The following is a 57,671-nucleotide window of genomic DNA, read 5'->3' as shown; positions in this document are numbered from 1 at the left end:
GGTGATTCTGCGCTCGGCTTGCCTGCGCAATTCAGCGGAATCAGTGGCACCGGGTGCTGCACCATCCGCAGCACGGCCCGTCTCGCGGCCTGCCTCGCTATTCGGTGTTGTCGTGGCTGGTGTTGTATTGCCTGGCAGCAGGGCCGGACGAATCAGTGGGTTGGCAATGGTTTGTTGGCACAATGCAGCAGCACTCCAGCCTGTAAGAGCCAAGGCAAGAAGAGATACACGAACCAGTTTGAAAAAAGGCTGCATGGCGTGCTACTCCTGATGGGGAATCAGTTTGGAAATCATTTGGATCGGTGCAGGCAGAGAACCCAGGCTGGTGGACAGCTTTAACAGCCGCTGGCTAGCAGGTTTTTCAACAGCCAGGCTTGCAGGCTCGCGCAACGCCACTGGCTCAATGGAGACAGGTGTTTGAGGCTCAATGCGCCGCTTGATGGGCGGTGCGGCATCGGGCTCCTTACTGACCGAACTTGGCCCTGTAGAAGGAGCTGGTGCCTGCGCCGCGGGTTGGTCAAGCCGGGCGACTTCGCCAAACGTCAGAAGACGGGGTCGAATGGTCACGACCAGCTCGGTTTGCTTGGTGCTTTCCGTGCGGCTTCGGGTACCCAGTCCGCTTTGAAAATCATCTTGCGCCCTTGAAACGGTAATGCCCCCCAGCAAGATCGTGTCACCAGGGCGGCAACGCACCTGTGTTTTCAGTTCACGGTCAGCCACTTCGGGCAAATTCAAGTCCACACCCAGCGCAGTGAAACGCTTCAGTGCCAACAATTCTGTGATTGAAATATTGATACGGGTGTAAATGGTTGAATCGTGTGCCTCGCCGGTGAGCGACACTTCAAGGCCTGTACGCAGGTTCTGCGTGTCGGCGGTAGACTGCGCAACCCCGTTGACAATCTGCGACCCCACGCGCGACACAAAGGTGGTGGACTGCCCCACACGAATATTGCCGTTGGTGCCATTCATCAAACCAATTTTTGGCTGGCTGAGTGTTTTGACATCGCCTTGGGATTTCAAAAAATCAATCAGAAAATTGGTGGAAAAATTTTCACCAAAAATCAGGGTTTCAATACCCGACGCAGTTCGCGTCATTTGCGTGACCCGGTCTGCCGTGCTGGCTGCACCCACAATGCCGGAATCGGGTGCAGTGTTAATGCCCCCGCCTGCCTTGTACAACTCCCAACGCACGCCCATGTTGCTGGTGTCATTCAAATCGACCTGCAACACATTCATGTCATACACAATCAATGAACGCGTGGAGCGCGCGCGCTCCAGGTAGTTCTGAATGTCGCTGAGCGCACGGCGATTGGCGCGAAACACCAAGGACCGGTTGATGCGATCCAGGTACACGTCACGCGCGCCCAGGTATTGCATGGTGTTGGTAATGCCCGCCATGCTGTCCTCATTCAGCACAGGAGGCATGGTCACCACAAACTGCTGTTCAGGCATGATCCTCAATACACCTGACTCGGTCACTGTCCAGAAAAATCCCATGATCTCGCCAAGCTTGTTCATCACCTGCGGCAAACTGCCACTCAGGTTGTTCAGCGTAACCACACCATACCGGGACGCTGCATCCGCCCCACCCTCAAAACTCAGTGGCATGTTCGTGCTTGCAAAAATCAGCTGCAACACATCGAACAGGCCGCGTTCGGTCACCGACAGGTTCTCTACCATTCGGTTGGGCAGTTCACCTTCCGAGATCTGGGGGCGAACCCAGAACGTGTCAGACGGCAAACGTTCAATCGGCAAAGTGACCTGTGGTGCAGCCTGATTGGCACCCGTTATTTCGGGGGCCTTCAATTTGGCGCGAAACTCATCTTCCTGACCGAAAGGCCTCAATGACGAGCATGCGACTGCGCCCAGGGCAACAGCCACGTAAACACCAATTTTGCTCACCGTGAATACGGTGTTTAATGCGGTGTCGGGTTTCATCCTTTTGCTCATCCTTTACTAATCAGTACAATTGAGTATCCAGACGCAGCGTGGGTTAAACATCCCTCTAAGGAGTCACCTCAACCACACCACCTTTCCGCGGGATGCAAAGGGTTAACCGGAATTCAAGGAGAATTTCATGACATTAAATTGGATCAGAAAATCCGCATTTGCTTGCTGGATCGGGCTGTCTTTCGCAGGCACCACATTCGCCCAAACGGCAATGCCTGTCACTCGCATGCAGACCCAGGACATCACGTCCAAGGTGGTGTATCACATCGATTCGGCAGACCAGCCCTTGAAGGCCTTGCGTAACATGCGCAACCACCTGGATGTGGCGCCGAAAACCAGCATCGTGGTGGTCACCCACGCCAACGGGGTAGACTTCCTGATGGAAGGGGCCAAACATGCGGAAACAGGCACGCTGTACGCCCCGCTGATCAGCGCACTGGCGGCGCGTGGCGTGGCCTTTGAAATTTGCGAGATCACCCTGAAAAACAGAAAACTGAGTACCGACCAGTTTGTGCTCGATGCCACATTCACGCCTTCTGGCGTGGTGCGTGTCACTGAACTGCAAAACCAGCAAGGCTTTGCATACATCAAACCCTGATTTCCACACACCATGAACCTGAATTCGACCAAGGCAGTTTCTCCCCTTACCGTGTTGTGGTGCGGGGCATTCATCATGACCATTTCACTGGGCATACGCCATTCATTTGGCCTGTTCCTTCAGCCCATGAGTTTGAGCAATGAATGGGGACGCGAAGTGTTTGCGTTCTCGATTGCCATGCAAAACCTGGTGTGGGGTGTGGCGCAGCCGTTTGTGGGACGAATGGCCGACCGCCTGGGCTCTGCCATCACCATGCTTCTAGGGGGTGCCTTGTACGCCGTTGGCCTGTTCCTGATGGCCACGGTTGAAAGCCCAGGCTTGCTGACCTTCAGCGCTGGCATTCTGATCGGCTTGGGTTTGAGTGGAACCACTTTCCCGGTGGTGTTCGGGGCGGTCAGCCGGGCCATGCCACCTGAGAAACGAAGCATGGCAATGGGTATTTCAATGGCGCTGGGTTCGCTAGGGCAGTTCGCCTTTTTGCCCGGTGGACTGTTCTTGATCAACCAGCTTGGCTGGTCATCTGCTTTGACGGTGCTGGCCTGTTTTGCGCTGCTTATTTTGCTGCTTGCCAAACCCCTGTTTGAGAAAAAATCAAGATCAGTCAGTTCAGAGGCCACTTCGACGATTGCTGCAGAAAAAGAGTTGGGCATGTGGGCCTCGTTAACTCAGGCTTTGCGCCACCGCGCTTTTCTGATGCTGAGCCTGGGCTACTTCGTTTGTGGCTTCCAAATTCTGTTCATCAGTGTGCACCTGCCCAGTTATCTTCAGGACAGCGGCATTCCCGCCAGCGCAGGCAGCACGGCACTGGCACTGATCGGCCTGTTCAACATTCTGGGCAGCTACCTCGCGGGGCTTTGGGGTGGACGCATGAGAAAGCCCATGCTGCTCAGCGGCATTTATGGCTTGCGGGGGCTGCTGATTGTCGCGTTTGTACTGGCCCCCTTGAGCACCTGGAGCGTGTACCTGTTCGCCGCCGGCATGGGTGTGCTTTGGTTGTCCACGGTGCCACTGACCACGGGTACCGTGTCAGCCATGTTCGGCGTGAAAAACCTGTCCATGCTGGGTGGGCTTGTGTTCATGTTCCATCAAATTGGCGCTTTCGTGGGTGGCTGGCTCGGTGGCCTGCTGTTTGATGCCACGGGCAGCTACCAGGTGGTGTGGTGGATTTGCGTGGCCTTGAGCGTGATCGCCGCTGCGGTAAACTGGCCCATTGAAGAAAAAAGTGCAGAAGCCAATGGACCAGCCACCCAGCCCGCGTGAAAACAACGATCGCCTGATGCCCCAGTGGGGCAAGGTGGCGCTTGTTGTGGTCGCCTTGCTCGTGATGCTGGGGTATGCAAGCCCGGACATGCGGGCAGTTTACGTGGCGGCGTGGGCGGCTTGCTTTTGAGGTTTGCTTGATTTGAGTGGCTTTGTTTGAGCGGTTTTGCTTGAGCGGTGGGTGCTGCAGTGCCCACCCCTCAATCGTGGAACACACTACAGTTGCTCCAGCACTCTCACACAACGGCCAATCACACAGCAGCCGCGCGAGCAACACTTCACAGCCCACGCCGGCAACAGTGTTTCTGAATGATTGCGGCACAAGTGCCAAGTGCGCGATTCAAGGAAATCTGCCGGTGCCGCTCTTGCGAAACCGGTCACCGCAGGTGAGAAGCCGCACGAGCCCGTCTTTTTTGGCGAGTCGGCTTCAGGTAAAGCAAGTGCAGGCCACCGGGAATTCAGATTTCCAAGCGCACTTGGCACTTGTGTCGCAATCATTTAAAAAACCTATCGCTAGCCAAAAAATCCGAATATCCATGGGATCAGCAAGGCCCCAAAAATTCCGTGCAATCCCATCCCGAGGCTGGCATACCGCCCAGCCTCTGGATGCACGGAAAACGCCCTTGCCGTACCAATGCCATGCGCGGCAAGACCCATGGTGAAGCCACGCACCCACCAGCGCTTCATGCCCATTGCATTGAACAGCCAACTGCCCACCGCCGCCCCCAGAATACCTGTGACAATTGCAAACAGCGCAGTGAGCGTGGGTGACGCACCAATGCGTTCACTCACACCCATGGCAATCGGTGCTGTCACCGACTTGGCCCACAGGCTGTGAAAAATGTCGATGTTCGCGCCCAACAAATGCGCGGTGCCCAATGCACTGGCAATCGACAGGCCTCCACCCACCAGCAAGGCCACAGTCAACAACACCAGTGTGCGCAGGGTTTGGCCTTTCACCGCCGTCAAGCCTTGGTAAATCGGTACAGCCAGTGACACCGTTGCGGTACCCAACAGGAAATGTACAAACTGCGCGCCTTCGAAATATTGTGCGTAACTTAAACCGGTGATTTGCAAAAATGCAGCCAGCAGCAACACCGCAATCAGCACCGGGTTGGTGAAAGGGTGTTGGCCGCTTTTCCTGTAACACCACAAGCCGATTTGATACGCCAGCAGGGTCAGGAATAGTGCACTGAGCGGGTTGCCACTGAGGTAAACCCAAATCTCGGGAAAATCGGCCAGGCGACTTGTGGAATCAGTCATTGCGGATAACCTCAGTGGCCTGCCCGGACACATTGGCCGCTCCAGTTTCACTGACTTCCCCTGGCATGAAACGCGCAGCCAGGCGATCAAGGACAAAAGCCGTCCCCACCAGCGTGGTCACTACACTGACCAACAAGGTCAGCAAAATGATGAAGCCAAACTCGGCGAGCACAGGCCAAAACACCACCACACCGACCGCGGCGGGAACAAACAGCAAACCGAGATTGGCCGTGAACACATTCGCAGTGGTCTGAATGTCCGCAGGAACACCACCTCGAATGAAAAAATACGTCAGCAGCGACACAAGCCCGAGTACAGGCCCCGGAATGGAAGGAAAGGCTGCAAATGAGAGCAACTCGCCCAGCGCCTGAAAAGCAAGAAGTATCGTGAGGGATTTAAGCATGTGGCAGTGTAGCGCCATGAAATTTTTATAGTCAACCCGAAAAGAATTGAGGCGTTACAATCAGGCAGTGAAATTTCGCTTTAAAACAATATTCAAGGACACACACCATGAACACATTCAAACTTTCAGCCGTTGCACTTACATTATTTGCAGCCGGTTGTGCCAACGTGATTCAGCAGCCACAAGCCCCCTCGCAACCAGCAGCTGGCTCTCCGGTTGCAGTGGCAGGTTGCCCCGTTGCGCCTGAACGCAAGGTCAACAACACCAAAACGGCCATTGGCACCGCAGTGGGAGCAATCGGTGGTGCATTGGTAGGCAACAGCATTGATGGCAAAGACACGGTGCGCGGCGCGGCGCTGGGCGGCCTGTTCGGTTACCTGGTAGGCAGCCAGATTGCAGTGCGTGAACAGCGCGATGGTTCGGTGATGCTCGACATCCCCGGTGCCGCACTGTTTGACACCAACAAAACCGCCATCAAATCCCAGTTTGCCGGCACGCTGGATCAAATCGCCGCCACCTTGCGCGACAACCCCAACACCATTGTGTGCGTGATTGGTTACACCGACAGCACAGGCAGTGACCAGTACAACCAGGATTTGTCAGTGCGTCGCGCGCAATCCGTGACGAGCTTCCTGACATCCAAGGGCATTGAGGGTGGTCGCCTGACAGCCGCCGGCCTGGGCGAAGGTTTCCCCGTGGCCAGTAACGACACTGAAGCGGGCCGTACCCAAAACCGTCGTGTTGAAATGTACGTGCGCAACTGATCAGATACTCGATCACAGCCCGGGGCATAAGCTCCGGGACGCAGTGTACGAACGAAAAAAAACCACCAAAACGGTGGTTTTTTTTCATCAGGTAATACTGAAAATTACTCTTTCGGTTTGTCGCGCAATTCACGGCGCAGAATCTTGCCAACGGGTGTTTTAGGCAAATCGTCGCGGAATTCCACAAATGATGGAATTTTGTAACCGGTCAGGTTTTGACGGCAATGCGCAATCAAGTCTTCCTTGGTCACACTGGCGTCTTTTTTCACCACAACCAGCTTCACTTTCTCGCCAGTCACTGGGTCGGGCACGCCCACCACGCCGCACTCCAGCACGCCAGGGTGTTGAGCAACCACGTCTTCAATCTCGTTGGGGAACACGTTGAAGCCCGACACAATGATCATGTCTTTCTTGCGGTCCACGATTTTTACATAGCCCTGCTCATCCATGGTGCCGATGTCACCGGTGGCCAGCCAGCCATCCTTGTCGATGGTTTTCGCAGTTTCTTCTGGGCGGTTCAGGTAACCCAGCATGACTTGCGGGCCGCGCACGCAAATTTCGCCTGGTTCATTCAAGCCAGCCCACAGGCCGTCGTCACGCTTCAGGCGCACTTCGGTACCAGGAATTGGCAAACCCACGTTACCACGGAAGGCTGGGCGCTCGCCGCCATGCAATGGGGGCACAGTAACCACCGGTGAGGTTTCTGTCATGCCAAAACCTTCGGAGATGGCACAACCAGTCACCTTGTACCAGCGTTCTGCGATCGGCTGCTGCAAGGCCATGCCACCGCTCATTGCGAACTTCATGTCGGAGAAGTCGCGGCTGCAAAACTCGTCATTGTTCAGGAACGCGTTGAACAGGGTGTTCACCGCAGTAATGACATGGAATTTTTCCTTGCGCAGCACCTTCATCACCGTGCCCACATCACGCGGGTTGGCAATCAGGATGTTCCGTGCACCGAAAGTCATGAACAACATGCAATTCACGGCCAACGCATAGATGTGATACAGAGGCAGCATGGTGACCACACAAATCGGGTCTTTGCCAATGGCTTCGCTCATCCAGGCCAAACCTTGTTCCATGTTGCTCATCAGGTTGCGCTGGGTCAGCATTGCGCCCTTGGAGACGCCCGTTGTGCCACCTGTGTATTGCAACAGGGCCACATCGTCCAGCTTGGGGCTGGGCTTCGGGTAAGCCACGCCTTTGCCGGCAGCCAGTGCCTTTTTCATGGGCACTGCTTGCGGTAGGTTGTAGGCTGGCACCATCTTCTTGACCTTGCGCATCACGAAGTTGATGATCAAACCCTTCAAACCACCCAACAGGTCGCCGAGCTGCGTGATCACGATGTTCTTGACTTTGGTGCCGTCGAGTGACTGCTGCAGGGTATTGGCAAAATTCTCGAACACCACGATGGTGGTTGCGCCAGAATCTTTCAACTGGTGATTCAATTCACGCACGGTGTACAGTGGGTTCACGTTGGTCAGGGTACAACCCAGCTTCATGGCGCCCACGAAACACACAGGGAACTGTACGCAGTTGGGCAACATGATCGCGACCACGTCGCCAGCCTTCACTCCAATGGATTTCAGGTAACCGGCAAACTGGTCTGACATGTCGTCAACCTGCTTGTATGAAAATTCTGTTCCTGCCGACACAAAGGCTGGGCGGTCTGCGTATTTCTTCAGACACTCGGAAACCAGTTCCAGCATGCTGTTGTAACGCAGTGGAGGCATGTCACCTGACACACCGGGGGGGTAGCTCTTGGTCCAGTAACGGGACTCAAAAAGCGCTTGCGCTTCGGCGCTGACAAAACCATTGAATTGATCGGGGGATACTTTCGCAGTATTCAAACCTGCGTCCTCGGGACGTGCAGACATTTGGCTAATCTCCATGCAAATCAGAGCTGACGCCAGCCATTGCCCGGGTGCCATTTAAGTCTCCCCTGCACAAGCAACATCGCCCTGATTTTTTTATAAGTGTTGTATCAGTCTTTAGACAGGCTATACGATATCACCCTTCACTCGATTTAGGTAAGGCTGGTGTAAGTTTCTACCCCGAATCAATCACTTAGACCCACTCCTTTAATTAAAAGGAACCAAACAACGGGGCCAGGCACCCAATTTTTATTCAACTGATTTCAGGTTTTGTCAAAATGAAAAAAAATCCGGTTGAATTGCTCACAACGCGCGAGCAAGTGGGGCTGCTATTTCTGTTGTTTTTGGGCGCAGACCTGTGCTTTATCGTCCTCCACACAATCAATTCACTCACCCCGGTGTGGAACAACCCCTTGCTCAACATCGAGAAAGATGCGGGTTATTCCGAGATTTACCAGTACCTGAAGTATTTTTGGGCCAGCCTGCTTTTTTTTGTGATCGCGGTCAAAACTCGCACCTTGGCGCCCACCGCCTGGGCCTTCGTGTTTCTATTCCTGCTGGCCGACGACGCCTTGGGCATTCACGAAAAGGTGGGCGGCGTCATCGCCCGCCATCTTGATTTCATTCCGCCATGGGGATTGCGACTACAAGACATCGGAGAGGTGATTTACGCCCTTTGTGCAGCACTGTTGCTGTCCATCCCCCTGGGATTGGCCTACCTGCAGGGCGATCGCCGCTTCAGGCGTTCATCGCACCACCTGTTGCAACTGGTGGTGCTGCTCGCCTGCTTTGGTGTGTTGGTGGATTTGCTGCACATGTTGGTTCAAACAGGCTGGCGGCTTCAATTTGTGCTGGCGGTGATGGAAGATGGCGGTGAAATGGTGGCAGTCAGCGCCCTGCTGATTTACACAGCAACGCTTTGCCTGCGCAAGGGTGAACCGCCACATTATTCACCCTTGGCGATGCTGCAACTCAAAAATAACGCGACTTTCTCTGGGTCGGCTTGAAATAACTACCCAGCAGGCCGATGGCCACAAGCCAGTGCAAACGGGCACGTTCCGGCCGGCGGCGTACACAGGCCAACGCAGCACGCCCCAGCCGTGCTGCAATGTTGTTGGGCCAACGTTCATGCCGGTTCACGAAACAGGCAATGGCAAGGTCTTCATTCACTTTTTTCTGAATGTTCAAATGCGGGTTTTCATACACGCACGCAGGTGACGTGATGCGCAATACACAGCCCTTCTGTTCGCGAATGAACCAGGCCGCCCATTCCTGGTCTTCGGCTGAAAACACTTCTTCACGGAACCCGCGCTGAAGCAACAGGTTGCGGGGAATCATCGCGCAGGAATTGGCCAAGCCATTGCGGCCATCGAATCGGGTGATATCGATGTTGTCATAAGCGGTTGAAACCCCTTTGCGAAAATAGAAAACAGCACATTTCGCTGCCGCAGCCTGCTGAAATGCAGACTCTACGAGCTGAGGATCCATTAATGCAACATGGGCGCTGTGAACCAGTACATGGTCTGCTGCCGCTACGGCAACCCCTAGGTGAATGGCCCGGGAATAGTTGAACTGACCTGCCCCGTATGGCACATGTACATCTGCCAGCTCACGCAGCCTTTGTGCCACCTGCTCGCTGCCCGAGGAATCAACCACCACAATTTCCCGAGGGGGTAAAGACTGCGCCCGCAGACATTGAATCGCCCTCACTAGCAGGGGCGATGTTTCATGGGCCCGGATGATCACGGAATAACTCATGGTGAAAAACGGCTGCCCGAATGCAGCCCAGGTAAGGCAGGAGATCCAATCCTAAGCGAGAACTCTACCGGGTGATGACAAGTACATCCCCTCACCACTGCTGGCGCAGCTGATTCAGATAACGCTTGCGCTCGCTCGGAGCCAGGCCTTCAAGCACAGACAGCACCCGGTCTGCATTTCTGAACGCCTTGATTGTCAAAAAATGATTCACTGGCTTGTCCAGGCGCTCATCCTCAATGTGCGGACTCACCTGAAACGCAGCTGAATATTTTTCTCGATGGGAGTGAAGGCTGTGTCCCTTGGGCTCAACAGGTTCAGCGAAATTCACGGCATCATTCCGCAATGCGGCCGAGCGTTGCGTTGTTTTCTGCAAGGCTGACGGCAGGCAAAACCGGGGCTCGTCGACATCACCCAGCGCCACTTCAGCATGACCCAGCATGCAATTGAAAAAACTGGACTGACCGGAACGCCTGAAACGCAGCAGGGCGTCTTTCAACACCTGTATCGCATCAGTGTGGCAAGACTGCTCGTCCGCTTGCCGTTGAGAGAGAACTGTTGCAGAACGAACCTCAACACCAGGTACGCTTTGTTTTATCACATCCATGTTTTTCAAAAAGCGCTGGTAGGAGTTGTCCACTTCACCCATCGAGTTCAAGTTGATTACATCGATGCCGTGTGCACCGGCCTGAATGACCAGTGGAAGCACATGGTTTTCATAATCAAAAACTTCCGTGTGGCGATGATCTGAGATCACACGCAAGAGAAAGCCCACCGGCTCACCGGATGCGGCAGAAAGGTGGCGCACCACACTGCGCAGATAATCTCCATTCTGGCTTGGCGCAAGTACAGGAACAATCCGTACGCCATATTTTTGTAGATATTCATCGGCCAGAATAGCCTTTGCGCAATCCAGGGGCTTGGGCACCACGTAGCTGAGTGCGCGATTGTCTTCATCCGCTCCGGGCAGGCCCACTCGGGGATATGAGAACAGCCGGTGCGTGTGCGCCAATGCCAAACGGCGCTCGCGTGTTGCAAGCAGCGCAAGGTGCTGCGACAAAGCAGACAGGTTCAGGCGCCCGCCAACCAGCAATTCATTTCGCAAGCCTTGCAAAGCAGACAGTGCTGCTGCCTGTCCGTCGCACGGCTGCAGGGGTTTGAACTGCGTACCCAGACCCCGAACTGCATTGGCCAGCACGGGCGACCGATCATCTGGACTGCTCCCCGGCGAGGGATAGGTGTCTTGAAAATAGCCAAAACGTCTGCCAAGGGAAAGTGAATTCATCGTTGAAACATCTCTTGAATTCAGCTGAGGAGCTTTTCATATGAAAAAGTTCAACAGTATTTGCTCAACCAACTGCATTGATATGCAAATTTTGCATGAACTCCCGACGCCTGCGAACCACTCAATTCGCCTGATTTTTTACCTGACCTTTCTACAACATGCCCAGCCGCTCCAACCTGTCATTTGCAGCACCCGCTTACAACCCCGACCCCAATTTCAGTACCGCGATTGAACTGGCCAGCGCACCAGGCTTGTCACTCAAGCAACGCTTTCAGCACTTGATGGAATCTGTGGACATTCCGAATTTGGTCGTCAATCCACCGGGCCGAGCACCCAATCAAGGAGGGGCCTACCAAAAAATGTTGGCCCTACAAACCTTCAAGTCGACACCGCAATACCAGTTGTTCAAAACCCGGGTGACACACACACTGACCGAACTTGATCGCATAGCGAACTCTGCTGGCACGGTGAACCAGCGCAACACAAATTTTCAGGCGCTGGGCGGCGGGCTTTGGCAACCGGTCAGTGAAAATGAATCTTCCCGTTTTGGCACATTTCAAGCAGATCTCTATCTACAAGCCTGCCCCGATGCAAGCCGTCTTTTTCGAATACACACCTTCGCCCAACAACGACCAGAACTGGTGGCACGCGACGGAGAAGAAAATGCACGTGCCACCATCAGGGAGCTTTCCCAACGTCTGGATGTGTGTGCCCCGGGAATTATCCAGCACTTCGACGAGGCTGTGAATACTGTTCGCCAAGCCACATTCACCCCTTCGCTGCCGGAACGGTTTGAAGCCATGAGAATTCAGATTGTGCGTAATGCAATTGCGGAATTCATTCACCAGAACCCGGATGCGGCCGGCAACAGGATAGGCAATGAGGTGCACAGGGTTGCAGCCTGGCAGAACCACTTTTCACGCGCCATGCACCTGCCATTCATTGACGATGTGTTTGCATCGCGCGCTTATGTTGAAAACATGAATCAGCGAAACCGATTGAGCAGGACACTGACAGACCTCCAAACTCCATCGGTCATTGCCAACGTTCTGGCCACCCAGATTCTTGAAGAGGCACATGATTTGTGGAGCCAGGCGCAGGCAACGGGCACCACGGACTTTCCCGAGCATTGCATGACAATCATTGAAGTAATCAGCAACAAGCATGGCCCTGTTGAACCCCATACCCTCATCGAACTGGACGATGATGAAATGCCCTGCAGCTTGCACGACAACCCCACCCTGCTCGCCCTTTCAATTGTGAAGCAAACAGAATACTCGCCCAACGTGCACGTGCAGCACGAAACAGTGCGGCGATGGATTGCTCGCAGTCAAAACGAAAACGGCAGGATTTCCATTCTTAGCAGAGGGCAATTGCGTTGGCTTGAAACAAGCCCACCCCCCGGCATGATGGGTGAAAATGAACAGCAACTGCTCAGCAGCAAACACTTGAGCCCGGCACAAACCCGGGAGTTTTTTGACGCGGTGTGCACACAACAAACCAGTTCATTGCTACTGAAAGCAGCCTTGCATGAAATGCTGCGCAACGACTGGGGACAAAGCTTGCCCAATTGCAAGTCACAGGATTTTGACCCTTATGTACCCAATGATGTATTTGTCAACATGGCCATGGGCTTTGCCCATGACTTGAAGTTTGGGCAGATGGAAATCAACCTCAACTACATGAACGTGTTGTTGAAAGCGCTGGATAATTTTCAGCACTCCAAGGTGTTGAAAAACTATTCACCTGAACAAATCTGCAAGTTGCTGAGATATGCCGTCCACTTCAATTCGAGTTCTTACGGCGTTCAGATTCCACTTGATATCTGGAGACGGATAGACCTTATTGCCAGCCTGCACCCACCCACCGTTGATATCTCGCTTTACAAGGGTGCCCTTCAATTCCACTGGACTTCTCAGCCGGCCAAGGCGGCCAGGCTCGCGAACGACAACCCGGCATTCGCTTCCACAAACCGTGCACACGGCCTTGCCTACATTGATGTCATGGCAACCCATGCACCTCATTTGCTCACCCAAACACTGTGCAGCAACATCAAACTAATCCGATGCCCGGAAGTCGTCGTCCGGTTTTACGAGGCGGGTGCAAGATTCGACACCACCAACTATGGCCAATACAGCGCGCTGCAACTTTTGATGCAACGCACGGACGATGCGTTTTTAGCCATCACGCTTGACAGTCTTTCACAGCACGGACTTTCACTGCAGGAGTTGGCAAACCCCAGGGTCATCCAATACTTGCGGGAAAGGAACTTTGTACATTCCGTCAACGTGTTGATTTCCCGGTTAGCATGACATGCCCACCCCTTCTGAGCTTTCTTCTGCCACGCCATCATTTCATCCCGACATACACCGAGGAACGGCCTTTGAACAAGCCAGCGCGCCCGGCCTGACCCTGAGTGAACGCTACCAAAAACTGATGGAATCTGTTTACAACCCGGATTTGTCCGTCAATGAACAACAAGCCGGCGGTGCGACACTGACCAATGCCCAGCGAAAAATACAAATACTTGAACGATTCAAGAACACGCCCCAATACCAGTCGTTCAAAAACGTGATCAACCACACGCTGGCCGAACTGGATGACATTGCCAACACTGCAGGTACGGCACACCAGAAAAACTCTAACTTCGAAAGTCTTGCCAATGGACTTTGGGAACCAATCACCGTCAATGGAACTTCGCGATTTGGCGTGTTCCAATTGGATCTTTATCAGCAGGCCTGTCCTGATGCAAACCGGCTTGTGCGTATGCATGCTTTTGCACAACAACGACCCAAGCTGGTGGCCAATGAGGCTGAGGCCAATGCACGTGCATGCATTAAAGACCTTTCCGAGAGGCTTGATGTGTGCGGCCCAGGACTTGTTCAGCATTTTGATGAGGCCGCGAAAACAGTCCGCCAGGCCAGTTTCACACCGTCATTACCCGAACGTTTTGAAGCACTGAGAATTCAGGCTTCCCGAAACGCCATCGCTGAATTTGTCAGGGAGAATGCTCCGGCCTGGAACCTGGGCGTGGGCAACGAAATCCACAAGGTTGCTGCCTGGCAAAACCATTTTTCGCAAACCATGAACTTACCGGTGATTGACGATGTGTTTGCATCGCCCAATTACACAGAAGACCCAGTGGAACAGATGAATTTGAAATACAAACTGACCAATCTGCAACCCAAGCCAGTGACCTCGAGATTCATGGCCCACCAGATTCTTGAAGAAGCACGCGACGTGTGGAATCAACTACAGGTGGAGGGGGTCACCGACCTGGCCCAAGGCTGCATGACCATTGTCGACAAAATCAGCAACAAGCACGGCCCGGTTGAACCCCACACCCTGTTCGAGATGAATGAAGACGCTGTGCCCTGCAGACTCCATGACAACCCAACCCTGCTTGCCCTTTCCCTGCTGCAACAGGTAAAGGGCAAGGTACCGGTATTCCCGAATTCGCCCAAAATTGTGCGTTGGGCTTTCAGGCATCAACAAGGAGAAGACACCCTGACCCTCAAAAGCCAGCTCCACCTTTCGTGGCTTGAGACCGAACTGTACGTGAACCAGAACGTCAACTGCTGAGCAGTAAACACCTGAGCGCGGAGCAAATCGGCCAGCTTCTCGACTTGTTAACGATGTTTCAAATCCACGACGTCCCATTTAAATCAGCCGTGCATGAATTGTTGCGCAACGACTGGGGGCATCACCTGGAGCCGATCCGGTTACAAGAATTCGACCCCCACCTACCCAACGACGTATTCATCCACGTAGCCATGGGTTTTGCACAGGGTTTGAAGCTTGGGGAAATCGAAACTCACCCCAAACTGCTGGATGTGTTTTCAACGGCGCTCTTCAACCTTCGTTCGTCCAAAGTTCTGAAACACTACTCGCACGATCAAATCGTTCAATTGTTCACCCATACCCACCAGTTGGCCAGTAGTAACGGCCAGCCAGATGCACTGGATGTGCACAGGACCGTGAATAGGATCGCCAGGCTGGAACCCGCGAATGTCGACATGTCCCTGTACAAGGCAGCACTGGAATTCAAGTGGAACAGGGCGCCACAAGAATCACTTGACGATGCGATTGGTAACCCGGTATTCAAAAGCCAGAATGCCGCATATGGTGTGGCTTACGTCGATGTAATGGCCAAGTGTACACCCCATTGCATCAACGTCACGCTGTTGGAAAACATCGATACCATGGTCCGCCCAGAGGTGGCGTTGCGATTTATCGAAACAGGTGCAACATTCAACGCCACAAACGATGGGCAGCCCAGTGCACTGCAACGCTTGCTGAAAAACCCAAGCGACGCCTTCGTGACCATCGTGCTGAATGATCTTTCTCAACGCGGGGTGTCACTTCAGGAGGTAGCTCACCCTGGTGTGATCGACATGCTTACCAGGCGGAGTATGCCGATGGCAGCAGCCATATTGAGGAGATACCCAGGCCTATGAAACCAGTCATTGAGACCAGGCATGACCTTGACTCACAATCAGGCTGACCCGACCTGATTGGCCAAACTGCATGAACTCTACGGTACACGGGGCCACACAGTGCACCTAATGCAACCGATGAGCCAACCCATGCCCAACAATGCAGTCAACCCAGCCCCCAATACGCTCACCAACTCTGGAAACAAGCTGAACCCTGACCTTCAGCAAGCGATTGAGCAGGCCAGTGCACCCAACCTGACACAAAGTGAACGCGTTCAAAAATTGTTGGCATCTGTGACCGCTCCAATCCTGCAAGTCTATGCAAGAGAGCACAACGCATGTAACAACGTTGATCCACGAATCGTGGCAATTCAGGATTTTCAAAAAAGCCCGGGGTACAAAGATTTCAAGGCAATCGTTGAAAACACGTTGAAGCAACTGGATGCCATTGCCAACTCATCCCCCCATCACGGCCAGAAGACCGACCGCTTCCAGCGTTTTGGCAAAGAAGTTTTTGTGCAGGTTACCGGAAATCAGCGCTCCCGTTTCGGCACTTCTCAAGCGGACCTGTTTGAACAAAGCTGCCCCGATGCAAACCGGCTTTTAAGAATGCACACCTTTGCCAAAAAAAGGCCTGACCTGGTGGCACGTGGTGGAGTGGAAAATGCCCGCGCCTGTATCACAGAACTTTCTCAAAGACTCGATGTGTGCGGCCCAGGACTTGTTCAACATTTTGACGAAGCAGTAAAAACAATTCGCCAGCTTACTTTCGTGCCCTCCATGCCCGAGCGGATTGAGGCTTTGAGAATTCAGATTGTACGCAATGCAATTACTGAATTTCTTAACAGGCCAGGCGCCGCCTGCAAGACGATTACGTCGGAGGTACACCAGGTTGCCGCTTGGCAAAACCACTTTTCCAGCATGTTTGATTTGCCAAGTATTCAAGACGTTTACGCGAACGCCAATTTCACAGAAAATGAAAGTGAGCAAGTTGAACTGGCCAGCAAACTCTCAGCACTACAAAGTGGGTCAGTCATATCTACAATGCTGGCCAACCAGATTCTTGAAGAAGCTCAAGACATCTGGAATCAGGCAAAGGCCGTCGGCATCAATGACCTATCTCAGTACTGCATGACCTTGCTGGAGAAAATCAATGAACGGCATGGGCAGGTTGAACCCCACACACTGATGCAACTGGATGACGATGGCATGCCGGGCGGAATTCAGAACGACCCCACATTACTTGCACTTTCCATACTCGAACGGACTGATCAGGCCAGCGGGGTGCATTTTGTCAAGGAATCGCTGTTGAAATGGACGCCATCCCATCAGAATGCGTATAACAACATTTCCCTTAAATCCCGAGGCAAGTTGAATTGGCTGGAAACCGCGCCCCCACCGGGCTCGACAGAAAACCCCGAAGTGGATTTGATAAGTGCGGAAGGGATGAGCAGGCAACAAGTTACAGAACTGTTAGATGCTCTGTTCACACCAGAAAGCCATGAACTGGATGTTCGGCGAGCAATTCACGAAGTCATGCAAAACGACTGGGGACAAACCTGGCCTGCCATCAAGTCAAAAACCTATGATGAATCACGTCCGGAAGATGTCTTTGTCAATCTGGCGTTTGGCATGACTCATGATCAAAAATTGGGTCCGTGCGATTTGAAGACAAAATTCAACAAATTGATGACTAAAGCTCTTGAGAATTTCGAACAATCAACGGTGCTTGATCAATACACTGAGAACGAGATTCTTGAATTGCTGGAATATGTCACCGACTGGAACACACGGTGTGAGCAACCGCAAGATCGTGTCGACCTGACTCGGCTACTGACCGCAGTGAGGTACAACCATCAGACAAGCAAAATTCCACTTTACAAAGCCGTGCACCGTCATGAATGGAAACACAACTACGACCTGTCCTTCAGAAAATCCTATGAGCCTGCACAAATACGAGGCAAAGGCACCACACATGCCTTGGCTTACATTGAAGCGATGGCTGATGGCGCACCTCACCTGCTTGGCCGAACGCTACGCCGCAACGCGCCAGCCCTGACAGACCCCAAAGTGGTATTCAAATTTATTGAAATGGGTGCGAATTTGTACACAATTCCCCGCGAGGGAGCCAACGCACTCGAACGCTTGATAGGTAACAGAAACGACGATTTTGTGCGTGCGCTACTGGAAGGTCTTGTGCAACGGAAATATTCAATCAAAGACATTGCTTCTGCAAGTTCAATACAGGCGCTTCGCACTCGAGGCATGACAAAAACTTCGGCTTACCTTGATCGCTTCTGTGATAACAGGCCTCTCATTCCAAGCCGATGCTTAAAGCCAACTCCTATCTATTTGAACTATGTTGGCGATATTGACCATATTGCAGTTTTTAACGAAAATCGAGGTTTACGGGATGTTAGAGATTTTATAGCTCTTAGAAGTTCTAGATAATTTTAAGACTTTTGACCTCAGCCCTAGTCAATACTGGCGTAATACAGGCATCCACATTGCTGAATACTTGCTCCCAATGACTTAGAGGCTGCGAAGAGATCAATTGCGCCATGTCCGCCCGAATTTGCACCGCGGGTGGAGTACCTGGCATGGCGCCACGGCTCCAGTGAATGTTGATCCATTCCGGTTTGCCCATGGCTTCGCAGGCCACCTTCCAGAACTTGTGTTCCAGCGAACCCACGGCCAGGTGACGGTTGTCGGAAGTGCGGTACACGTTGTAACAAGCCAAGCCACCTGACAGCAAATCATCCTGGTGCTTGGCAGGCTTGCCACTGAGCATGACCCACATCTGTTCCATGCTCTCGGGCATGATGTTTTGCTTCCACAGGTTGTGTGTCATGGATACATCCACAAAACTGCCGGCACCTGTGCGCTGCGCTTTCAACAAGGCGGCCAGAATGCCCTGCACTGCGGCTGAAGTTCCGCCAAACAGATCACCGAATTGCACAGCTGGAACAGGAATGTCGCCATTGGCAGTTTGCAGGCCGTCGAGCACTCCACTGAGGGCCATGTAATTGATATCGTGCCCCGCTTTCTCAGCCAGCGGACCTTTCTGCCCATAGCCTGTGATGCAACACATCACCAACTTTGGATTTAAAGCTTTCAGGGTGTCATAGGAACAACCCATTTCCGCCATGACGCCTGGGCGAAAACCGTCGATCAACACGTCGGCTTTGGCCGCATGGTCTTTCAAACTTTGAATGCCTTCAGCCGTTCGGAAATCTGCCACCACGATTTTTTTACTGCTGTTCAAAGCCTGATACAACATGGGCATGCTTTTAGCGTCGTCACCGTGGGGTGGCTCAATCTTGATCACAGTGGCGCCCATTTGCTGCAAAATCAGCGACGTAGCGGGGCCGGGCAAATTGCGGGAAAGGTCAACTACGGTAATGCCTTCGAGCAGTGTGGAATCCTGAATTGGGGACACGGTATTTTCTCCGGTTGAAAGATGGAGCAAGTTTATCAAACAAACGTTTGTTTAATCAAAGCGCTTTGTATTTGTTGGCTTTTTAAGAAAAGAACGATTAAACGTACAGGAACCTTTCAACTGATTTGTCCACCAAAGAACAATAACTACTGCCATGAAGACTTGCCATGCCTATTGAAATCCTACCTCAGCAGTCAGGTCAGTTCCCCACGCAGTTTGAAGGAAAAATTACACAGGGAAGTTACAGGCAAACAGGGTCCAGCCAACAAGCCCGCGTAGAGACTCACACAGATGCGCCTCCTCAACCCGCACCTGCCCGGCCTGAATCACACTCCGCGTTCCATAGTGCTGCACGACGCATTGCCAGTGCGTTCTCAAGTGCAGGTTCGCGTTTAAATGCGCTTTTTTCAATGGGCCAGCATACCCCCCAGGCAGTTGAAGAGTCCGCACGGCGCAATTCCTTGTCCACGTTGTTTTCGAAACTGACTTCGCTGCTAAGCCGGAAGTCAGGACCACAGGATGGGGTTGACCGCCAACAAAGCCAAACCAAAACATTGCTCCAGCGCATGTTCATCAATGGCAGGCTTTCCCAGGAAGCCCAAAGAGAAATGTTGAGCGAGATTAAACAACAGGCATCTGCATTGGGCTCGACACGAGCCAATCCGATGTTTACGTTTCTGGACACCCTGCTACCCGGACCCACGGCCTCTGAAAGCTACACTCCTGTCACACTGATCAAACCCGGACACACTGCCAAGCTTGTTCTCGCCGACCTGTACGAAAAAAAATACGGCATCAAAATTCACGTTCAGGGCAAAAACCTAAAAAATCCCGATGACATTGCTTCGGTGCTGCTTGAAAAAATCAATGCTGCAAACGGAGAACCTGTGGGGTTTGTCGTGCACCAACCGCCGGAAGAAGAAACAACAAAGTCACAAAACAATTCTGATTATCGCGGACATGTCACGCCTTTCATATTGCAAAAAACACCCAATGGCTTTGATGTGATTGACCTGAATGTCGGGGTGAGTGTGTTTGTGGAGTTGTACCGAACGTTTCACAGCCTGAACGAGTCAGGCCTGCAAATCAGGCACCTGGTCTTGAAACAACCCGCAAGGCAGGCAGACAAATTTTCATGCCACACCGATGCCTTGCAAGTGCTGAAAGACGCCTTGGTGGCACACAAAACTGTGGGAGGCAATCTGGGTGAACATTATTGGAAAAATCACCTCCTGACCCCAACCCCAAACCACACCCGGTGGGAACCAGGAAAACTTGAATACGTGCTTGAACTGCCAACCGTTTTGCACAAGGTGGCTCAGAACTCCAGCGCCATGAAATCAACTCGGCTTAACCCTACTCAAGTATTGGCTACTAGGGCGCCTTCGGCCAACCCCGCCAAGAAGCAAACAATCGGTGAGCACAGAGAACGATATTCCACGGTCCGGGATCAGAACAAAACCCCCCTGAATAACTTCCTGACGATCAAAGCTTACACAAATGCTTTCAAGGTGCTGGATCAGCTGAGAAGCTTTCCCGATGCACGGGCGCGCAACAACTACATTCAAACCATTCAGGCCAAGAATGGCTTTTAGTAGAGCTGCGAAAACTCTGCATTCTGTTCCAACACCTTTGTTCCTGTTTCTATTCTGTCCATATGCGAATCCAAGCAAGCAGCCAGCAAAAACTTTCTGAATCAGTACACGTAGCGCAGCCAACAACAAAGTGCACCTTCAGAGAAAAAGTCAAGCAGATGGCGCATGCCTTTTCCATGGCCGGCGGCAAGCTGAATGCACTTTTCTGTATAGGAAACCATACCGCTCAAGTGGAAGAAACCGACCGACATGCCCGTGCAGCAAACTCGTCAACCAGTCCAAGCGAACTATTGCGCCAACAACTATTCCCAGGCAATTGCATTTCACACACAGCCCAGCAAGACCTCGAAGTGGAAATCGGAGGGCGGGCACTCGACCTTGAACTTCTGGACACCAACCCGCTGTTCACCTTCGCTGACCTGAAAGATGCAGCGTCCACACCGGCCGGTATTGTCAACATGGGGGCTGTGGCCAGGCCTGGTCACATTGCCAAGCTTGTTCTGGCCGATCTGTATGAAAAAAAATACGGGATAAAAATCCACATTCAAAAAAGACACATTGACCGAGCGGAACACCTGGCCGATCTGCTTCTGAGAAAACTGGACAAATCAAGGCAAATGCCTGTTGGTCTGGTATTGCATTCCAACAGAATTCCGATGTTTCGAGATCCGTATTTCTCGCAGCAACTTTTTCGAGGCCCGGAACAGGATCACCGCGACCATGTTCTGCCAGTTATCGTACAAGCCACAAGGAATGGAATCGATGTGATCAATCTTGATGTTTTGGCCAAATCGTCTTGCTTGTTGGCCGACGCACTCTGCCTTCTTAAAAACACAGGTATGAAAGTCAGGCGCATGGCACCGCTAATCGCCGCACGGCAAGCAGATGGCTATTCTTGCCACACCGACGCATTGCAAATCTTGAAAGATGCAATACTGGCCCACAAAGCAAGGGGCGGCAGTCTTTACCAACAGTACTGGAAACACTTTGGGGTGACAGGAAAGAAACCGATTTACCAAGAGTCAGCCAATGATTTTATTCCCACAAGCTACATCGATTTGCCACCACACTTGCACAAACCCGTGCAACGGTCACAAGCACTGATTTCCAACAGGGCATCGGACAGAAAACGCCCACCCGCAATAGCCCCTTCGGCCAACGCGCAAAAGACACAAACCATTGCTGAACACCGTCAGCGATTTTCTGTGTACTCGGAGCAGCTGGGCAAACCCGTCAACAACTTTCTGCTGTTTAAAGGTTACCGAAATGCCATCAAGGCGATTGAGCGACTGGAAGAGTTTCCCGACCTGCTCAGCCGTGAACGCTATATCCAAAGCATCCAGATCAAACACGGTTTTGAGTGACATTTCACCGGCTGTGCGGCCCGAATCTTCGAGAACATCAACTGCTGTTTGTGTACCGCTTTCTTCCACTTCTTAAAAAATTATCATGCGAACCCAGGAATCGACTGCATCACCCACCCCACCCAATGTCGAAGCTTCCCAGCAAGAAGTATCAGCCCGGCCAATAACAAGCAACGTGAACCAGATTGCAGAGGCATTTTCCAGGGCAGGCTTTTCTCAAAGTGATGTGTACTGTGGTGGAAAACCGGCACCCCGACCCAGCGAAGCGCTGCGGCGGCGGCTCTTCGATGGCCATTCACTTTCAGAAGAAGAGCAAGCCCACATCAAGCAAGAAATAAGCAATCGCGCATCGGCCTTCAGGGAACATTTGGACAACCCGTTGTTCATATTTCATACCGCCATGCTGCCGGGGCTGAACAAAAACGGCGAACGGAATTTTGCGTTCGTCACCAAACCGGGACACGTGGCCAAACTGGTGCTTGCTGACCTGTATCAGAACAAATATGGAATCAGTATTCGGGTGCAGCACCATGCCATTGAGGAGGAAACACATCTTGCAGATTTGTTGCTGAAGAATGTGGCCACTGCCAAAGGCAATCCTGTCGGCCTCATTTTACAGCCTCAAAAACTGAGCCATTTGCGGCATGCAATCAAACATGCTGCAGATCAGGATTACATGGACCATGTCAGCCCCGTGATAGTTCAAGGCACCGAAAATGGGTTGGACTTGATTGACCTGGACATGAACGAACCATCGAATTTCAAACTCACCAATGCCTTGCAGTATCTAAAAAAACAGGGCTACACAATTCGAAAAATGGAGTTGAATATTCCCGAGCGGCAGTCAGATCTTTATTCATGCCACACCGATGCAGTGCAAATTTTGAAAGATGCCCTTGTTCAATACAAAAACACAGGCGGAAACCTTTACGACAGCTATTGGCGCGAGCATGGCATCAGCGACTTCAAGCCCTCGCCAGGAGAGTACATTGACCCACGCCCCATTGAGCTGCCACCCCATTTACAAAAAACGGTGCAGCGTTCGGCGGCCATGGTCTCAACCCGCATGTCCTTGCAACAAACCCTCGGTTCACTCGCCCCTTCTGCCACATCAAGCAAAAGCCAAACAGTGGGCCAGCACCGCGAGCGATTTTCGTTTTACCCGGAAATCGACTCTCGCCCAGTCAACAATTTTCTGGTGTTCAAAGCGTACCGAAATGCTTTCAAGGTTTTGAGTCATCTTGAAAGTTTTCCCGGCAAGGCGGAACGCATGCAATACCTTCAAGACCTTCAAAAGAAAAACGGGTTTGACTGATCACCAGGATCAATCAAACCCGTCAACTTGCTGCACCCTTTGAACCAACCCCATGGCTTTGCGGCCGAGGGTTGATTATTTCAGGTGTGTAATGCGTTTCAGGAATTCACCACGCGCAACTTCTCGAACGGCTCTACATTTGAGCCATGCTTGACGTTGGGCACGTTGGCGCATTCAAAGCCTGGTGCATAGGTCACTGAGTTGTCACCGAAGAATTCCTGCGGTGTGAACTCGTCAACCATGATGGCTTCCAGGCTGATGCGGTTGGCACGGTCCAGCAGTTTTTTGTCAGCTGCTGTAATAATGCCCTTGGCCAATGCGGCTTCTGCCATTTCCTGCACAGAACCTTTGTCCACCAACTTGGAACGGCGCGCCTGAATCACTTTCATTTGCACCACTTCGGCTTCCTGAACAGCCTGGAAAGCAGCCATCAAGCGTTTAACACCTGTGGTGTTTGCCAGTACTTCGTCGCTGTCCATGTCGGCCAGGTTGAACTTGGGAATGTATAGGTCGCCAGTAATGCGCGACTGTTGTGCACCGCTCTTGGTGATTGTCTTGGCCACGGTGGGCACCAAACGATCCAGACCTGAACCCACAATCGGGTTCACGCGCAGGCTGAAGTAGCCCACGGTGCGCAGCAAGAAACCAACTGGGTTGTTGCCGAAGTTGGAATAGATGGACTCAAATGCTTTTTGCACCTTGGCCAATGCGTATTCACAAGCGTACTGCACCAATGGCAGGTCTTCCTTGATTTCACCTTCAGCCACATAGCGGCGTACAGTTGAAATGGCCAACAGTTGCCAGCCCAATGCATCGGCAAAGTGGCCAGTCAATTGCTGGCGAGCTTTCAGCTTGCCACCCACTGTCAACAGGGCCATATCGGTCAGGAAGGAGTAACGTGATGACGCCCAGGCCAGCTTGCGCAGGTAAGGGGTTACGCCATCAATTTTTGGTGTGCTGGCCAAATGGCCGCGGGTCAGTGTCAAACCAACCAAGCGGCTGGTGTTGACAACCATGTGACCAATCCAGCCCTTCAGCGCGCTGCTGAATGTGGGCAAGTCGTTGGCTTCCAGTGCATTCGCGATCTTGAATGCATAGGGGTGACAACGCACTGCGCCCTGGCCGAAAGTAATCAGCGAACGGGTCATGATGTTCGCGCCTTCAACAGTGATTGCAACCGGGGCTGAACAGTAGCCACGACCAATCACGTTGTTGGGGCCTTGCATCACACCGGCACCGGCCATCACGTCCATGGCGTTTTTCGCCTGTTCGCGTGACAGTTCTGTCAGGTAGGCTTTCCACACGGCAGACACCACTGGGGGCTGCTCGTTGTTGTCCAGCGCGCTGACCGCGTACACGCGGGCTGCTTCGCTGAGGTAGGCCATGGCTGCAATTTCAGCCAGCTTTTCCTGAATGCCTTCCATTTCTGCGATTGGCATGCCGAACTGCTGGCGTACACGGGCGTATGCACCCGATGCAGCAGCCGCTGCACGCACACCACCCACTGCACCCGCTGGCAATGACACAGCACGGCCACCGGCCAGCTGTTCCATCAACATGCGCCAGCCTTGGCCTGCACACTCGGTGCCACCAATAATTTCATCAGCGTCGATGACCACGTCGCGGCCAATGATTGGGCCGTTGTAGAACGCGTCGCCGATTGGCTGGTGATGCTTGCCCATTTCCAGGCCGGGAATACCGCGGTGAACCAGCGCAACTGTAATGCCCGCGTCTGTGCCTTTACCCAACAGGTTATCTGGATCCTGCAGCTTGAAGGCCAGCGAGATCAGGTTGGCCACAGGGGCCAATGTGATGTAGCGCTTGCGGAAGTTCAGCTTGATCTGAACCTTGCCTTCTGCGTTCTTGAACACCACGCCGCGTGCCAGAATGGACGCTGCGTCTGAACCGGCTGTGGGTTCGGTCAAACCGAAACACGGCAGGTATTCACCAGTGGCCAAACGGGGCAGGTAATGCTCTTTCTGCGCCTGTGTGCCGTAGTGCTTGATCAGCTCGGCTGCGCCCAGGCTGTTTGGAATAACAACCAGAGTGGACAGCAAAGGGCTGTGCGAGGTGATCATCGCCATGATGGTGGAAATCGCATTGGCCGAGAATTCCAGGCCACCAAACTTTTGCGGGATCAGAAATGAATAGAAACCTGCGGATGCCAAAAAGTCGATTGCCTTTTTGGGAATGATGCGCGTGGTTGCAATTTCATGCGGATCGCACATTTCGCACAACTGCTGCACTGGGCCATTGACGAACTCACGCTCGCGGGGGCTCAGCAGTGCATAGGGCTCTGCGAACATTTTTGCAAAGTCGGGCTTGCCGGAAAACACTTGCCCGTCGATCCACACCGTGCCCGCCTCAAGCGCCTGGCGCTCGGTGGCGGAAATCTGCGGCATGGCTTTGGCTTTGATCAAGCCATTCATGATTGCTTTGAATACCATGGTTACTGCTCCTGTTATTTCAAACGCTTAGTTCAAATTGCTTAGTTCAAATTATCTTCAAGCTTCTTGCCTTGGGCAGCAAGTTCCACCAGCATGCTGGCAGGCTTGAAACGTTCGCCATACTTGGCGGCCAGTTCTTCGCAACGCTTCACGAATTGTGGCAATCCTTTGGCATTGATGAACTGCAACATGCCGCCGGTAAATGGTGCAAAACCCAGACCGAAAATTGAACCGATGTTGCCATCAGCCACCGAGCGCAGCACTTTTTCCTGCATGCAGCGTGCGGCCTCGTTGGCCTGGATGTACATCAAACGGTCTTGCAGTTCCTGTGAAGTTGGCTGCTCTTTCGCAACAGGGAATTCTTCGGCCAAACCGGTCCACAGGGTTTTGCCTGCGGGTGTGTAGTCGTAGAATCCCTTGCCTGCTTTTTTGCCGATGCGGCCATGCTTTTCAGCAACCGTGATCAGGGTGCTGTAGCCTGGATGCTCTGGGAAAGTTTGTCCTGCGGCTTCCATGTCTTTCTTGGTCTGCTTCATGATCAGCAAGCTCAAGCTCAGTGACACTTCATCATACAACGCCAGGGGTGGCATGGGCATGCCGGCTTCCAGGCCTGCCATTTCGATTGAACGGGGGTGTACACCCTCGCCCACCATGGCAGCGGCTTCCATCAGGAAGGTACCGAACACGCGGCTGGTGAAGAAGCCACGGCTGTCGTTCACCACAATCGGTGTCTTGCCGATTTGTTGAACATAGTCGAAGCCCTTGGCCAATGTTGCATCATCGGTTTTTTCGCCCATGATGATCTCAACCAGCGGCATTTTGTCCACTGGGCTGAAGAAGTGCAAACCGATGAACTGGTTGGGGCGCTTGGAGGCTTCAGCCAGGCCGGTGATTGGCAGGGTCGATGTGTTGGATGCATACACGGCTGTTGCAGGAATCACTGCTTCAGCACGGGCGGTTACATCGGCCTTCACGGCACGGTCTTCAAACACGGCTTCAATCACCAGGTCTGCACCTTCCAGCTTGGAATAGTCGGTGGTTGCAGTAATCAGGTTCAGCAGTGCTTCTTTCTTTTCAGGTGTGCTGCGCTTCTTGGCAATGGCTTTGTCCAGCAGGTTGGTGCTGTAGGCCTTGCCTTTGTCGGCGCCTTCCTGGGTTGCGTCAATCAACACCACTTCAATGCCCACTTTCGCAGACACGTAAGCAATGCCGGCACCCATCATGCCTGCGCCCAAAATGCCCACTTTTTTCACCGTGCTTTTTGCAGGTGCGCTGGGGCGGCTTTGGCCTTTCTTGATGCTGTTCAACTGGTACCACAGCGTGTTCATCATGTTCTTGCTTTCTTGCGACAGTACGCAGGCAGCGAAGTAACGGCTTTCCACTTTCAGGCCGGTGTCGATGTCGGTAATGCCGCCTTCGAACACGCAGCTTGCGATGTGCTTGATGGCTGGGTAATTGCCGAATGCCTTGGCGTTGGCCATGCTCGGTGCAATCGCCCAGATTTGCGCAATGGCGGGGTGCTTGGAATCGCCACCGGGGAACTTGAAGCCCTTTACATCCCAAGGCTGCGAAGCTTTGGGGTTTGCGACGGCCCAGGCACGTGCCTTGGCGATCATTTCTTCGATGGAATCGGCTGTTTCGTTGACGATGCCTTTTTTCACGGCCTGGTCAACACGCAACTCGGAACCCTGGGTCATCATTTCCAGAGCACCCTGAATACCGATAATGCGTGGCAAACGCTGTGTACCACCGCCACCGGGCAACAGGCCCAGCTTCACTTCAGGCAAACCGAACTTGGCTTTGGGGTTGTTCAGTGCAACGCGGTAGTTACAGGCCAGGGCCAGTTCCAGACCACCACCCAGTGCTGTGCCGTTCAAGGCGCACACGATTGGCTTTTCGCATTTTTCCATGCGGCGCAACAGGCTCTTGAAGGCTTCAGCCAAATCAAAGGCTTGCTGAGCTTCGGTAATCTTGTAAACCGTGTCCAGGTCAGCACCAGCCAAAAACTCGGGCTTGCCGGAAGTCAGCACCACGCCTTTTACAGCAGCGTCGGTTTCAATGCGGGTCAGGGCTTCCGCGTAGGGGCCCATCAGTTCTTCGTTCAATACGTTCATGGAACGGCCGGGCATGTCCAGTGTGACCACTGCGATGCCATCCTGACCGAGTTCAAATTTCACTGCACTCATTGTGTGTTCTCCTTCGGTCTTCAAATGCGTTCGATGATGGTGGCAATGCCCATGCCGCCGCCCACACACAGTGTGGCCAGGCCCAGGGTTTTGTCTTGCCGCTCAAGTTCATCCAGCAAAGTGCCCAAAATAATGGCGCCCGTGGCACCCAGTGGGTGACCCATAGCGATGGATCCGCCGTTGACGTTCACGCGGTCCAGGCTCACACCCAGGTTGCGTGCTGTCTGCATGGGTACTACCGCGAACGCTTCGTTGATTTCCCACAAATCAATGTCGGAAGCTTTCAGGCCGGCTTTCTGCAAGGCCTTCAGGCAGGCTGGCGTGGGGCCAGTCAGCATGATGGTGGGTTCTGAACCGATTACCGCTGCAGCGCGAATGCGCGCACGTGGCTTCAGGCCAGCTTTGCGACCTGCTTCCTCATTACCCACCAGCACCAGGGCTGCACCGTCCACGATGCCGGACGAGTTACCTGCGTGGTGAATGTGGTTGATGCTTTCAACCGTGGTGTACTTGCGCAGGGCTGTGGCGTTGAAGCCCATTTGACCCATCATCGCGAATGAAGGCTGCAGGGTAGCCAGGCTTTCAACAGTTGCATTGGCACGAATGAATTCATCGTGGTCCAGCATGATCAAGCCGTTGAGGTCTTTCACTGGCACGCGGCTCTTGTTGAAACGACCTTCAGCCTGGGCCTTGGCGGCACGGCGCTGGCTTTCAACAGCGTAGCTGTCGACATCAGTGCGGCTGAATTTTTCGAGTGTGCCGATCAGGTCGGCTGAAATACCCTGGGGGATGAAACCCAGCTTGTCATTGATGCGTGGGTCCATGAACCAGGCACCGCCATCGCTGCCCATGGTCCAGCGGCTCATGCTTTCAACGCCACCGGCTACAACCATGTCTTCCAGACCACTACCAACCTTGGCGGCAGCCAGGTTGACAGATTCAAGGCCTGATGCGCAGAAACGGGATTGTGTAACACCCGCAACGGTTTCAGCCCAGCCAGCATCAAGTACAGCGGTACGTGCAACGTCCGCGCCCTGCTCGCCCACAGGCGTTACGCAACCAATCACCAAGTCGTCTACCAGACTCGTGTCAAGGTCGTTGCGTTGCTGCAAAGCGGTCAGCAGGTTGTTCAACAACCACACTGGCGTGGCCTGGTGCAGGCTGCCGTCTTTCTTACCTTTGCCCCGTGGGGTTCTTACTGCGTCAAAAATCAGTGCCGATGGCATCTATGCCTCCTGGATATTTCTCTGTGTTCGGTAATCCGAATTACCGGATTTGAAGTGACTTCTTCACAGTCCAGAATGGCGATGTGCAAACGCACAATCAACCCATCACGTTACTTTAGAGTAGCGCCTCTATGAATATGGTAATTTGGCTTACCCTTCTTTCGGGTCAGGATAAATTGCGCCGGTGTCGTGCATGAAGAAACGGTCTTGAATGGGTGCAGCCAAGCCCAATTCACGGGCAACTCGAAACAAATGGCAGTCTCGAGTCCACAATGTGGCTCCTGGAGACAACAACGCAGCGGCGAGAAGATGAGTATCGACATATCCCAGCCCCCTGCCATACAGGCTACGCAGTTCAATCAGTTCCTGCACTTCGGCGGGTGAAGCCAGCACGGCGGGTTCCAGATCGGCCAACGAGGCCAGCACCTGGGTGCGGTCATGAAGATTGGCCAGGGACATTTCACCCACAACAAATGGATGCGTGAGCACGCAACCTTCATTCAGCAAGCGAACCAGTTGCGGCTCAGCCTGCTGAAAATGATCCACCCACACGGTGGTGTCCACGAGGACCTTCACAGTTGCCACTGCCTGCGGGGTATGGGCTTGAGGTCTGGCTGGGATCCACCCAGCAAGGCCAGCCTGCGTGCGCTTTCCCGCTGTATGAGGGCACGCAGGGCTTCGCGCAGCAATTCGCTGCGCTCACCCAGGCCGGAAAGCTGGCGTGCCTTTTCCAACAACTCGTCATCAAGGTTTACAGTGGTTCTCATGCAGCATTCCAAAACTTTGAACTGCATCAACAATAGCACCAGGTGATTCGATTTTTGATGCCTTAAAATCAGCCGGAAAACAAAGGTCCGGTCACTCGGAAAAAGCTACACTGCAAAGCATGAATACGATCGACACACCCAAATTGATTGAAGAAGCCGCCCCCCTTGCGCACCCCAAAGACATGCGCAAGGCCACACTTGAGCGCATTGAAAAAGCGGTGCTCGAACTGTTCACCACGCGGGATTTCAACAATGTGGCGTTGATTGAAGTGGCGCGCACGGCCAATGTGTCGCTTCAAACCATCTACAAATACTTTGGCAGCAAGGAACAACTGGTCGCCTATGTGCTGGATGCGACGCTGAGCCGCTTGGCCCACCGGATGATCGACCACCTGGAGGGTATTGAGGATTACCGCGAACGCTTGCGCAAAACCCTGTGGGTGATGCTGGATTATTTTGACAAGCACCCCAAGGTGATCTTGCTGCTGACGGTGTCCATTCCAGCCAGCCAGTACCAGGACTTGCCAGTTTACGAAAGCCCGGAACTGATGGGCGCTTTTTTGGGCATGTTGAAAGACGGCCAGCAGAAAGGGGTATTCAACAACTCCGTGTCCAGCAAAATGCTGCTGGATGTGTTCATGGGTGTGTTTGGTCGCGTGGCGCAAATGCATTTTCTGCGAAAAGAACAACATCGTTTGATTGACCAGTTCGATGACCTGTTTGCAATTTTGTGGGGTGCATTGAAAGCACATTGAATGGAACTTAGCGATCAAAAGGTTCACCCAAATTTAGTGAACTTTTTAGAACCCGCAGTTCTACCGGATGCATCATGAACAGCTCGCCCGTCGTTTCGCAGTCACAGATCATTCCCGAACCTGGAACCCATGCAGAAAACCCAGTTTCGGGCAAAAACGGCAAACTTCAACCTATTCACACCCAAGACTGGAATTCGCTTTCCAGCAGCCAACGGCAAACCCAGTTCAAAGACCACTATAAAGCGGTGCAAACCAGTTGGAAGGGAATTGAGGCCTTCCTGGAAAAATCGGTGGATCAGGCTGCACAGGCTTCAAGTGCTGACCCCGCCAACCCAGGGCTGAAAAACCTGCTAACCAGCAGAAAGAAGGCTTTGCAACAATTGAAGAATTACCTGTTCGACAAAGCGGCCCCACGAATGCTGGACCCAATGTACCTGAACCAGACTCGGGAACACCTTCAGGACATCCACCAGCAACTGGGCAATGACAACATTGACCTTGAATCGCGGTTGGGCGCTGCGCTTGAACTGGTGCAAGGCCTGGATGTCTGCAAGGAAGGCGTGGCACTGAATATTCTGGCTTGTGCCAAGAACCTGAACATGCGCACACAGGGGCACCCTTTGACCGGGCTTTACCAGTCTGCCAGGGACGAACTGATCAATCAGCATTTGCTGGGGGCTGTACGTGCAAGCCACGCCAAACCGATATTTTCGAAAGAAAATGAGGGGGGCCAGCCGATTGGATACAAGGAAAGTAAAGAGCCCTTGCACAAGTCAATGGAAATCCACGACGTTCAGGCCCTGCGAAATGCATTGTCCAAAGAATTGGGCCTGCAGTATCTGCCAGACAGGTACATCAATCCGAATTATGAAAAAGCCATTGGCGCAATTGCCAAATCACAAATTCCGCAACTGGTGACCACTCACGCCGTGGCCTCCCGAGTGGCCGATGAACTGCTGAACTGGATGCGTGGCACTGGTTTGCTCAGTGAACAGGTTTTGAGTGTGGATGGCAGCACTGGCAAACACTGGGTGGTCGATATCTCAGGCAACCAGTACAAAGACCTGACAACCAGCCTTCAGAACGAGATGGGGGCGGATGCCACGCTGCTGTTTGACTCACCCGACGAGGATTTCACCAAGCTGGCCCTTGTGTCCCATGAGACCCTCACAAGCCGGTTAGTGGAGTGGATTGGCAATGAACAGGACAAGCCAGGCTCTGCGGTGCACGGGCTGGGTGAAACCTTTCATCAACCGGTGACAGCTGAACAGATCAAACAGGCCATGGATCAGTTTCTTGAGCCCGCGAAGTATCAATTGGAAAATCACACGCACATTAATCCCGACGTGTTCCGGGCGGCGTTACCTGAACCCGTGACAAACAGATTGATGGCTCATTTGTTCAATGACGCGATTGACGATAAAAAAAAGAAAAAGGAACACGAAGATTCCACTCACACACAGAACGCGCTGCACATCAGACGGCCACTGCGCTGAAATGGCGCCGAAGCTAGCGCACCACTTCCGTGCATTTTCAGCTTGAAATGCGGGCACTCTTTTTGCACTGAATGCCCCACTTTCAACCACAAAACTGAAAATTCACCAAAATGGAACAAATTACTCTCGCGCTGGACACGCTTTTTGTGCTTCTGGGCGCCATCATGGTGCTTGCAATGCACGCCGGTTTCGCATTTCTGGAAGTGGGCACAGTGCGCCACAAGAACCAGGTCAATGCACTTGTCAAAATTCTTGCCGACTTTTCCGTCAGCACCATCAGCTACTTTTTCATTGGCTATGCAATTGCCTATGGCGTGGGATTCTACGAGCCCGCCACCGTATTGAACGAAGGCAATGGGTATGCACTGGTCAAGTTTTTCTTTCTGTTGACCTTCGCAGCAGCCATTCCCGCTATTGTGTCGGGTGGCATCGCCGAGCGCGCACGCTTTGTGCCCCAACTGGTCGCAACCGCCGCGCTGGTGGGCGTGATCTACCCCGTGTTTGAAGGCATGATCTGGAACGGCAACTATGGCTTTCAGGAGTGGCTGACCGCCAGTTTTGGCGCGCCGTTCATGGATTTCGCCGGTAGCGTGGTGGTACACGCAGTAGGTGGCTGGATTGGCCTGGCTGCGGTGTTGCTGCTTGGTCCACGCCGTGGACGCTACACAAAAGATGGTCGCATCAGCTCGCACCCGCCCTCTTCAATTCCTTTCCTTGCCCTGGGTAGCTGGGTACTGGCAGTGGGCTGGTTCGGCTTCAACGTGATGAGCGCCCAGAAAATCGAAGGCATATCGGGTCTGGTGGCTGTGAACAGCCTGATGGCCATGGTCGGCGGCACTTTGGGCGCCCTTGTTGCAGGTCGCAACGACCCGGGCTTTGTCTACAACGGCCCCTTGGCTGGCCTGGTGGCCGTGTGCGCAGGCAGCAATATCATGCACCCACTGGGTTCCCTGGCAGTGGGTTCAATTGCTGGCGTGTTGTTCGTCTACATGTTCACCTTCACCCAGAATCGTTTGAAGATTGACGATGTACTGGGCGTTTGGCCCTTGCACGGCATTTGCGGTGCATTTGGCGGTATTGCGGCCGGGGTGTTTGGCCAGCAGGCGCTGGGCGGCATGGGTGGAATATCCTTCATGAGCCAACTTATTGGCACCACCGCAGGTGTGGGGTTTGCCTTGGCAGGTGGCTTTGTGGTGTACGGTTTGCTAAAGCTCACCGTGGGCATCCGCTTGAGCGATGAAGAAGAGTTCAATGGCGCCGACCTGACTGTGCACAAAGTCAGTGCCAGCCCCGAACGCGAAACCAGCAGCTGGTAAAATCTCGGGCTGCCTTATTTCGACATGATCTCCAGGGCTTCTGAATAGAAGTCCCTGCGGATCAACACAAACACAATCAGTGCACTGAATGCGACCAACAAGCCTGGATGAATCATCCAGGTTACCGATGCAATTCCAAAGTAGTAACTTCTCAATCCACGATTGAACTCATCACCGGCCAGGCTATTGATGCGGGCCATGCGGGACACATAAGCCTCGTTGTAGTCCTTGTCAGGATTTCCATCAGGGGCGGCACCCACCAGAATGGTCAACAGGTTGAACTGGCGCAGGCTCCAGGTGAACTTGAAGTAGGCGACCACAAACACAGTGAGCACCAGCAGCACCTTGATTTCCATAAGGCCTCGGCTGACTACCCGGCTAAAGGGCAGGTCTGAGGTGATGTTCACCAACTGATCCATGGTGCCGAGCAGCGCAAACAAACCCGCAATGATGTAAATGGTGGTGTTGGCATAAAAGGTTACGCTATTGACCAGATTACCGATCAGGGCGGTATCGCTGACGCGATTGCTTCGATTGATCAGTTCCCGCGCCCAAAGCTTGCGGAATTCATGGGTTTTCTGGGCCAGCCCGTGCCGCCCAAAACGACTGCGACCGTCAAATACGTAGTTGTAACCGCGAAAACAGATCACGAAAAATGCCACCGCCAGCCAATCGAACAGGGTAAGCAGAGCGAGGGCATTTTGCAAAACAGTCATGGGCGTAGGGCTCACTGATATTCGGTTTAATCAAAAGACAATTGATACAGCACATCCACTGCGTTGTCAGCACCTGTCCTGGCAATAAAGCTTAACTGTCGGGAATATTGGTAATTCAGTTTCAAGATACTGGCTGCTGTGGTGACAGACTGGTCGAAACTGAGATAAACCTCGTCACTGAAACGCTTGCCCAGGGAAATAATCCGCTGAGACAGCAGCGGGTCATCGGAACCCAGAATACTGGCTGAGTTGTCAGCCCCAGGGGCAATCGCCACTTTGCTGCCCACCGCGCGGGAATCGGCCGCGGTCAAGGAACCAGTACTCAAGTTGAGGTCGTCAATACCCAATGAACGGGCAATTTTTCGGGTGGTGCTGTCGTCGTCATCGCCGAAAATGGCAGCCGCCGCAGTCAGCAGCAAAGTGGAATCCCGGTCTGCAGAGTTGCTGCCGCGTCCGATGATCATCCAGGACAGTTTTTCAGAATCAGGTACGGCAGGCTCACTGACCAGTGTCACCTTGGGTCGCTGGGCAGTGCCTGTGACTTCTACTCCAGCCTCTACGGCAACACCTTTTCGAACTGCGCGTACGTTCAAGCCAGGGTTGTCCAATGGTCCCTGAAAATTGACCACACCGCGGTCAATGGTCAGGTCCTGGCCATAAGCGCGGTAAGTGCCATCCACTGCCTGAATGGTGCCGGTGGCAGTCAGCCTTCTGCCCGAACGACGCTGGCCACTACCGCCAACACCTTCCAGCATTACCAGACGTAACCCACCGGTGAGGCGTGTGCGGAGACCCTCGGCGTTGAGGTAAAACAGGTCACCCAAATTGGCCTGCAGTTGCAGGTCGATCGGCAAACCAGCGCCGACCACTTCACTGCGCCCCTTGATGAACACATCGTCACCCAGCGTTTGGGGACCCGATTCAGGCATCTCGAAATAGGCACCAAGGGCATTGATTTCCCCCCTGATCTTCAAAGGCTTACCCTCCACATTCGGCTGCTGTACAGTGGCCTGTGAATTGACCATCAACCACCGGTCGGGCCGCTGCAACAGCGGCACCTTGTCCAGCTTGACCTGAATCTCGCCGTCAAGCCCAGTTAGGTTCCACTGACCTGTCGCAGTAATTTTACCGTTGCCCTGTATAAGCGGGCCTAGTTGTTCGATTTGACGTTTGGGCACGCGGCGGTTGTACACGGTGAACTCCAAGGTATCAATGCTGGCCTTGTCGGTGGTGAAATCCACCACCACGTTACCGTCCTCCAGACGAACACCTTGGTCAAGCTGGAAAACATCCAGGTCCATGGCAAACAGTCTGCCCTGAACGTCTGGATTGTTGGCTGTTCCGCCAATCGCCATGGCGACCTGGCCTGTGCCACTGGTACGGACACCGCCACTGATCAGAGGGCCAAGCCAGTTCAACTCGGTGAAGCCCGCCGCCACGGCACCTTGCATCGGCTTGTTTCCGGCGAGCTCCCAGGATTTGGTCACCGAATTTTGCTCAACCGGTAAACGCAGGTTGGCAGACACCACACCAAACTCGTTGGCTTCGATATCCAGATTCAAGGTGGCGGCGTCACGATTGAAATCAAGGTTCGCCTGCATTTTGCGAATATCGACGTCAATCTGCGAATCCTCCAACACTTGCAAACCACCAGATACATGGGTCAGGTCCACGTGCCCATCCACCTTGTTGGGATTGGCCACATAGCGCCAGGCCACTTTGGCAACCAGGTCTTTGGGTTCAAGCGTGAGTTGCTTTCTCAAAATTGGCGACAGCCGCGGAAAGGCGAAGCTGGGCATGCCGCCCTCCACACGAATTTCACGGCCAGCGACTTGAAACACCCGGTTGCTGATCAGCGATGAATCTTCGCCCTTGATATTCAAGTCCAGCAATTCGGTGAATTCGGCGGACAAGGTCAATGGTGCGGGGTTCTGCAAACTGAAGCTTCGTGCAGGCAGCCACATCCCTTCCAAGCGGAATGCAGTGATGGCACCCTTCCAGCCCACTGCAGTTTTGTTATTGCGTGCAATATCTTGAATACCACCACGCATGCCGAACTCACCCTTGATGGGCCGCTGCCTGCTGAATGTGGTCAAACCACTGTCAAAAACAGCACTCAGTCCGTGGCTGCTCCGCGTGCCGGTCAACTGTACATTCAATGTGTTGACCCAGTTGGCTGGTGCACCGGGTTGGCGGACATTGCGTACCTGAATGTCTCCAGCCCAGACAGAATTGGCCGCAGACCCCAGGGAGAAATCACCTGCAACGCTGTCCACTTGAATGGCATTGTCAAGCCGAAGCTGTTGAATCTGTATTTTGCCTTCACCGGAAAAATCACCATCCAGGCCGCGCAACTTGCCTTTCAGCTGAGCTGTACCACCCAACTTCCGGTCAATCAATTGCCCCAAGCGGGCCAACTGAGAGAAGTTAACGTCGACATTGACAAAGTCAGCCTGCGTGCCATAACTCCCGTCTGCCTTGGCCGTGTTGCCTGCCACTGCAACATCCAGCATTACCTTGCTCAATTTTTGCGCATTGCCGATGGCTTGCACGCTCACCTTCAAGGGTGCGTTGGCCAAAGTGGATTCATCGACGTTCACAAGAAGTTCGCCCATCGGGTTCAAGGATTTTCCATCACCGGTTGGAGACAACTCGCCCTTGAAATTGATTGCGCCATTCAGGTTGCCCTGAAGCAGCGGGTTGGCATCGGGCACGTAGAGTGCCGGGTTCAACTGCTTGAACTGAAATTGCAGACTTACGGGCAACTTTCCACCCCAACCTACCTGAGCGTAGCCTTCCAGCAAGGCCTCGCCATCCTGCACTTTCAGTTGGTTGACGCGAAGCAGGTTGGCTTGTTGAACCCCGTTCAATTCGACATTCAGGGCATGTTCTTGCGGCAACGCGGCAAACACCGAAAGATCCAGCGCTCGGGCCTGAAGTGAGAAACGGGCTGCGCCTTGCATCAGCAGGTCCTGCATGGACTGTTCTCCCGATTTGGCATCGGGTAACTGTGGCGCAGACTCCCATTGGACATTCATCGAAACACGTCCTGCACCGCGCTTGCCGTCAGAAAACTGCGCGTCATTTAAATCCAGCTTCAGTTTCTCAAAGAGCCCCCCGCTGGTCTGCAAATCGATCAGGGCACTCAGGCTGAGCAATGGAAGCCCGCCCGATTGCAAAGTCGACGGGGCCGCGTTTTTGACTGAAAAGTTGCCCTGAGTCTGGGTAAAGTCTGCATTAGGCTGAACCAGCCCCTGAATGGTCAGGGAGGCCATCGGCGCTGAATCAAACCACTGCCTGGGATTGAAGTTTTGCGTCAGCAAACGGACTTTCTCCACCATCACCGGCTTGAATGGAGTAACCACCGCATCAATTTCGGCGCTTTGATTGACCTGCGAGCGCGCGGTGTCCTGCCCCGTGGCGTTCAGCAATAACTCAAGGCGCTCCAGTGAACCTGCCAAATTCAATTTCGCGTCCAGTTGTACCGCATCGAAAGTTCGATTTGCCGTGATCAAACCGTCGACGGCATAAGGCTTGGACAAAATGACTGTCGCGCGGGATTTCAGTTGAGTGTCTTCTACGCTCAGGTCAAGCTGCTGCAAATCAAATCGATTCTGGATCAGACTGGCTTTGCCCGCAATTTGATCCACCACCAAATCGTTGAAAACCACCTCGGTAATTTGCAGACTTTCAATGCGGACATCGAGGGGAAGGTCAATGTTATCGGGCAGGCTGAAAGGCTCGTTGTCCTCTGAGGGGGGCATCACAAGCCGCACTGATTTTGCAGAAAGTGAATTCACCACGAGGGTGTTGGCCAAAATCCCGGACCAATCCAGCTTGATCTGCAAACCAGCAATGTCCACAAACTTCTCGCCGTCGTTCCAACTCAAGCTGGTGATACTCAATCCGTCACGCAGCGTGCCGTGTTCCAGTTCCACGTCCAGCACCTGGGTGGTGTTGTCCCGCAAGAAGATTTGGGCCTTGCTGATTGCAAACCGCAAACCCTGTTCAGTGGTGACGATCCAGCCCCCTGCGGCGACAAGCCCGGCAATCAACAGAAAAAGTACACCTGAAAAAATCAGGATGGCGCGTTTCAAAATGCCACCCCCAGCGCGAAATGAATACGCAAGTTGTCCTGATCGGCCGCCTTGGCCACATCAAAGGCGATCGGCCCAGCGGGTGTCTTGTATCGAACACCGATGCCCACCGCCGGCTTGGGATCGAAACTGCTCCAGTTGTCCGCCACATCGCCCACATCAGTGAACACAGCAGCACCCAGCGGGCCGTTGAACCAGCGTACATACTCCAAGGTGCCTATCATGACGCGCCGCCCCCCCACCAAAACACCTTGATCAAGCACGCCCACGTCCAGAAAGTCATAGCCCCGAATGCTGTTGGTGCCGCCAGCCCGAAACAGGTAGTCCTGCGGAATGTCACGGCGCGCGCTGGCCGCCACGGTACCCGCCTCAAAACGGGCCGTAAAAAGATGTTCCGGAGAGGGCGACCAAAATTGCTGGAAACGGCCATACAACCGCATAAAGCTTTGATCGGAGGCGAACTGCTCGCCTGCAACAGCCACTTGACCAAAAGCGATGTAGCCGTCTGACGGATTCAAGCGGTTATCCACTGCAGCGCGGGTCCACGATGAGCTGGCCACCAAAGCTTGTGTGGCACCAAAATTGACACCCAGAGCACTTCGTTCCTCAAGCTGAAAATTCAAGCCTAGCCGATACTCGTTAATGCCTTGGGTGTACTCGCGAATCGCACCGATAGACGAGCGATCCACTTCCAGATTGGAAATTTGCTGGTGGTCGAAGGCCACGCCAACAGAATCGGACATACCCCGCCTGGACGGAGGCAAGAATACATCAGCAAATGCCGATTGCCTTTTCTGTTCAACACGCACTCCAGTGACCAGTGAATAAGCGCGGTCAAACAGATTGTTGTATTGGTAAGTGGCTTCCGTGCGGAAGCCTGTATTGGAACTGTAGCCCGCGCCCAGCCCCACACGCTTGCTGTCACTTTCCAGCACGGTGACTTCAATGGGTACCCTTTCAGGCTGCCGGTCATCGGTATCTATCTTGACATCAACAGCTGAAAAATAGGAGGTACCCTGCAAATCCGCCAGCAAGGTGAGCAAACGCTCCTGCTCATAACGATCACCGGGCTGGATGGTGTTGTACCGGGCCACGAGGTCATTCCGATACTTGTTCAAACCCTTGATTTTCAATTCGCCAAAAGTAAAAACCGGCCCACTGTCATACACCACACGAAGGGTCACTGTATTGGTATCCGGGTCAACATTGGCCTGACTTTCCGACAGAGTCGCGGCCGCGAAGTCTTTTGCCAAAAGATCACGCAGGAGATTGTCTTTGCTGGCCGACCAGTCGGTTTGATTGAAAGCCTGATTGGTCCCTAACAACCACAAGGTTTTCAAGCGCTCCCGACGTGCAGCAAATTCATCCTTGTTGATTTCACCGTCAAATTGAATGTCAACGGAAGTCACAGTACTCTGCGGGCCGGGTTCTATCTTGATGTTCAAAGGTGCCGGGGCATCTTCTGGCAAGCTTTCGTCCACAACACGCTGAATGGAGGGCGAAAAATGGCCCTCGGTACCCAAAACATCGCGTATTACAGGCCGCATGCGGCGAAACAGTTGCCAGGCATCGCCGTTGTCGTTGACTTGCGCAGTCGAACGAATTTGCTCGGTGGCTTGCTCCACCAAGGTCTTGAACTCATCAGCAACCACAAAATTCACAACGGGCCGCTCTTCAGGGCTCACCTCTTCCTGCGCCTGCGCAGGCTGCACAAACACACCAACCAATACAAAACAACAGGCGAACAATAAACGCAACTTAAACATGACCTTTTTATGTGAACTCGGGCGCTTTACCGGTCTTGCGACACACACTGAGTAGCGGGTAGACCAAGGATGATGGTATTTAATTCCACATTGATTTCAACGCAGTCTTTGCAATGCGGTCCATTTTCTTGCAGACAGAAGAAGGGAAATGTCTTTCTGAGTCGGGAATGAAAACAAGATGTTCTAATTACCAACCCCATTATTTAACAATATTTGACCAATCACACAAGATTTAAAGATTTCACTCCGGAAATTTTGATTTTGATTGAATCCAATCTAACCCATTGTGAGTAAAACGCCTATAGCAGTAAAAGCGGCTTACCCAATACTCTAGCTCCAAGGAAATTGAGACCATGAAAAATGCAAATCCCGACGTGGGAATCATCAAATCATCTACAGGCGTTCAAGTCGAACGCGCTGGCCAAATGGTGCAACTCAACCAGGGTGATGCGCTCAAGTGGAATGACATCGTAACCAATACCGGTGCTCAAACTGCCGAAGTACTCATGCCAGCAACTTCTGCTGGTCACGGCGATACATTGCTGCAATTGGCCCCCGGTGCATCCGCGAAACTGGCCGAAGTCAGCTCGATCGTCGCTGACGGCGCAACCCGTACCGAAGTAGTCGCCTTGAGCGAAGGTGTGGAATTGTATGACATCGATAGCGATGTCAGCTCAGCAATTCTCACGCCGTATGAAGGTTCGATGTCTGGGCTAGTGGGTGCTGGCCTGTTGGCCGGTGGTAGTGGTGCAGGCGTCGGTGCGGCAATTGCGGGTGCAGTTTTTGGAGCCGTGTTGCTAAGCGATGATGGTGACGATACGGTCACTACTGTAGTCGATCCAAACGAAGGTGATGCCGATGCTGATGCCGACGCTGACGCTGACGCTGACGCTGATGCTGATGCTGATGCCGACGCTGATGCTGATGCTGATGCTGATGCTGATGCTGATGCTGATGCTGATGCTGATGCTGATGCTGATGCTGATGCTGATGCTGATGCTGATGCTGACGCTGACGCCGACGCCGACGCCGACGCCGATGCTGATGCCGACGCCGACGCTGATGCTGATGCCGACGCTGATGCTGATGCCGACGCTGATGCTGATGCCGACGCTGATGCTGATGCCGACGCTGATGCTGATGCCGACGCTGATGCCGACGCTGATGCCGACGCTGATGCCGACGCTGATGCTGATGCCGACGCTGATGCCGATGCTGATGCTGATGCTGATGCTGATGCTGATGCTGATGCCGATGCTGATGCTGACATGGACATTGCCGGACTGGTAGGTGGCCTGGAATCATTGAATGACGCCCTGGAGCAAACCCCATTGGCCCCGCTTACAGCAGTAACTGGTGCTTTGGCAGACGGCCTGTCTACTGTAGCGGACGGCTTGGCGGGTGTTGCTGACCAAGACCCATCAGGACTTGCCAATTTGCTGGCCGAGACCATTGGACAACCACAGGACGGCTATAGCAATGACCAGGAAGGCCTCGCTGGCGTAGTGAGCAACCTGTCGCAAGGACTTGCGGCTGGAAGTGCAGGTGGTCCGTTGGATCCAGTTGTGAATTCTTTGGCTCAAACCTTGGGCTTCAGCGAAGAAAGCGAAGTGGATGGCGTAGCCCAAGGCCTTACTGCTGCTGGCAATGTACTTGCCTCAGACGAAAGTCAGTTGAGCGTCTTGACCGCTGATTTGCTTGCTCCAGTAGTTGGGACAAGTGACATGGATGCAGGTTCTCCTGGCCTCAGCGGTACGTTGCAAGAGGTAGGCGAAGGATTGACTGACCTGACCAATGAAGACAGTGCGCTTGCGCCATTGTCACCTTTGACTGAAGGCCTGGCATTTGTTGTAGCCGGTGGCGAAGACCCAACAGGTGGTCAGTTGCCAGAGGAACTTTCAGGTGGTTTGGCTGGCGGAGTTGGTCTGCTCGGACAAGCTCTGGTAGACGGATCGGAAATGGCTGGACCAGGTGCAGCTCTGGTTGAAACAGTTGGAAACCTGCTCGGCGGCACACGCCCAACAGGCGACGATGAGCCAGACAACGGTGGCGGTATCCCAGAAACACCCCTGTCACCACTCACAGACGCCTTGATGGAAAATGCGGATCCGGCAGTGTTTGCAGGTAACTTGGCGGGCGTCATTGAAGACATCGGCCAAAACTCGCCGCTGGAAGCAGTGACAGGCCCGATCGCAGATGCACTTGCAGGTGGAGTACCTACTTTGCCAGGCATGCCAGGCGAAGGCGGCACAGATGGCCCAACTGGTACACCGCTGGATGTGATCCTGGCGCCATTGGCTGACGCAGCAGGCGGCGGTTTGCCAACATTGCCAGGCTTGCCAGGCAACGGCGGCACACCGACACCAAACCCTGTGGCAGGTCCTTTCGAATCAGCAGCTCAACAGTTTGTTGATCTGGCACCAATCGAAATGATTCCAGTCATTGGACAGCCAATCGAAGACGGCATTCTGACTGGCGCAGCCTTGCTTGACAGCATTTTGGCTGGCGGCTTGCCAGGTCTGCCAGGCGAAGGTGGAACAGACGGCCCAACCGGAACACCTCTGGATGCAGTATTGGCACCATTGGCTGATGCAGCCGGCGGCGGTTTGCCAACATTGCCAGGCCTGCCAGGCGAAGGTGGAACAGACGGCCCAACCGGAACACCTTTGGACGCCATCTTGGCTCCTTTGGCTGATGCAGCGGGCGGCGGCTTGCCAACATTGCCAGGCCTGCCAGGCGAAGGTGGTACCGACGGCCCAACCGGAACACCTTTGGACGCCATCTTGGCTCCTTTGGCTGATGCAGCTGGCGGCGGCTTGCCAACATTGCCAGGCCTGCCAGGCGAAGGTGGCACCGACGGCCCAACCGGAACACCTCTGGATGCAGTATTGGCACCATTGGCTGATGCAGCTGGCGGCGGCCTGCCAATTCCAACTGACGCGTCAGCTTTGACTGACCTGTTGGGCGGTAGCGGCTTGCCAATCAGCACAATCACCGATTTGCTGGATCCAAGTGCCTTGCCAATTCCAGGACTGCCAACTGCCTAAACGCAGCCTGGCAACAACAAAAAACCCCTCTTCGGAGGGGTTTTTTGTTTGAATCCAAACCGGAATATCTGGAAGTAACAATTAAAACTCACAACACAATTACCGGATTTTTTCCATGAGCCAAGCACCACAAATCGGCACCATTGCATCCAACACCGACAAACTGTCCGTTCAACGCTTGGGCGAGCAAATTGTTTTGCGACAGGGCGATGCTGTTCTGGCCGGAGACGTATTACAGAACAAAGACGACAGATCCGTCGACATTGAACTGCCCGCTCAAAAATCAGGTCAGTCCGATTCCCTGCTAACGCTGGCACCCGATGCCACAGCACAGGTATTAATTGCAAGTAACGATGACGGCGCAATTATTGAGGTAACTTCCCTTACCGAAGGGGTAGAACTTTATGCGGTCAGTGAAGGGAGCGACGGCGCCATGTTGCTGGCCGACGCAGGCACAGGTGTAAGCGGCCTGGTTGGCGCTGGTCTATTGTCAGCGGGCTCAATTGGCGGTACAAGCGGCTTGGTTACCGCAATCGGAGGCGGGGTTGGCGTGGCTGCATTGGCAGCCTCATCTGGCGATGACAGCAACTCAGCCAATCCATCTGGTTTTACCGATGTCCGCGTGGACAATGGCGATGAAACTACCCCACCTGTTGATAACCCGGAGAATCCTGAAGATCCCGAGAACCCCGACAGCAACGAAAACCCAGATACGCCCACAGAGGAAGAACCGGAAACACCCGTTGAGAATCCGGAGCAGCCAACAGACCCGGTCGACCCAGGCAGTGCCGGAACCACTGGCACACCGCTTGATTTGTTGTTGGACCCACTGGCCAGTGCTTTGGGTGGCACACCGCTGGCTGTGATTACAGACCCACTGTTTGACGCACTGGGTGCTTTGCCGATTGGCTCTGCCCCCAACCCGGCCAATGCATTACCGTTAGACGCAATCACCGGCAACCTGCCAGGCTAAAAAATATCAGCAGCTAGAAAAAAAGCCACCGCAAGGTGGCTTTTTTCACTCATGCAGTTTTAAATCAGTTCACTCGAACTTGTCGTAACGAATATTTTCAGGTTTCACACCCAACTTGGAAAACTTTGCAATTGCCGCATCAATCATTGCGGGTGGGCCGCACAAATAGGCCTGAACATCGGGCCAGTCCAACTGTAATTTGTCGAGCTCGTCAGTGACATAACCTCGCGCACCCGACCAGCTCGAATTCTCCGGCTCTTCCGACAACACCTGCTTGAAATTCAGCGAACCCCTCCAGCCCTGCTGAATGCGTCCAATCTCTTCTTCTGCGTACAAATCACGCTGTGTGCGTGCGCCAAACAAATACACCGCATCACGGGTTTCGCCGGCCCACTTGGCCTGCTCCAGTAAACTCAGGATAGGCGCCATGCCACTGCCGCCTGCAACACAAACAATCGGTGCCGGCTTCTCGCCTTCGGCTGGGCGCAGGTAGAAATCACCAAACGGGCCACTCATGCTCAGCCGGGTTTCCTGGCGGTTGGCAGCAAACAGCCACTCAGTGAACTTGCCACCCGGCACTTTGCGCACGTGAAACACCAACTCGCCGGCCTCTTGACCTTTGGGTGCCATGGCAAAGCTGTAATTACGCGACAAGCTGAATTCTTCAAGGCGAATCTCGGCATACTGCCCGGCTTTGAAAGGCATCGGATCATCCAGGGCGACGCGCAACTCCACGATGTCATGCGTCAAATCCTTCTGACCCACAATCGTCCCGCGCGTTTCCACCAGGCGATCTCCGCCTGAAGTCAGGTCCACCTCGATTTCCAGATCTGTTTCCGGAATCGACTGGCACGCCAGAATCATCCCGGCTTTCAGGTCCTCTGCACTCAATACATAACTGGAATCGGTCAACTCCCGCACCTTGCCGCTTTTCAGCTTGCACTTGCATTGCGTGCAACTTCCCACCCTGCAATTGTGCGGAAAACCCAAACCGGCAGACAGGGCGGAATTCAGAATCACCTTCCGGCCTTTTTCCACCTCAAAACTTTGGCCACCTGGGGCAACATTCACGGTGTGCGTGACTTTGCCTTTGCTGCCCGCTGCCGCACCACCTTGCAAACCAAACCATTCAAGCAATTTCATGTCTGTCTCCTTGTTGGGTCTGGCGCCGCTCAGGCCGCTGCACGATTCATGTTGTGGCCGCCATTCTGGCCAAGCTGGGCAGATTTCAAACCCTTCATGCCACTTTTCAGGCTCGCCTCAATGGCCAGCTTTTTCTCTTCAGGCGTGGCAAAGGTTTCATCCCAATGGTTCAGCAGAGGAGTCATGACTTTCTTGTAAAGCGGGGGCACCAAAGCCAGCAAAATTGTTCCCAGGTAGCCGGTCGGCAACATCGGTGCGTGGCGATAGCTGCGCAGGTTCCAATATTCCTGGTCCGCCTCGGCATGGTGGTGTGAATGGCGTGTCAGTGCATACAGCAAGGCTGTGGACACCGACGCATTGGTATTCCAGCTGTGGCGTGGCTCCACCTTGTCTTCAGGACGACGCACAATGCCGTAATGTTCCATGTAGTTCACGATTTCCAGCAGGGTTTTACCGCCAGCACTCATGATCCAGAACATCACAACACCCACCCAACCGCCGATGACAAAAGACGTCGCAAACAAGCTCAAACTCATCAAATTGCCACGCATCATCCGGCTATGAACAGGATTCCAGACCGATTGGTTGAACTTGGCCAGGCGCTGCTTTTCAAGCTTCCAGGCCGATTTGTAACCGCCCAGGGTACTTTTCAGGACAAAGCCGTATACGTTCTCGCCGCGCTGCGCAGTGGCAGGATCTGCAGGGGTCCCCAGGTTCTTGTGGTGCCCATACACGTGCTCAATCGAGAAGGACGCATCACAGGTGAACGCCAACATCCAGCGGCCTAACATCATGTCTCGCATGCTGTAGGTGCGGTGGGTCAATTCATGCCCAACGTTGGTCCCACCGGCACCAAACAGAAAGGCCCCAGCGAGCGCACCAAAAAACCATTGATACCAAGTGGTATCCGCTTGAAGCTGCAAGCGGTCATAACCGAAAACTCCTTTCATGAAACCATCAATGCCCAGCACGTCCACCGGTGCCACCGCCCAGGTGAAACACAGGGTGACCCACATCAGAATGGGCAGGGTCAGCCACAACATCAGGTTCAGAAAAAACTCCCCTTCCATGCGCGGCTCACTGCGGTCATCCGGCAACAGGATGTCGCCCAAAGCGACAACGAACACCAGTGCGGCGATGCCGGTGTACATCCAGGCACCGCCTTGCATCATGGCATGCATCACAGCCAGGGCAATCAATGGAAAGGTGGTGAATTTCAAATAGTGCTGCATAAGAGTCTCCTTACTGGTGGTGCCCTTTTTTTATTTGGCTTAGGCATGGTCATATTTTGACTGAATTCATGTTAACGACTGTAAACATACTCGTCAATAGCCACAGACGCCAAATTGATTAAAACTTCTAAAACAAGGATTTAAAACAGGCGCTCGGGTTTTCGTTATAATCAAAGCCGTATGACCTCCACCGCCTCCACCATTCATGGCCGCACCCGGCTAATTGACGCTGCACTGAACCTGAGCTACCAACGGCGAAGTTTCTCCAGCCTGGGCATTCGCGAAATCACCCGCGAGGCCAGCCTGTCAGCACCTGCGTTCTATCGCCATTTTGAAGACCTGGCCGACCTGGGCACCGCTGTTATTCTGGAAGTTGAAAAGGCCGTCATCGAAGCCTTCACCGAAGTCCGCATGAGCACCGCCAAGGAAGCAGATCTCGACATTCGGCCCATGTTGGTCAAACGCTTTTTCGACTGGGCTGCAGAAAACCCGAAACCAGTGGTAGTGGGTGCCTCCGAGGCCTTTGGTCCACTTGAGCGGATGCGAAACGGTTTGAAAAAAACCATTCGAGCCATTAGCGAAGACATTTGCAGCGACAACCGCATTGCCGCCCTTTTGCCAGGGCTACCCCACGAAGAAATGATCGAAGTGCTGGAAGTACTGGCCCAGAACGTACTCTTCATGGCCGTTGAATATGTCGAGAAGCCGCAGGAACGCTCTGCGATTTATGACAAGGCCCTGCGGATCGTCTCTGTCATTTTTGCAGGCGCCCACGCCACCCACGCCATGAAGCTCGAACAGGACAGCACCCCAGCACCTTGATTGATACTTCGCGACACACTGCGATTTAACAAAAAAGCAACATCTGGTTTCATACGCTGTTTAAACGATTACACTATCAACACACAAATTAACATTGTGGTACTTAACATTCCCTTGCAGGAACCACACCCATGCGTATCGCCATTCTTGAAGATGACCTGACACAAAGCGAGATGTTGCGCTGGGTGCTAGAATCCGTGAATCACAAATGTCATTGTTTTCCCACATTCAAGGGCTTTCAAACCGCCCTGTACCGGGACAGCTTCGACCTGGTACTGCTCGACTGGATACTTCCCGACAGTTCAGGCCCCAAGGTCATGAACTGGATCCGTGAAACCCTGCACATCAAAGTGCCTGTGCTGTTCATCACCTCCAAAACTGACGAAGAAAACATCGTGGAGGCTTTGAACGCCGGTGCCGACGACTACATGATCAAACCAATCCGCCGTGGCGAACTGGTCGCGCGTGTCAATGCCCTGCTACGTCGGGCCTACCCTGAACTCACCGCTCCGGAAGTGTTTGAAATTGCAGAACTCGAGTTTCACCCCAAGTTTTCAACCGTGGTGCGCCACGGGAAGCGTGTGGTGTTGACCCAGAAGGAATTTGACCTCGCGCTGCTGCTGTTTCGCAACCTGGGCAAGCCCCTGTCGCGTTCACACATTCAGGAGGCCGTGTGGGGAAGAGACACCGACCTGCCCTCGCGAACCATGGATACTCACATCTCCCGCGTTCGATCCAAGCTCGGCCTGCGCCCGGAACAGGGCTTTCGCCTAACCCCCGTTTACGGCTTCGGCTACAAACTGGAGCAGGTGGACCACGAAGGCAAGTCCCCAAGCCTTGCAAAAATCAAACGCCAGCTCGCTGAAAACAGCTAAGAGCCCTAGCGACTTCGCGCGTTATAATGAAGGGTTTTCCGCCCAGTAGGTATCATGGAGCTTTTTGCAGTCGGCCTGAATTACCAATCCGCACCGCTCGCCTTGCGCGAGCGCTTGGCGTTTCCGGCTGAACAATTGCAAGAAGCATTGCGCGCCCTGGCTCAGCGCGTACAGGCACCTGAAGCCGCCATTCTGTCCACCTGCAACCGCACTGAAGTGTATTGCGCCAGCAGCAACATCGAACAACTCAAACTTGAATTGCTCGAATGGCTGGCCAACAACCGGAACATTCCCAGCCACGAATTAAGCCCCCACCTTTACATTCTTCCCCAACAGGAAGTAGTCCGCCATGCATTTCGCGTGGCCAGCGGGCTGGACTCCATGGTGCTTGGTGAAGCCCAAATTCTGGGTCAGATGAAACAGGCCGCCCGCACGGCAGAAGAGGCAGGCACCTTGGGGCAAATGTTGCACCAACTGTTCCAGCGCACTTTCTCCGTGGCCAAAGAGGTTCGATCACACACTGAAATTGGTGCACACTCGGTGTCCATGGCTTCCGCAGCTGTGAAACTGGCCAGCCGAATTTTTGGTGACCTCAGCAAACGCCACGTGCTGTTCGTGGGCGCTGGTGAAATGATTCAACTGTGTACCACCCACTTTGCAGCGCAAAACCCGAAAAGCATCACCATTGCCAACCGTAGCGCAGAACGTGCACAGCAACTGGCCAATGCCCACGGAGCCTCGGTCATCGGCCTGGCCCAAGTGCCAGAACAACTTGCAAAATCAGACATCGTGATTTCCTGCACCGCCAGCACCCTGCCGATCATCGGCCTGGGCATGGTCGAAGCCGCCTGCAAAAAACGCAAGCATGAACCTATTTTCATGCTCGACCTGGCAGTGCCCCGCGACATCGAAACCCAGGTCAGCAAGCTGGATGACGTATTTTTGTATTCGGTCGACGACCTTAGCCAGATCGTTCAGGAAGGACGCGAACAACGCGCAGCCGCAGTCGAGCAAGCGGAAGTCATCATCGAATCGCAAGTTCAGGGCTTCATGCGCTGGATGAGTGAACGGTCCCTTGTGCCCACCATTCAGGAAATTCACCAAAAAGCAGACGACATTGCCCAGCTTGAGCTAGAGCACGCCCGCAAACAACTGGCCAAAGGCACCCCCCCTGACGACGTACTGCAGCTGATGGCCCACCGCATGAGTGCCAAATTCATGCATGGCCCCATGCAGGCCCTGCACCAAGCCACACCGGCCGAGCGGGAAGCCCTGACCAAGTGGCTGCCCCAACTTTTCAACATCAAAAACACCGACAAATAGATGAATGACAGCATGCGGAACCGGTTGACTCGACTCTCCGAGCGCCTCGCCGACCTTGAAGAGTTTCTATCATCGCAGAACGCCGCCAATGACATGGCACAGTTCAAGGCCATCACGCGTGAACGATCCGAGCTGTTGCCAGCCACCGAACGGTTTGCCGAATATCAAAGCATTGAAGCCGACCTGAACACCGCACGCGAATGGCTCGCCGACCCCGATATGCGCGACATGGCACGCGAAGAAATTGCCCAGAACGAAGCCAAACTCGCTCAACTGGAAGCGGACCTTCAACGCCTGCTGTTGCCTAAAGACCCCAACGACCACCGCAATGCCATGCTCGAAATTCGCGCGGGCACGGGTGGCGATGAATCAGCCCTGTTTGCGGGCGACCTGTTTCGCATGTACACCCGGTTTGCAGAACGACAGGGCTGGCAAATCGAGATCATGAGCGCAAGCGATTCCGAGCTGGGTGGTTACAAGGAAGTGATTGTTCGACTGGCCGGGGACAACGTGTACAAGCACCTTAAGTTCGAGTCCGGCGGACACCGCGTACAACGCGTGCCGGCCACCGAAAGCCAGGGGCGCATCCACACTTCGGCATGCACAGTCGCGGTCATGGCTGAACCCGACGAGGCTGAAGTCATTGAAATCAACCCGGCGGACCTGCGCATCGACACCTACCGCGCCAGCGGTGCGGGTGGCCAACACATCAACAAAACCGATTCTGCCGTGCGCATTACCCACCTGCCCACCGGCCTGGTGGTGGAATGTCAGGACGAACGCAGCCAGCACAAGAACAAAGCCAAGGCCATGAAAGTGCTGAATGTGCGCCTTCAGGACAAAATTGACCGGGAACGGCAGGCTGCTGAAGCCTCTGAACGGCGCAGCCTTGTGGGCTCTGGCGATCGATCCGAGCGCATTCGCACCTACAACTTTCCCCAGGGGCGCATGACCGACCACAGAATCAACTTGACCCTGTACAAGCTCGACTACATCATGGATGGCGATTTAACTGACCTGATGAACGGCCTCACCGCTTTCCACGAAGCAGAACTGCTGGCCGAAATCACCGCCAAAGAATGAGTACGCCACCTCAATCCACCCTCGAATCGGCGCTTCGACAAACACGCGCAGAAACTGGCTTGCCATTGAATGAGCTGCGCATTCTGATGGGCTGCGTAACCGGGCTGGACCGGGTTGGATTGCTCACCAAGGGCGAACAGCCCTTGCCCCCTGACCAGATTACCGCGTTCAAAACGCTAGCCAGCAAACGCCAGCAAGGCCATCCCATTGCCTACCTGGTTGAACACAAGGAATTTTATTCCCGGTCTTTTTTTGTCGACCCACGCGTGTTGATTCCACGCCCTGAAACCGAGGAACTGGTCGAACACGCACTTGGATTTCTCCAAAGCAAATCGACCGAAAACCTGCTGACGCGCGTTCTCGACATTGGCTGTGGAAGTGGTGCCATCGCCATTTCTCTCGCCCTCGAAAATCCGATTCTTGAAGTCACCGCCACTGACATTTCAGTGGACGCACTGTGGGTTGCCCAATTCAATGCCAACGAACTGGGTGCCAAGAACGTGCGGTTTATTCAATCCGACTTGTTCTCGGGCCTGCTGAATCAAACCCCTGCCCTGGCTTTTGACCTGATTTGCAGCAACCCGCCCTACATTGAACAGGGCGACAAGCACCTTGCCCAAGGCGACCTGCGCTTTGAGCCCGCAATAGCGCTGACGGACGGCGGAGACGGTCTGCATTTCTACCGGGAAATTGCCCGCCAAAGCCCCACCCTGCTTCGGGCCGGTGGGGGCGTGTTGGTGGAGCACGGCTACAACCAGCAAGAAGCAGTCCTTGCCATTTTTTCCCAACCGCCCTACACCCAGGTACAAGGTCTGCCCGACCTGGCCGGCACCCCGCGCTTCGTGTTCGCAAGGGCTTAAATCCGCGCGCATTCACTCGCAAGGCATTGAAAACGAGCGTTTTGTACCCACATCCAGTACACTACAGGGTTGTAGCAATTCATCCCATTGAAAGGAATTTTTTATGAGCGCTCGCGATTCAATTCATGAAACCGTTACCAGCCACCCCGTGGTTCTGTTCATGAAAGGAACAGCCCAGTTCCCTATGTGCGGTTTTTCTGGCCGCGCCATTCAAATTCTAAAGGCCTGTGAAGCGGAAAAAGTCGTCACCGTTAACGTGCTGGATGATCCGGAAATTCGTCAGGGCATCAAGGAATATGCAAACTGGCCAACCATTCCGCAGTTGTATGTCAACGGCGAGTTTTTGGGCGGCTGCGACATCATGACAGAGATGTATCAAAGCGGCGAATTGCAGGCATTGATCGCCACGGCGAACGCCTCCTCGAAGTCCGAATAAACATGAAACCGGCCGCAGCAGCTTCCAGCTCGCGGCGGCCACATTCAGGCATCCAATCTTGAGCAGCACCCTTCCCCACTCTTTCAAACAATCCATCACTGTGGCCATTACCGGCGCCAGTGGCGCCTTGTATGGCCTGAAAATTCTTGACCTGTTGCGCGCACGCGGCGACACGGAAATTCATTTGGTTATTTCTTCGTCAGGTTGGCTCACCCTCGCCAGTGAAAGCGATTTAAGCAAAACTGAGATTGAGGCCAAGGCACATGTCGTGCATTCGCCCAAGTCGGTTGGCAACTGCATTGCCAGTGGGTCTTATCCGTCCATGGGCATGGTCATTGCGCCTTGCTCAATGCACACCCTGGCCGCAGTGGCGCATGGCCTGTCGAACAACCTGATCAGCCGGGCTGCAGACGTTGTACTGAAAGAACGACGCAGGCTCGTCATCATGCCGCGCGAAACCCCGCTGAACTTGGCCCATCTGCGAAACATGGTCAGCGTGACTGAAATGGGAGGCATTGTTATGCCCCCAGTTCCCGCCCTTTACCAGCGGCCTGAAAGTATTGACGCCATGGTCACCGACACTGCCCAACACGCCCTTCAGCTTTTGGGATTGCCGAATGTAAAACGCAACGAGTGGCAGGGCTTGGGCAGTTGAAACGCGCCAGGTAAGCACCCACCCTTCACTCGCCTGCTTTCCACTATGACTTGATCCGCAGTGCGCGATCGATCAAGCCGGCACATGGAAGCGCTGCAACAGCCCTTCCTCGCCATCCAATCCCAATTCAGTGAGCATGCTGCGCAAGCGTTGCGCAGCTTTGGGGTTTGATTTCTGGTGCTTCCTGGCAACAATCAACTCGTTTTTCATTGAGTGTTCCCACCCCACCAACTCCGTCACAGTGACCTGATAACCTTGCGCTTCAAGCTGCAAACAGCGCAGCACATTGGTCAACTGGCTACCAAACTCACGGGTGTGCAACGGGTGCCGCCACATCTCCACCAAACTGGTTTTACCCAGCTGACTTGATTTGTTTTGCCGCAAATGTGAAGCCACTTCCGCTTGGCAACAAGGCACAACGACCATGAACTTTGCATTTTTCTTGAGCCCGAATGAGATGGCGTCGTCAGTGGCTGTATTACAGGCATGCAGCGCGGTCACAATGTCCACCTCATCGGGCAAGTCAGCGTGTTCAGTGGCTTGCGCCACAGGCAAATTGATGAATTTCATGCCTGCCGAGAAGCCCAGTTTTTCCGCCAACTGTGCCGACTTGTCGACCAAGTCCTGACGGGTTTCCACACCTGCTACTACGGCCCCTTCAGGATTCTGCTTGATGTAAAGGTCGTACAGAATGAAGCCCAAGTACGACTTCCCTGCACCGTGATCCACCAGGTACACATTTCCGTCATTGGTCTTGCGCACCTCATCGATCAAAGGCTCAATGAAATGGGTCAGGTGGTAAACCTGCTTCAGCTTTCTTCGACTGTCTTGGTTGATACCACCTTCGCGCGTCACAATGTGCAAAGCCTTGAGCAGATCAATCGACTGCCCAGGCTTCAAGTCCAGGGAATCAAGCGGGTTCTTTTTGGTTTTGGGCATGCTGGTTTGCTGCAGTGAATTCAATGCCCACAGTGTAAAGCGTTCCCGCAGTTCACCCGCCTGATTTAAGCCCCCTCGGTGCGATTCAGTTGACTTATCGTAGGGTGAAGCCCATTCGGCCCGATTCAGTTGACTCATCTTAGGGTAAAGCCCATTTGGCGCGAATTCCAATCGCTCGCCTCGTGAGCTTGACTCCGACCGTGATTGATCGCGCGTCGGTGGGCGCTGAATGTGACGGGTTGACGCCTGCCCTAGCGTTGGCGCTGGTGCTGGAACTACTCCGATCGGTGCGTTGAAGGGCCTGCGCCGGGTTGAGCTTCAACAGCGTGGCCAAGCCCGCTGCCCGCAGGAACCCGCTGCGTCTGGGCTTTCGCGGCAGTGCACTTGTAAATGCCGCGCATTCAAGAAAACCGCCCGGTTTGAACAAGGCTTGAATGCTCGCGCAACGCGCGACACCCAAGCCCGACCTTGTTTTTTGTGGGGTTTGGGTGAATGAACAGCCTTGGTTCAAGAAGGGATCAACGGTTTTCTGTGCGGGATGTACAAGGCACGCTGGGGAAGCCACAAACAGCAGTCCAGATTAACGCTACGGGGAATAGGATTCGCGCTGAGGTAGCAAAAATCAGAGGCGCATTTCTACGCAACGGAACGACCAAGGCGAGATGGAAGACCCATGATCAGCGTTCGATTCAAATTTGGTGGAAAATTTCTCAGAACTTCGGGAGATGAATGGTGCCGCTTGTCGGATTCGAACTGACGACCTACCGCTTACAAGGCGGTTGCTCTACCAACTGAGCTAAAGCGGCACTTAAGAGAAGCGCTATTTTACTCGAGTCAAATGACTCTTTTTCTTGGGACTCGGCTTTTTCGGTGTTTTTTCTTCAGATTTTTCTGATTTAGTTACAGCCAGCAATTGTGAATCTTCAGAAACACCCGAAACTGAACGCAAACCTGCAGGTTTTTGATCCGATTCGTTGGATACTGGCTCATCGTGCTCGTCCAGAACAAACTGAACCGCCTCATTGCCGTCGCCTTCGATCTCAGCCAAAGGCTTTAATACTTCAAAGGCCATGCCGTGACCATTCTCGCGCGCATAAATCGCACTGACCTGCTCAATCGGAACAAAAATCTGTCGAGCCACGCCCCCGAACCGGGCCTCAAACTCGACATACTCATTACCCAAAGACAATTTGTTGGTGGCCAACGGCGATGTGTTCAGCACAATTTCGCCGGCCTTCACAAATTCTTTGGGTACCTGGGTTTGCTCATTCACAGCCACAGCCAAATAAGGCGTGTACCCATTGTCTACGCACCATTCATGAATGGCGCGAATCAGATAAGGCTTTGTTGATACTTCAGTCACTGCAATATCCTTGGTGAATTCGGGTACACAAACCCTTTAGCGACGCATCACTTTTTCAGAGGGCGTCAGTGCATCAATAAAGGCAGGCTTCGCAAAAATCCGCTCGGCATACTTCATCAGTGGCGCAGCAGACTTCGGCAGTTCAATGCCATAGTGTTCCAAACGCCACAACAATGGAGCCAATGCCACGTCCAGCATCGAAAAATCTTCGCCGAGCATGTACTTGCTTTTCAAAAACACTGGTGCCAGTTGGGTCAACTGGTCACGAATTGATGACTTGGCCTTGTCCATTGCCTTGGGGTTCCCTGCTTTTTCCAGAACACTCACGTGCTGGAACAGTTCACGTTCAAAGTTGAACAAGAACAGGCGGGTACGCGCACGCATTACTGGATCGGCGGGCATCAACTGAGGATGAGGAAAACGCTCATCAATGTATTCATTGATGATATTTGATTCATACAGAATCAAATCGCGTTCCACCAGGATGGGCACCTGACTGTACGGGTTCATGACACTGATGTCATCGGGGCGATTGAACAGATCAATGTCCTTGATCTCAAAGTCCATGCCTTTTTCGTGCAACACGAAGCGGCAACGCTGCGAATATGGACAGGTTGTTCCAGAGTATAGAACCATCATAATGTTGTCATCCCAAAACAAAAAATGGCCGGGGCGAGCAAACACCCCAGCCTGTATGCAAACTAAGCCTTTAACTTACTTGATGTCTTTCCAGTAAGCGGCATTCAAACGCCATGCGAATACGGTAAACACACCGAAGAACATCAAGACAATCACACCCAGCTTGAAACGGTCTTCACGCACCGGCTCGGCCATGAAAACCAGGAAACTGGTCAGGTCGGCCATGGCTTGATCGTACTCCACGGTTGTCATTGTACCGGGCTTGGTCTGCTCAAAGCCTACAAAGGTATGAACGGTCTTGGCTGGGTCATGTGCATCAGGCTTGTCTTCAAACTTGGCAATGCGCTCACCTTGCAACTCCCACAGCACGTGAGGCATGCCCACGTTTGGAAACGCCATGTTGTTCCAGCCCGTTGGCTTGGAAGGATCACGGTAGTAGGTGCGCAAGTAAGTGTAGATGTAGTCAGCACCCGGGCCATTTGAAGAAGCACGTGAACGTGCGATCAATGACAAATCGGGTGGAGCCGCACCAAACCATTTTTTGGCATCCTTCGGATCCATCGCAATATTCATGGTGTCACCAACACTGTCGGTGGCGAACATCAGGTTTTCCTTGATCTGCTCCTCAGACAAGCCAATGTCGCGCAAACGGTTGTAACGCATACTTTCCGCTGCATGACAATTCAGGCAGTAGTTGGAAAACAGCTTGGCACCACGCTGCAATGCAGCCAAGTCGTTGGTCAGGTCTGGGGCTTTGTCCAGCGGGTAATTGCTTCCCGCGCTGAACACCAGAGATGGCACAAGAGCCAGCAAAGCCAATAATTTTTTCATCATCTCGTCCTTATTTCGTCCAGTCAGGCTCAGTGTGCGTGAAACACAACACGGTCAGGCACGGGCTTGAATGTGCCCAGCTTCGACCACCATGGCATTGCCAGGAAGAACAGGAAGTAATACAGAGTACCCACCTGAGACACCACTTGACCAATATCTGATGGTGGCTTCACGCCCAGATAACCCAACACGATGAAGTTGATCACGAACACGGCGTAAATCCACTTGTGCAAGGATGGGCGATAGCGAATGGACTTCACCGGGCTCTTGTCGAGCCATGGCAGGAAGAACAGGATCACGACCGCGCCACCCATGGCCACCACACCCCAGAACTTCGCATCCAGACCCAGGAACGGGAATGTGATGGCACGAAGAATGGAATAGAAGGGTGTGAAATACCACACTGGCGCAATGTGCGCAGGTGTTTTCAAGGGGTCCGCAGGAATGAAGTTGTTGTATTCCAGGAAGTAACCACCCATTTCCGGCGCGAAGAACACGATTGCCGAGAACACCATCAAGAACACCCCCACACCCAAAATGTCATGCACGGTGTAGTAGGGGTGGAAGGGAATGCCGTCAAGCGGCTTGCCATCGGCACCTTTCTTTTCCTTGATCTCAACGCCATCCGGATTGTTGGAACCCACTTCGTGCAACGCCACGAGGTGCGCAGCCACCAAGCCCAGCAATACCAATGGAATTGCAATGACGTGGAAGGAGAAGAAGCGGTTCAGTGTTGCATCGGATACAACATAGTCGCCACGGATCCAGATCGCCAAGTCAGGGCCGATCAAAGGAATTGCGGAAAACAGGTTCACAATGACCTGCGCACCCCAGTAGCTCATCTGTCCCCAAGGCAACAGGTAGCCAAAAAACGCCTCTGCCATCAAGCACAGGAAAATGGCCACGCCGAAGATCCAGATCAGTTCACGGGGTTTGCGATACGAACCGTACAACAGGCCGCGCATCATGTGCAAATACACTACCACGAAGAACATGGAAGCCCCTGTGGAGTGCATGTAACGCACCAGCCAGCCCCATGGCACATCACGCATGATGTATTCCACAGACTGGAATGCTTTTGCAGCATCGGGCTTGTAGTGCATAACCAGGAAAATGCCGGTCACGATCTGGATCACCAGCACCAACAGGGCCAGTGAACCGAAGAAGTACCAGAAGTTAAAGTTCTTGGGCGCATAGTACTCGGACAAATGCGCTTTGTAGGTCGATGTCAGGGGGAAGCGCTGGTCAATCCAGCCCAATACACCTGAAGTTTCGACTTTTTTGTCTGCCGCCATAATTACTACTCCTCGCTCTCAGATGTCTCAGGCGTTGTTCTCGTCTACACCAATCAACAACTTGGTGTCTGACAAATATTTG

50 protein-coding genes and 1 tRNA gene (2 of these 51 only partly in view) are annotated in these 57,671 nt (G+C 53.6%); 25 read left to right on the top strand and 26 right to left on the bottom strand.

The features are described 5' to 3' along the window. Together RGQ30_RS02075 and RGQ30_RS02070 are read right to left on the bottom strand one after the other, a co-directional pair. On the bottom strand, window positions 1-255 hold the start of the coding sequence (locus tag RGQ30_RS02075) for a hypothetical protein (protein ID WP_130558557.1). It extends 612 nt beyond the left edge of the window; 255 of the gene's 867 nt are visible here — the first part of the coding sequence; it begins with the start codon at window positions 253-255; its stop codon lies beyond the left edge, outside the window. 6 nt (window positions 256-261) lie between these two features. Continuing rightward, on the bottom strand, window positions 262-1,938 hold the full coding sequence (locus RGQ30_RS02070) for a type II secretion system protein GspD (RefSeq protein ID WP_338284673.1): 1,677 nt from the start codon (window positions 1,936-1,938) through the stop codon (window positions 262-264). Window positions 1,939-2,077: 139 nt separating this feature from the next. Between RGQ30_RS02070 and RGQ30_RS02065 the strand changes: the two genes are divergently transcribed. From RGQ30_RS02065 to RGQ30_RS02055, 3 genes are read left to right on the top strand one after another with little or no spacing between them, the layout of a single operon-like run. After that, a complete protein-coding gene (locus RGQ30_RS02065) occupies window positions 2,078-2,548 on the top strand; it encodes a DsrE family protein (RefSeq protein ID WP_420915154.1) in 471 nt (156 codons plus the stop codon). Window positions 2,549-2,560: 12 nt separating this feature from the next. After that, a complete protein-coding gene (locus tag RGQ30_RS02060; protein WP_130558559.1) occupies window positions 2,561-3,808 on the top strand; it encodes an MFS transporter in 1,248 nt (415 codons plus the stop codon). Continuing rightward, on the top strand, window positions 3,783-3,938 hold the full coding sequence (locus tag RGQ30_RS02055; RefSeq protein ID WP_298219252.1) for a hypothetical protein: 156 nt from the start codon (window positions 3,783-3,785) through the stop codon (window positions 3,936-3,938). The genes RGQ30_RS02060 and RGQ30_RS02055 overlap by 26 nt, the downstream gene beginning before the upstream one ends. A gap of 383 nt (window positions 3,939-4,321) precedes the next feature. Here RGQ30_RS02055 and RGQ30_RS02050 read toward each other — a convergent pair whose 3' ends face one another. Continuing rightward, entirely contained in the window at window positions 4,322-5,071 is a 750-nt protein-coding gene (locus RGQ30_RS02050; protein WP_130558560.1) for an LrgB family protein, read from the bottom strand. Further along, complete coding sequence (locus tag RGQ30_RS02045; RefSeq protein ID WP_130558561.1) at window positions 5,064-5,474, bottom strand: CidA/LrgA family protein; 411 nt, start codon at window positions 5,472-5,474, stop codon at window positions 5,064-5,066. The genes RGQ30_RS02050 and RGQ30_RS02045 overlap by 8 nt, the downstream gene beginning before the upstream one ends. A 107-nt stretch (window positions 5,475-5,581) precedes the next feature. On the opposite strand from RGQ30_RS02045, the gene RGQ30_RS02040 reads away from it, so the two are divergent. Further along, window positions 5,582-6,238 carry an OmpA family protein gene (locus tag RGQ30_RS02040; RefSeq protein WP_130558562.1) on the top strand — a complete coding sequence of 219 codons (657 nt, stop codon included), beginning with the start codon at window positions 5,582-5,584 and terminating at the stop codon, window positions 6,236-6,238. A gap of 104 nt (window positions 6,239-6,342) precedes the next feature. On the opposite strand, the gene RGQ30_RS02035 is transcribed toward RGQ30_RS02040, so the two are convergent. After that, entirely contained in the window at window positions 6,343-8,115 is a 1,773-nt protein-coding gene (locus RGQ30_RS02035; protein ID WP_130558563.1) for an AMP-binding protein, read from the bottom strand. 275 nt (window positions 8,116-8,390) lie between these two features. Here RGQ30_RS02035 and RGQ30_RS02030 point away from each other — a divergent pair, with 275 nt between their 5' ends. After that, window positions 8,391-9,119 carry a hypothetical protein gene (locus RGQ30_RS02030; protein WP_130558564.1) on the top strand — a complete coding sequence of 243 codons (729 nt, stop codon included), beginning with the start codon at window positions 8,391-8,393 and terminating at the stop codon, window positions 9,117-9,119. Here the strand turns inward: RGQ30_RS02030 and RGQ30_RS02025 are convergent. Together RGQ30_RS02025 and RGQ30_RS02020 are read right to left on the bottom strand one after the other, a co-directional pair. Next, window positions 9,085-9,870 (bottom strand): glycosyltransferase family 2 protein, encoded by a 786-nt coding sequence (locus tag RGQ30_RS02025; protein WP_130558565.1) that lies wholly within the window; start codon window positions 9,868-9,870, stop codon window positions 9,085-9,087. The two genes, RGQ30_RS02030 and RGQ30_RS02025, sit on opposite strands and share 35 nt — an antisense overlap. 91 nt (window positions 9,871-9,961) lie before the next feature. Further along, entirely contained in the window at window positions 9,962-11,152 is a 1,191-nt protein-coding gene (locus RGQ30_RS02020; RefSeq protein ID WP_130558566.1) for a hypothetical protein, read from the bottom strand. A 158-nt stretch (window positions 11,153-11,310) separates the two neighbouring features. Between RGQ30_RS02020 and RGQ30_RS02015 the strand changes: the two genes are divergently transcribed. From RGQ30_RS02015 to RGQ30_RS02000, 4 genes are all read left to right on the top strand, one after another. Continuing rightward, window positions 11,311-13,464 carry a hypothetical protein gene (locus tag RGQ30_RS02015; protein ID WP_130558567.1) on the top strand — a complete coding sequence of 718 codons (2,154 nt, stop codon included), beginning with the start codon at window positions 11,311-11,313 and terminating at the stop codon, window positions 13,462-13,464. Window position 13,465: 1 nt separating this feature from the next. Further along, a complete protein-coding gene (locus RGQ30_RS02010) occupies window positions 13,466-14,734 on the top strand; it encodes a hypothetical protein (protein WP_130558568.1) in 1,269 nt (422 codons plus the stop codon). A gap of 53 nt (window positions 14,735-14,787) precedes the next feature. Continuing rightward, complete coding sequence (locus RGQ30_RS02005) at window positions 14,788-15,609, top strand: hypothetical protein (protein WP_338284670.1); 822 nt, start codon at window positions 14,788-14,790, stop codon at window positions 15,607-15,609. A gap of 588 nt (window positions 15,610-16,197) precedes the next feature. Continuing rightward, window positions 16,198-18,039 carry a hypothetical protein gene (locus RGQ30_RS02000; protein ID WP_130558570.1) on the top strand — a complete coding sequence of 614 codons (1,842 nt, stop codon included), beginning with the start codon at window positions 16,198-16,200 and terminating at the stop codon, window positions 18,037-18,039. Here the strand turns inward: RGQ30_RS02000 and RGQ30_RS01995 are convergent. After that, entirely contained in the window at window positions 18,032-19,027 is a 996-nt protein-coding gene (locus RGQ30_RS01995) for a CaiB/BaiF CoA transferase family protein (protein ID WP_298219272.1), read from the bottom strand. The genes RGQ30_RS02000 and RGQ30_RS01995 overlap by 8 nt on opposite strands. Before the next feature lie 167 nt (window positions 19,028-19,194). Between RGQ30_RS01995 and RGQ30_RS01990 the strand changes: the two genes are divergently transcribed. The 3 genes from RGQ30_RS01990 (at window position 19,195) to RGQ30_RS01980 (ending at window position 23,301) form a co-directional block, all read left to right on the top strand. Continuing rightward, a complete protein-coding gene (locus tag RGQ30_RS01990) occupies window positions 19,195-20,622 on the top strand; it encodes a hypothetical protein (protein WP_130558572.1) in 1,428 nt (475 codons plus the stop codon). A gap of 158 nt (window positions 20,623-20,780) precedes the next feature. Then, complete coding sequence (locus RGQ30_RS01985; protein WP_338284669.1) at window positions 20,781-21,986, top strand: hypothetical protein; 1,206 nt, start codon at window positions 20,781-20,783, stop codon at window positions 21,984-21,986. Between the two features lie 85 nt (window positions 21,987-22,071). Next, window positions 22,072-23,301, top strand: a complete 1,230-nt coding sequence (locus RGQ30_RS01980; RefSeq protein WP_130558574.1) for a hypothetical protein — start codon at window positions 22,072-22,074, stop codon at window positions 23,299-23,301. Window positions 23,302-23,399: 98 nt separating this feature from the next. On the opposite strand, the gene RGQ30_RS01975 is transcribed toward RGQ30_RS01980, so the two are convergent. The 5 genes from RGQ30_RS01975 to RGQ30_RS01955 form a co-directional block, all read right to left on the bottom strand. Beyond that, window positions 23,400-25,748 carry an acyl-CoA dehydrogenase gene (locus tag RGQ30_RS01975; protein ID WP_130558575.1) on the bottom strand — a complete coding sequence of 783 codons (2,349 nt, stop codon included), beginning with the start codon at window positions 25,746-25,748 and terminating at the stop codon, window positions 23,400-23,402. 41 nt (window positions 25,749-25,789) lie between these two features. Further along, window positions 25,790-27,934 (bottom strand): 3-hydroxyacyl-CoA dehydrogenase NAD-binding domain-containing protein, encoded by a 2,145-nt coding sequence (locus RGQ30_RS01970; protein WP_130558576.1) that lies wholly within the window; start codon window positions 27,932-27,934, stop codon window positions 25,790-25,792. A gap of 20 nt (window positions 27,935-27,954) precedes the next feature. Continuing rightward, entirely contained in the window at window positions 27,955-29,160 is a 1,206-nt protein-coding gene (locus tag RGQ30_RS01965) for an acetyl-CoA C-acetyltransferase (RefSeq protein ID WP_130558577.1), read from the bottom strand. Between the two features lie 150 nt (window positions 29,161-29,310). Further along, window positions 29,311-29,724, bottom strand: a complete 414-nt coding sequence (locus RGQ30_RS01960; protein WP_298219286.1) for a type II toxin-antitoxin system VapC family toxin — start codon at window positions 29,722-29,724, stop codon at window positions 29,311-29,313. Between the two features lie 8 nt (window positions 29,725-29,732). Beyond that, window positions 29,733-29,927, bottom strand: coding sequence for a type II toxin-antitoxin system VapB family antitoxin (locus RGQ30_RS01955; protein ID WP_130558578.1), 195 nt, complete (start codon window positions 29,925-29,927; stop codon window positions 29,733-29,735). A 119-nt stretch (window positions 29,928-30,046) separates the two neighbouring features. Between RGQ30_RS01955 and RGQ30_RS01950 the strand changes: the two genes are divergently transcribed. From RGQ30_RS01950 to RGQ30_RS01940, 3 genes are all read left to right on the top strand, one after another. Then, the gene (locus RGQ30_RS01950; protein WP_130558579.1) at window positions 30,047-30,682 is read left to right on the top strand and encodes a TetR/AcrR family transcriptional regulator; all 636 of its coding nucleotides are present in this window, start codon (window positions 30,047-30,049) and stop codon (window positions 30,680-30,682) included. A gap of 74 nt (window positions 30,683-30,756) precedes the next feature. Beyond that, window positions 30,757-32,178 (top strand): hypothetical protein, encoded by a 1,422-nt coding sequence (locus RGQ30_RS01945; protein WP_130558580.1) that lies wholly within the window; start codon window positions 30,757-30,759, stop codon window positions 32,176-32,178. 110 nt (window positions 32,179-32,288) lie between these two features. After that, window positions 32,289-33,494 carry an ammonium transporter gene (locus RGQ30_RS01940; protein WP_130558581.1) on the top strand — a complete coding sequence of 402 codons (1,206 nt, stop codon included), beginning with the start codon at window positions 32,289-32,291 and terminating at the stop codon, window positions 33,492-33,494. Window positions 33,495-33,508: 14 nt separating this feature from the next. Here the strand turns inward: RGQ30_RS01940 and RGQ30_RS01935 are convergent, their stop codons facing one another. The 4 genes from RGQ30_RS01935 to RGQ30_RS01920 form a co-directional block, all read right to left on the bottom strand. Further along, window positions 33,509-34,210 carry a DUF599 domain-containing protein gene (locus tag RGQ30_RS01935; RefSeq protein WP_130558582.1) on the bottom strand — a complete coding sequence of 234 codons (702 nt, stop codon included), beginning with the start codon at window positions 34,208-34,210 and terminating at the stop codon, window positions 33,509-33,511. A 26-nt stretch (window positions 34,211-34,236) separates the two neighbouring features. After that, window positions 34,237-38,307, bottom strand: a complete 4,071-nt coding sequence (locus RGQ30_RS01930; protein WP_130558583.1) for a translocation/assembly module TamB domain-containing protein — start codon at window positions 38,305-38,307, stop codon at window positions 34,237-34,239. After that, window positions 38,304-40,073: an autotransporter assembly complex protein TamA gene (locus tag RGQ30_RS01925; protein ID WP_130558584.1), complete on the bottom strand. Its 1,770-nt coding sequence runs from the start codon at window positions 40,071-40,073 to the stop codon at window positions 38,304-38,306. Before RGQ30_RS01925 ends, RGQ30_RS01930 begins: the two co-directional genes overlap by 4 nt. 389 nt (window positions 40,074-40,462) lie before the next feature. After that, window positions 40,463-40,603 carry a hypothetical protein gene (locus RGQ30_RS01920; RefSeq protein WP_338284666.1) on the bottom strand — a complete coding sequence of 47 codons (141 nt, stop codon included), beginning with the start codon at window positions 40,601-40,603 and terminating at the stop codon, window positions 40,463-40,465. Window positions 40,604-40,931: 328 nt separating this feature from the next. Between RGQ30_RS01920 and RGQ30_RS01915 the strand changes: the two genes are divergently transcribed. The 3 genes from RGQ30_RS01915 to RGQ30_RS01905 all read left to right on the top strand — a co-directional run bounded on the left by RGQ30_RS01915 (window position 40,932) and on the right by RGQ30_RS01905 (window position 44,093). Then, window positions 40,932-41,363: a hypothetical protein gene (locus RGQ30_RS01915; protein ID WP_338284665.1), complete on the top strand. Its 432-nt coding sequence runs from the start codon at window positions 40,932-40,934 to the stop codon at window positions 41,361-41,363. After that, window positions 41,342-43,120 (top strand): hypothetical protein, encoded by a 1,779-nt coding sequence (locus RGQ30_RS01910; RefSeq protein ID WP_338284663.1) that lies wholly within the window; start codon window positions 41,342-41,344, stop codon window positions 43,118-43,120. Before RGQ30_RS01915 ends, RGQ30_RS01910 begins: the two co-directional genes overlap by 22 nt. A 115-nt stretch (window positions 43,121-43,235) precedes the next feature. Then, window positions 43,236-44,093: a hypothetical protein gene (locus tag RGQ30_RS01905; RefSeq protein ID WP_130558585.1), complete on the top strand. Its 858-nt coding sequence runs from the start codon at window positions 43,236-43,238 to the stop codon at window positions 44,091-44,093. A gap of 69 nt (window positions 44,094-44,162) precedes the next feature. On the opposite strand, the gene RGQ30_RS01900 is transcribed toward RGQ30_RS01905, so the two are convergent. Continuing rightward, entirely contained in the window at window positions 44,163-45,236 is a 1,074-nt protein-coding gene (locus RGQ30_RS01900; RefSeq protein ID WP_130558586.1) for a 2Fe-2S iron-sulfur cluster-binding protein, read from the bottom strand. Window positions 45,237-45,265: 29 nt separating this feature from the next. Next, the gene (locus RGQ30_RS01895) at window positions 45,266-46,468 is read right to left on the bottom strand and encodes an alkane 1-monooxygenase (RefSeq protein ID WP_130558587.1); all 1,203 of its coding nucleotides are present in this window, start codon (window positions 46,466-46,468) and stop codon (window positions 45,266-45,268) included. Between the two features lie 180 nt (window positions 46,469-46,648). Between RGQ30_RS01895 and RGQ30_RS01890 the strand changes: the two genes are divergently transcribed. The 7 genes from RGQ30_RS01890 to RGQ30_RS01860 all read left to right on the top strand — a co-directional run bounded on the left by RGQ30_RS01890 (window position 46,649) and on the right by RGQ30_RS01860 (window position 52,522). Then, window positions 46,649-47,290, top strand: coding sequence for a TetR/AcrR family transcriptional regulator (locus RGQ30_RS01890; protein ID WP_130558588.1), 642 nt, complete (start codon window positions 46,649-46,651; stop codon window positions 47,288-47,290). A 131-nt stretch (window positions 47,291-47,421) separates the two neighbouring features. Beyond that, window positions 47,422-48,165 (top strand): response regulator transcription factor, encoded by a 744-nt coding sequence (locus RGQ30_RS01885; protein WP_130558589.1) that lies wholly within the window; start codon window positions 47,422-47,424, stop codon window positions 48,163-48,165. A 54-nt stretch (window positions 48,166-48,219) separates the two neighbouring features. Continuing rightward, window positions 48,220-49,488, top strand: a complete 1,269-nt coding sequence (hemA, locus tag RGQ30_RS01880) for a glutamyl-tRNA reductase (RefSeq protein ID WP_130558590.1) — start codon at window positions 48,220-48,222, stop codon at window positions 49,486-49,488. Further along, window positions 49,489-50,571, top strand: a complete 1,083-nt coding sequence (prfA, locus tag RGQ30_RS01875; protein ID WP_130558591.1) for a peptide chain release factor 1 — start codon at window positions 49,489-49,491, stop codon at window positions 50,569-50,571. Beyond that, entirely contained in the window at window positions 50,568-51,431 is an 864-nt protein-coding gene (gene prmC / locus RGQ30_RS01870) for a peptide chain release factor N(5)-glutamine methyltransferase (protein ID WP_130558592.1), read from the top strand. The genes prfA and prmC overlap by 4 nt, the downstream gene beginning before the upstream one ends. Window positions 51,432-51,534: 103 nt before the next feature. After that, window positions 51,535-51,867, top strand: coding sequence for a Grx4 family monothiol glutaredoxin (grxD, locus tag RGQ30_RS01865; RefSeq protein ID WP_130558593.1), 333 nt, complete (start codon window positions 51,535-51,537; stop codon window positions 51,865-51,867). Window positions 51,868-51,925: 58 nt separating this feature from the next. Further along, on the top strand, window positions 51,926-52,522 hold the full coding sequence (locus RGQ30_RS01860) for a UbiX family flavin prenyltransferase (RefSeq protein ID WP_130558594.1): 597 nt from the start codon (window positions 51,926-51,928) through the stop codon (window positions 52,520-52,522). Window positions 52,523-52,594: 72 nt separating this feature from the next. On the opposite strand, the gene RGQ30_RS01855 is transcribed toward RGQ30_RS01860, so the two are convergent. From RGQ30_RS01855 to petA, 7 genes are all read right to left on the bottom strand, one after another. After that, on the bottom strand, window positions 52,595-53,461 hold the full coding sequence (locus RGQ30_RS01855; RefSeq protein WP_130558595.1) for a methyltransferase: 867 nt from the start codon (window positions 53,459-53,461) through the stop codon (window positions 52,595-52,597). Window positions 53,462-54,191: 730 nt separating this feature from the next. Next, window positions 54,192-54,267, bottom strand: a tRNA-Thr gene (locus RGQ30_RS01850). Between the two features lie 14 nt (window positions 54,268-54,281). Further along, a complete protein-coding gene (locus RGQ30_RS01845; RefSeq protein ID WP_130558596.1) occupies window positions 54,282-54,824 on the bottom strand; it encodes a ClpXP protease specificity-enhancing factor in 543 nt (180 codons plus the stop codon). Window positions 54,825-54,860: 36 nt separating this feature from the next. Then, on the bottom strand, window positions 54,861-55,463 hold the full coding sequence (locus RGQ30_RS01840) for a glutathione S-transferase N-terminal domain-containing protein (protein ID WP_130558597.1): 603 nt from the start codon (window positions 55,461-55,463) through the stop codon (window positions 54,861-54,863). A 75-nt stretch (window positions 55,464-55,538) separates the two neighbouring features. Then, on the bottom strand, window positions 55,539-56,297 hold the full coding sequence (locus RGQ30_RS01835) for a cytochrome c1 (RefSeq protein ID WP_130558598.1): 759 nt from the start codon (window positions 56,295-56,297) through the stop codon (window positions 55,539-55,541). A gap of 26 nt (window positions 56,298-56,323) precedes the next feature. Continuing rightward, window positions 56,324-57,589 carry a cytochrome b gene (locus tag RGQ30_RS01830; RefSeq protein WP_130558599.1) on the bottom strand — a complete coding sequence of 422 codons (1,266 nt, stop codon included), beginning with the start codon at window positions 57,587-57,589 and terminating at the stop codon, window positions 56,324-56,326. A 27-nt stretch (window positions 57,590-57,616) separates the two neighbouring features. Further along, window positions 57,617-57,671, bottom strand: the end of a protein-coding gene (gene petA, locus RGQ30_RS01825; protein WP_130558600.1) for a ubiquinol-cytochrome c reductase iron-sulfur subunit. It continues 551 nt past the right edge of the window; 55 of the gene's 606 nt are visible here — the last part of the coding sequence; the start codon falls outside the window, past its right edge — the gene reads right to left on this strand; it ends in the stop codon at window positions 57,617-57,619.

Source organism: Limnobacter thiooxidans (assembly GCF_036323495.1).
In the GTDB taxonomy this organism is placed as follows: Bacteria; Pseudomonadota; Gammaproteobacteria; order Burkholderiales; family Burkholderiaceae_B; genus Limnobacter; species Limnobacter thiooxidans.
Note: the sequence above shows the minus strand (reverse complement) of the source record. Positions and strands in the feature narration are given on the sequence as shown.

What these genes read in the sequence shown, in the direction of transcription:
- RGQ30_RS01935 (WP_130558582.1), bottom strand. Translation starts at nt 34,210, where the DNA reads ATGACTGTTTTGCAAAATGCCCTCGCTCTGCTTACCCTGTTCGATTGG.
- RGQ30_RS01905 (WP_130558585.1), top strand. Translation starts at nt 43,236, where the DNA reads ATGAGCCAAGCACCACAAATCGGCACCATTGCATCCAACACCGACAAA.
- RGQ30_RS02065 (WP_420915154.1), top strand. Translation starts at nt 2,078, where the DNA reads ATGACATTAAATTGGATCAGAAAATCCGCATTTGCTTGCTGGATCGGG.
- RGQ30_RS01955 (WP_130558578.1), bottom strand. Translation starts at nt 29,927, where the DNA reads ATGAGAACCACTGTAAACCTTGATGACGAGTTGTTGGAAAAGGCACGC.
- RGQ30_RS02030 (WP_130558564.1), top strand. Translation starts at nt 8,391, where the DNA reads ATGAAAAAAAATCCGGTTGAATTGCTCACAACGCGCGAGCAAGTGGGG.
- RGQ30_RS01855 (WP_130558595.1), bottom strand. Translation starts at nt 53,461, where the DNA reads ATGCCCAAAACCAAAAAGAACCCGCTTGATTCCCTGGACTTGAAGCCT.
- RGQ30_RS01975 (WP_130558575.1), bottom strand. Translation starts at nt 25,748, where the DNA reads ATGGTATTCAAAGCAATCATGAATGGCTTGATCAAAGCCAAAGCCATG.
- hemA (WP_130558590.1), top strand. Translation starts at nt 48,220, where the DNA reads ATGGAGCTTTTTGCAGTCGGCCTGAATTACCAATCCGCACCGCTCGCC.
- RGQ30_RS02020 (WP_130558566.1), bottom strand. Translation starts at nt 11,152, where the DNA reads ATGAATTCACTTTCCCTTGGCAGACGTTTTGGCTATTTTCAAGACACC.
- RGQ30_RS02000 (WP_130558570.1), top strand. Translation starts at nt 16,198, where the DNA reads ATGCACACCTTTGCCAAAAAAAGGCCTGACCTGGTGGCACGTGGTGGA.
- grxD (WP_130558593.1), top strand. Translation starts at nt 51,535, where the DNA reads ATGAGCGCTCGCGATTCAATTCATGAAACCGTTACCAGCCACCCCGTG.
- RGQ30_RS01990 (WP_130558572.1), top strand. Translation starts at nt 19,195, where the DNA reads ATGCCTATTGAAATCCTACCTCAGCAGTCAGGTCAGTTCCCCACGCAG.
- RGQ30_RS01950 (WP_130558579.1), top strand. Translation starts at nt 30,047, where the DNA reads ATGAATACGATCGACACACCCAAATTGATTGAAGAAGCCGCCCCCCTT.
- RGQ30_RS02025 (WP_130558565.1), bottom strand. Translation starts at nt 9,870, where the DNA reads ATGAGTTATTCCGTGATCATCCGGGCCCATGAAACATCGCCCCTGCTA.
- RGQ30_RS01985 (WP_338284669.1), top strand. Translation starts at nt 20,781, where the DNA reads ATGGCGCATGCCTTTTCCATGGCCGGCGGCAAGCTGAATGCACTTTTC.
- RGQ30_RS02060 (WP_130558559.1), top strand. Translation starts at nt 2,561, where the DNA reads ATGAACCTGAATTCGACCAAGGCAGTTTCTCCCCTTACCGTGTTGTGG.
- RGQ30_RS02070 (WP_338284673.1), bottom strand. Translation starts at nt 1,938, where the DNA reads ATGAAACCCGACACCGCATTAAACACCGTATTCACGGTGAGCAAAATT.
- RGQ30_RS01940 (WP_130558581.1), top strand. Translation starts at nt 32,289, where the DNA reads ATGGAACAAATTACTCTCGCGCTGGACACGCTTTTTGTGCTTCTGGGC.
- RGQ30_RS01925 (WP_130558584.1), bottom strand. Translation starts at nt 40,073, where the DNA reads ATGTTTAAGTTGCGTTTATTGTTCGCCTGTTGTTTTGTATTGGTTGGT.
- RGQ30_RS01910 (WP_338284663.1), top strand. Translation starts at nt 41,342, where the DNA reads ATGGACATTGCCGGACTGGTAGGTGGCCTGGAATCATTGAATGACGCC.
- RGQ30_RS01895 (WP_130558587.1), bottom strand. Translation starts at nt 46,468, where the DNA reads ATGCAGCACTATTTGAAATTCACCACCTTTCCATTGATTGCCCTGGCT.
- RGQ30_RS01830 (WP_130558599.1), bottom strand. Translation starts at nt 57,589, where the DNA reads ATGGCGGCAGACAAAAAAGTCGAAACTTCAGGTGTATTGGGCTGGATT.
- RGQ30_RS01915 (WP_338284665.1), top strand. Translation starts at nt 40,932, where the DNA reads ATGCTGATGCCGACGCTGACGCTGACGCTGACGCTGATGCTGATGCTG.
- prmC (WP_130558592.1), top strand. Translation starts at nt 50,568, where the DNA reads ATGAGTACGCCACCTCAATCCACCCTCGAATCGGCGCTTCGACAAACA.
- RGQ30_RS01885 (WP_130558589.1), top strand. Translation starts at nt 47,422, where the DNA reads ATGCGTATCGCCATTCTTGAAGATGACCTGACACAAAGCGAGATGTTG.
- RGQ30_RS01900 (WP_130558586.1), bottom strand. Translation starts at nt 45,236, where the DNA reads ATGAAATTGCTTGAATGGTTTGGTTTGCAAGGTGGTGCGGCAGCGGGC.
- RGQ30_RS02015 (WP_130558567.1), top strand. Translation starts at nt 11,311, where the DNA reads ATGCCCAGCCGCTCCAACCTGTCATTTGCAGCACCCGCTTACAACCCC.
- RGQ30_RS02005 (WP_338284670.1), top strand. Translation starts at nt 14,788, where the DNA reads ATGTTTCAAATCCACGACGTCCCATTTAAATCAGCCGTGCATGAATTG.
- RGQ30_RS02045 (WP_130558561.1), bottom strand. Translation starts at nt 5,474, where the DNA reads ATGCTTAAATCCCTCACGATACTTCTTGCTTTTCAGGCGCTGGGCGAG.
- RGQ30_RS01945 (WP_130558580.1), top strand. Translation starts at nt 30,757, where the DNA reads ATGAACAGCTCGCCCGTCGTTTCGCAGTCACAGATCATTCCCGAACCT.
- RGQ30_RS02055 (WP_298219252.1), top strand. Translation starts at nt 3,783, where the DNA reads ATGGACCAGCCACCCAGCCCGCGTGAAAACAACGATCGCCTGATGCCC.
- RGQ30_RS02010 (WP_130558568.1), top strand. Translation starts at nt 13,466, where the DNA reads ATGCCCACCCCTTCTGAGCTTTCTTCTGCCACGCCATCATTTCATCCC.
- prfA (WP_130558591.1), top strand. Translation starts at nt 49,489, where the DNA reads ATGAATGACAGCATGCGGAACCGGTTGACTCGACTCTCCGAGCGCCTC.
- RGQ30_RS01890 (WP_130558588.1), top strand. Translation starts at nt 46,649, where the DNA reads ATGACCTCCACCGCCTCCACCATTCATGGCCGCACCCGGCTAATTGAC.
- RGQ30_RS01835 (WP_130558598.1), bottom strand. Translation starts at nt 56,297, where the DNA reads ATGATGAAAAAATTATTGGCTTTGCTGGCTCTTGTGCCATCTCTGGTG.
- RGQ30_RS01965 (WP_130558577.1), bottom strand. Translation starts at nt 29,160, where the DNA reads ATGCCATCGGCACTGATTTTTGACGCAGTAAGAACCCCACGGGGCAAA.
- RGQ30_RS02050 (WP_130558560.1), bottom strand. Translation starts at nt 5,071, where the DNA reads ATGACTGATTCCACAAGTCGCCTGGCCGATTTTCCCGAGATTTGGGTT.
- RGQ30_RS02040 (WP_130558562.1), top strand. Translation starts at nt 5,582, where the DNA reads ATGAACACATTCAAACTTTCAGCCGTTGCACTTACATTATTTGCAGCC.
- RGQ30_RS01980 (WP_130558574.1), top strand. Translation starts at nt 22,072, where the DNA reads ATGCGAACCCAGGAATCGACTGCATCACCCACCCCACCCAATGTCGAA.
- RGQ30_RS01840 (WP_130558597.1), bottom strand. Translation starts at nt 55,463, where the DNA reads ATGATGGTTCTATACTCTGGAACAACCTGTCCATATTCGCAGCGTTGC.
- RGQ30_RS02035 (WP_130558563.1), bottom strand. Translation starts at nt 8,115, where the DNA reads ATGTCTGCACGTCCCGAGGACGCAGGTTTGAATACTGCGAAAGTATCC.
- RGQ30_RS01970 (WP_130558576.1), bottom strand. Translation starts at nt 27,934, where the DNA reads ATGAGTGCAGTGAAATTTGAACTCGGTCAGGATGGCATCGCAGTGGTC.